The organism is Serratia sp. CY55921, from assembly GCF_052167655.1.
In the GTDB taxonomy this organism is placed as follows: Bacteria; Pseudomonadota; Gammaproteobacteria; order Enterobacterales; family Enterobacteriaceae; genus Serratia; species Serratia ureilytica.
On the sequence record NZ_JBJNMU010000003.1, the window covers coordinates 115,106 to 172,494 of the forward strand.

At 60.0% G+C, this 57,389-nt stretch carries 50 protein-coding genes (1 of these 50 cut by a window edge); 26 read left to right on the forward strand and 24 right to left on the reverse strand.

What is annotated here, in order from left to right; translation table 11 throughout:
- The first annotated feature begins 197 nt into the window (after positions 1–197).
- From ACJ8M3_RS17050 to ACJ8M3_RS17070, 5 genes are all read left to right on the forward strand, one after another.
- Positions 198–1,124: an aminoimidazole riboside kinase gene (locus tag ACJ8M3_RS17050; protein WP_033644636.1), complete on the forward strand. Its 927-nt coding sequence runs from the start codon at positions 198–200 to the stop codon at positions 1,122–1,124.
- Between the two features lie 195 nt (positions 1,125–1,319).
- On the forward strand, positions 1,320–2,729 hold the full coding sequence (locus ACJ8M3_RS17055) for a carbohydrate porin (RefSeq protein WP_089197719.1): 1,410 nt from the start codon (positions 1,320–1,322) through the stop codon (positions 2,727–2,729).
- Positions 2,730–2,792: 63 nt separating this feature from the next.
- On the forward strand, positions 2,793–4,163 hold the full coding sequence (locus ACJ8M3_RS17060; RefSeq protein ID WP_033639379.1) for a sucrose-specific PTS transporter subunit IIBC: 1,371 nt from the start codon (positions 2,793–2,795) through the stop codon (positions 4,161–4,163).
- Positions 4,163–5,572 (forward strand): sucrose-6-phosphate hydrolase, encoded by a 1,410-nt coding sequence (locus tag ACJ8M3_RS17065; protein ID WP_089197434.1) that lies wholly within the window; start codon positions 4,163–4,165, stop codon positions 5,570–5,572. Before ACJ8M3_RS17060 ends, ACJ8M3_RS17065 begins: the two co-directional genes overlap by 1 nt.
- 21 nt (positions 5,573–5,593) lie before the next feature.
- A complete protein-coding gene (locus tag ACJ8M3_RS17070; protein WP_089197435.1) occupies positions 5,594–6,637 on the forward strand; it encodes a LacI family DNA-binding transcriptional regulator in 1,044 nt (347 codons plus the stop codon).
- A 57-nt stretch (positions 6,638–6,694) separates the two neighbouring features.
- Here ACJ8M3_RS17070 and exbD read toward each other — a convergent pair whose 3' ends face one another.
- Positions 6,695–7,117, reverse strand: coding sequence for a TonB system transport protein ExbD (gene exbD / locus ACJ8M3_RS17075; protein WP_004937307.1), 423 nt, complete (start codon positions 7,115–7,117; stop codon positions 6,695–6,697).
- A gap of 3 nt (positions 7,118–7,120) precedes the next feature.
- On the reverse strand, positions 7,121–8,098 hold the full coding sequence (exbB, locus tag ACJ8M3_RS17080) for a tol-pal system-associated acyl-CoA thioesterase (protein WP_080280861.1): 978 nt from the start codon (positions 8,096–8,098) through the stop codon (positions 7,121–7,123).
- Between the two features lie 430 nt (positions 8,099–8,528).
- Here exbB and metC point away from each other — a divergent pair, with 430 nt between their 5' ends.
- Both metC and ACJ8M3_RS17090 read left to right on the forward strand, forming a co-directional pair.
- Positions 8,529–9,725, forward strand: a complete 1,197-nt coding sequence (gene metC / locus ACJ8M3_RS17085) for a cystathionine beta-lyase (RefSeq protein ID WP_089197436.1) — start codon at positions 8,529–8,531, stop codon at positions 9,723–9,725.
- Positions 9,726–9,870: 145 nt separating this feature from the next.
- Entirely contained in the window at positions 9,871–10,533 is a 663-nt protein-coding gene (locus ACJ8M3_RS17090; protein WP_033644630.1) for a DedA family protein, read from the forward strand.
- 10 nt (positions 10,534–10,543) lie between these two features.
- On the opposite strand, the gene ACJ8M3_RS17095 is transcribed toward ACJ8M3_RS17090, so the two are convergent.
- Complete coding sequence (locus ACJ8M3_RS17095) at positions 10,544–11,464, reverse strand: LysR family transcriptional regulator (RefSeq protein ID WP_042785382.1); 921 nt, start codon at positions 11,462–11,464, stop codon at positions 10,544–10,546.
- 107 nt (positions 11,465–11,571) lie between these two features.
- Here ACJ8M3_RS17095 and ACJ8M3_RS17100 point away from each other — a divergent pair, with 107 nt between their 5' ends.
- Positions 11,572–12,600 carry a zinc-dependent alcohol dehydrogenase family protein gene (locus ACJ8M3_RS17100; protein ID WP_089197437.1) on the forward strand — a complete coding sequence of 343 codons (1,029 nt, stop codon included), beginning with the start codon at positions 11,572–11,574 and terminating at the stop codon, positions 12,598–12,600.
- A gap of 19 nt (positions 12,601–12,619) precedes the next feature.
- Here the strand turns inward: ACJ8M3_RS17100 and ACJ8M3_RS17105 are convergent, their stop codons facing one another.
- Complete coding sequence (locus ACJ8M3_RS17105) at positions 12,620–13,507, reverse strand: AraC family transcriptional regulator (protein ID WP_202396379.1); 888 nt, start codon at positions 13,505–13,507, stop codon at positions 12,620–12,622.
- A gap of 226 nt (positions 13,508–13,733) precedes the next feature.
- Here ACJ8M3_RS17105 and yqhD point away from each other — a divergent pair, with 226 nt between their 5' ends.
- From yqhD to ACJ8M3_RS17120, 3 genes are all read left to right on the forward strand, one after another.
- A complete protein-coding gene (yqhD, locus tag ACJ8M3_RS17110; protein ID WP_089197439.1) occupies positions 13,734–14,897 on the forward strand; it encodes an alcohol dehydrogenase in 1,164 nt (387 codons plus the stop codon).
- Positions 14,898–15,184: 287 nt separating this feature from the next.
- Positions 15,185–16,009 (forward strand): 2,5-didehydrogluconate reductase DkgA, encoded by an 825-nt coding sequence (dkgA, locus tag ACJ8M3_RS17115; protein WP_016930128.1) that lies wholly within the window; start codon positions 15,185–15,187, stop codon positions 16,007–16,009.
- Positions 16,010–16,150: 141 nt separating this feature from the next.
- Positions 16,151–16,756 (forward strand): transglycosylase SLT domain-containing protein, encoded by a 606-nt coding sequence (locus ACJ8M3_RS17120; RefSeq protein WP_033644624.1) that lies wholly within the window; start codon positions 16,151–16,153, stop codon positions 16,754–16,756.
- A gap of 62 nt (positions 16,757–16,818) precedes the next feature.
- Here ACJ8M3_RS17120 and ACJ8M3_RS17125 read toward each other — a convergent pair whose 3' ends face one another.
- Both ACJ8M3_RS17125 and ACJ8M3_RS17130 read right to left on the reverse strand, forming a co-directional pair.
- On the reverse strand, positions 16,819–18,987 hold the full coding sequence (locus ACJ8M3_RS17125) for a YgiQ family radical SAM protein (RefSeq protein ID WP_033651302.1): 2,169 nt from the start codon (positions 18,985–18,987) through the stop codon (positions 16,819–16,821).
- A gap of 80 nt (positions 18,988–19,067) precedes the next feature.
- A complete protein-coding gene (locus ACJ8M3_RS17130; RefSeq protein WP_033644622.1) occupies positions 19,068–19,802 on the reverse strand; it encodes a GntR family transcriptional regulator in 735 nt (244 codons plus the stop codon).
- A gap of 659 nt (positions 19,803–20,461) precedes the next feature.
- Here ACJ8M3_RS17130 and ACJ8M3_RS17135 point away from each other — a divergent pair.
- Both ACJ8M3_RS17135 and ACJ8M3_RS17140 read left to right on the forward strand, forming a co-directional pair.
- Entirely contained in the window at positions 20,462–21,859 is a 1,398-nt protein-coding gene (locus ACJ8M3_RS17135; RefSeq protein WP_060660237.1) for a purine-cytosine permease family protein, read from the forward strand.
- Positions 21,856–22,788: a PfkB family carbohydrate kinase gene (locus tag ACJ8M3_RS17140; protein WP_163966461.1), complete on the forward strand. Its 933-nt coding sequence runs from the start codon at positions 21,856–21,858 to the stop codon at positions 22,786–22,788. Before ACJ8M3_RS17135 ends, ACJ8M3_RS17140 begins: the two co-directional genes overlap by 4 nt.
- A gap of 34 nt (positions 22,789–22,822) precedes the next feature.
- On the opposite strand, the gene ACJ8M3_RS17145 is transcribed toward ACJ8M3_RS17140, so the two are convergent.
- Positions 22,823–24,073 carry a nucleoside permease gene (locus tag ACJ8M3_RS17145; protein WP_089197720.1) on the reverse strand — a complete coding sequence of 417 codons (1,251 nt, stop codon included), beginning with the start codon at positions 24,071–24,073 and terminating at the stop codon, positions 22,823–22,825.
- 81 nt (positions 24,074–24,154) lie between these two features.
- Positions 24,155–24,976, reverse strand: coding sequence for a xanthosine phosphorylase (gene xapA / locus ACJ8M3_RS17150; RefSeq protein ID WP_042785389.1), 822 nt, complete (start codon positions 24,974–24,976; stop codon positions 24,155–24,157).
- Positions 24,977–25,112: 136 nt separating this feature from the next.
- Between xapA and ACJ8M3_RS17155 the strand changes: the two genes are divergently transcribed.
- Positions 25,113–26,039 (forward strand): LysR family transcriptional regulator, encoded by a 927-nt coding sequence (locus tag ACJ8M3_RS17155; RefSeq protein WP_089197441.1) that lies wholly within the window; start codon positions 25,113–25,115, stop codon positions 26,037–26,039.
- Between the two features lie 42 nt (positions 26,040–26,081).
- Here ACJ8M3_RS17155 and ACJ8M3_RS17160 read toward each other — a convergent pair whose 3' ends face one another.
- Entirely contained in the window at positions 26,082–26,567 is a 486-nt protein-coding gene (locus ACJ8M3_RS17160; protein WP_089197442.1) for a lysozyme, read from the reverse strand.
- 352 nt (positions 26,568–26,919) lie between these two features.
- Between ACJ8M3_RS17160 and ACJ8M3_RS17165 the strand changes: the two genes are divergently transcribed.
- From ACJ8M3_RS17165 to ACJ8M3_RS17185, 5 genes are all read left to right on the forward strand, one after another.
- Positions 26,920–28,017 carry a hypothetical protein gene (locus tag ACJ8M3_RS17165; protein WP_089197443.1) on the forward strand — a complete coding sequence of 366 codons (1,098 nt, stop codon included), beginning with the start codon at positions 26,920–26,922 and terminating at the stop codon, positions 28,015–28,017.
- A gap of 28 nt (positions 28,018–28,045) precedes the next feature.
- Positions 28,046–29,122: an HBL/NHE enterotoxin family protein gene (locus tag ACJ8M3_RS17170; protein WP_089197444.1), complete on the forward strand. Its 1,077-nt coding sequence runs from the start codon at positions 28,046–28,048 to the stop codon at positions 29,120–29,122.
- A gap of 53 nt (positions 29,123–29,175) precedes the next feature.
- Entirely contained in the window at positions 29,176–29,979 is an 804-nt protein-coding gene (locus tag ACJ8M3_RS17175) for a hypothetical protein (RefSeq protein WP_089197445.1), read from the forward strand.
- A 183-nt stretch (positions 29,980–30,162) separates the two neighbouring features.
- Positions 30,163–30,609: a hypothetical protein gene (locus ACJ8M3_RS17180; protein WP_145957739.1), complete on the forward strand. Its 447-nt coding sequence runs from the start codon at positions 30,163–30,165 to the stop codon at positions 30,607–30,609.
- A gap of 113 nt (positions 30,610–30,722) precedes the next feature.
- A complete protein-coding gene (locus ACJ8M3_RS17185) occupies positions 30,723–31,598 on the forward strand; it encodes a LysR family transcriptional regulator (protein WP_089197446.1) in 876 nt (291 codons plus the stop codon).
- Positions 31,599–31,904: 306 nt separating this feature from the next.
- On the opposite strand, the gene ACJ8M3_RS17190 is transcribed toward ACJ8M3_RS17185, so the two are convergent.
- From ACJ8M3_RS17190 to parC, 4 genes are all read right to left on the reverse strand, one after another.
- Positions 31,905–33,200 (reverse strand): SGNH/GDSL hydrolase family protein, encoded by a 1,296-nt coding sequence (locus ACJ8M3_RS17190; RefSeq protein ID WP_197771584.1) that lies wholly within the window; start codon positions 33,198–33,200, stop codon positions 31,905–31,907.
- Positions 33,201–33,436: 236 nt separating this feature from the next.
- Entirely contained in the window at positions 33,437–34,852 is a 1,416-nt protein-coding gene (gene ftsP / locus ACJ8M3_RS17195) for a cell division protein FtsP (protein WP_089197447.1), read from the reverse strand.
- A gap of 132 nt (positions 34,853–34,984) precedes the next feature.
- A complete protein-coding gene (locus ACJ8M3_RS17200; RefSeq protein ID WP_004937266.1) occupies positions 34,985–35,719 on the reverse strand; it encodes a 1-acylglycerol-3-phosphate O-acyltransferase in 735 nt (244 codons plus the stop codon).
- A gap of 246 nt (positions 35,720–35,965) precedes the next feature.
- Positions 35,966–38,239: a DNA topoisomerase IV subunit A gene (parC, locus tag ACJ8M3_RS17205; RefSeq protein ID WP_004937261.1), complete on the reverse strand. Its 2,274-nt coding sequence runs from the start codon at positions 38,237–38,239 to the stop codon at positions 35,966–35,968.
- A gap of 325 nt (positions 38,240–38,564) precedes the next feature.
- On the opposite strand from parC, the gene ACJ8M3_RS17210 reads away from it, so the two are divergent.
- Entirely contained in the window at positions 38,565–39,146 is a 582-nt protein-coding gene (locus ACJ8M3_RS17210) for an NAD(P)H-dependent oxidoreductase (protein WP_089197448.1), read from the forward strand.
- A gap of 33 nt (positions 39,147–39,179) precedes the next feature.
- Positions 39,180–39,488, forward strand: a complete 309-nt coding sequence (locus tag ACJ8M3_RS17215; protein WP_033644613.1) for a putative quinol monooxygenase — start codon at positions 39,180–39,182, stop codon at positions 39,486–39,488.
- A gap of 8 nt (positions 39,489–39,496) precedes the next feature.
- On the opposite strand, the gene ACJ8M3_RS17220 is transcribed toward ACJ8M3_RS17215, so the two are convergent.
- From ACJ8M3_RS17220 to nudF, 6 genes are all read right to left on the reverse strand, one after another.
- Positions 39,497–40,393, reverse strand: a complete 897-nt coding sequence (locus tag ACJ8M3_RS17220) for a LysR substrate-binding domain-containing protein (protein ID WP_060660232.1) — start codon at positions 40,391–40,393, stop codon at positions 39,497–39,499.
- Between the two features lie 82 nt (positions 40,394–40,475).
- On the reverse strand, positions 40,476–42,371 hold the full coding sequence (parE, locus tag ACJ8M3_RS17225; RefSeq protein ID WP_025304305.1) for a DNA topoisomerase IV subunit B: 1,896 nt from the start codon (positions 42,369–42,371) through the stop codon (positions 40,476–40,478).
- A gap of 46 nt (positions 42,372–42,417) precedes the next feature.
- On the reverse strand, positions 42,418–43,002 hold the full coding sequence (yqiA, locus tag ACJ8M3_RS17230) for an esterase YqiA (RefSeq protein ID WP_004937252.1): 585 nt from the start codon (positions 43,000–43,002) through the stop codon (positions 42,418–42,420).
- Positions 43,002–43,829 (reverse strand): 3',5'-cyclic-AMP phosphodiesterase, encoded by an 828-nt coding sequence (gene cpdA / locus ACJ8M3_RS17235; protein WP_004937250.1) that lies wholly within the window; start codon positions 43,827–43,829, stop codon positions 43,002–43,004. The genes yqiA and cpdA overlap by 1 nt, the downstream gene beginning before the upstream one ends.
- 27 nt (positions 43,830–43,856) lie before the next feature.
- Complete coding sequence (locus ACJ8M3_RS17240; RefSeq protein ID WP_004937244.1) at positions 43,857–44,282, reverse strand: DUF1249 family protein; 426 nt, start codon at positions 44,280–44,282, stop codon at positions 43,857–43,859.
- The gene (gene nudF, locus ACJ8M3_RS17245; protein WP_004937242.1) at positions 44,282–44,914 is read right to left on the reverse strand and encodes an ADP-ribose diphosphatase; all 633 of its coding nucleotides are present in this window, start codon (positions 44,912–44,914) and stop codon (positions 44,282–44,284) included. Before nudF ends, ACJ8M3_RS17240 begins: the two co-directional genes overlap by 1 nt.
- A gap of 347 nt (positions 44,915–45,261) precedes the next feature.
- Here nudF and hasF point away from each other — a divergent pair, with 347 nt between their 5' ends.
- Both hasF and dhaR read left to right on the forward strand, forming a co-directional pair.
- The gene (gene hasF / locus ACJ8M3_RS17250) at positions 45,262–46,779 is read left to right on the forward strand and encodes a multidrug efflux transporter outer membrane subunit HasF (RefSeq protein ID WP_033644608.1); all 1,518 of its coding nucleotides are present in this window, start codon (positions 45,262–45,264) and stop codon (positions 46,777–46,779) included.
- Between the two features lie 150 nt (positions 46,780–46,929).
- Positions 46,930–48,879, forward strand: a complete 1,950-nt coding sequence (dhaR, locus tag ACJ8M3_RS17255; protein ID WP_089197449.1) for a dihydroxyacetone kinase operon transcriptional regulator DhaR — start codon at positions 46,930–46,932, stop codon at positions 48,877–48,879.
- On the opposite strand, the gene dhaM is transcribed toward dhaR, so the two are convergent.
- The 4 genes from dhaM to ACJ8M3_RS17275 are packed head-to-tail and all read right to left on the reverse strand — an operon-like array spanning position 48,876 to position 53,181.
- Positions 48,876–50,306: a dihydroxyacetone kinase phosphoryl donor subunit DhaM gene (dhaM, locus tag ACJ8M3_RS17260; RefSeq protein ID WP_033644605.1), complete on the reverse strand. Its 1,431-nt coding sequence runs from the start codon at positions 50,304–50,306 to the stop codon at positions 48,876–48,878. The two genes, dhaR and dhaM, sit on opposite strands and share 4 nt — an antisense overlap.
- 11 nt (positions 50,307–50,317) lie before the next feature.
- Positions 50,318–50,950, reverse strand: a complete 633-nt coding sequence (gene dhaL / locus ACJ8M3_RS17265; protein ID WP_033644604.1) for a dihydroxyacetone kinase subunit DhaL — start codon at positions 50,948–50,950, stop codon at positions 50,318–50,320.
- Between the two features lie 9 nt (positions 50,951–50,959).
- Positions 50,960–52,030: a dihydroxyacetone kinase subunit DhaK gene (gene dhaK, locus ACJ8M3_RS17270; RefSeq protein ID WP_442514711.1), complete on the reverse strand. Its 1,071-nt coding sequence runs from the start codon at positions 52,028–52,030 to the stop codon at positions 50,960–50,962.
- A gap of 50 nt (positions 52,031–52,080) precedes the next feature.
- On the reverse strand, positions 52,081–53,181 hold the full coding sequence (locus ACJ8M3_RS17275) for a glycerol dehydrogenase (protein WP_089197451.1): 1,101 nt from the start codon (positions 53,179–53,181) through the stop codon (positions 52,081–52,083).
- 353 nt (positions 53,182–53,534) lie between these two features.
- Between ACJ8M3_RS17275 and ACJ8M3_RS17280 the strand changes: the two genes are divergently transcribed.
- Together ACJ8M3_RS17280 and ACJ8M3_RS17285 are read left to right on the forward strand one after the other, a co-directional pair.
- Entirely contained in the window at positions 53,535–54,203 is a 669-nt protein-coding gene (locus ACJ8M3_RS17280; RefSeq protein WP_033644601.1) for a DUF1190 family protein, read from the forward strand.
- Positions 54,204–54,206: 3 nt separating this feature from the next.
- Entirely contained in the window at positions 54,207–55,367 is a 1,161-nt protein-coding gene (locus ACJ8M3_RS17285; RefSeq protein ID WP_033644600.1) for a glutathionylspermidine synthase family protein, read from the forward strand.
- 47 nt (positions 55,368–55,414) lie between these two features.
- On the opposite strand, the gene ygiD is transcribed toward ACJ8M3_RS17285, so the two are convergent.
- Positions 55,415–56,197 carry a 4,5-DOPA dioxygenase extradiol gene (gene ygiD, locus ACJ8M3_RS17290; RefSeq protein WP_033644599.1) on the reverse strand — a complete coding sequence of 261 codons (783 nt, stop codon included), beginning with the start codon at positions 56,195–56,197 and terminating at the stop codon, positions 55,415–55,417.
- Between the two features lie 325 nt (positions 56,198–56,522).
- Between ygiD and ACJ8M3_RS17295 the strand changes: the two genes are divergently transcribed.
- Positions 56,523–57,389 carry the 5' portion of an alkaline phosphatase gene (locus tag ACJ8M3_RS17295; RefSeq protein ID WP_089197452.1) on the forward strand. The gene runs 666 nt beyond the window's last position, so 867 of the gene's 1,533 nt are visible here — the first part of the coding sequence; it begins with the start codon at positions 56,523–56,525; its stop codon lies beyond the right edge, outside the window.

Here is a 57,389-nt window from a genome sequence, read left to right on the forward strand (position 1 = left end):
CTCCCAGCGCCCACTACAGGCGCTTCGTTCATCCATACCGCCCGCTCGCATCGCGGGCGGTATTTCCTGCGCCTGACCCGCCCTATTTTTTGATCTTCCTCACTCCCCAAACGCCTGACGCATTATTTCATTGCTTTGCTAAACCGGTTCTTCTATTTTAGCCACCCATCAGACATCGGTAGAAACAGGGATTAAGCATGGCGAATCGCGTATGGGTGCTGGGCGACGCAGTGGTCGATTTGGTGCCAGAAAATTCAAACAGTTATCTTAAATGCCCCGGCGGCGCGCCGGCTAACGTGGCGGTGGGCGTCGCCCGCTTGGGCGGCGACAGCGCCTTTATCGGCCGAGTGGGGCAAGACAGCTTCGGCGCCTTTCTGCAGCAGGTGCTGAGCGAAGAAGGGGTGGATATTGACCATATGCTTTCGGATCCCGAACACCACACCTCCACGGTGGTGGTGGATCTCGATCAGCACGGTGAGCGCTCATTCACGTTTATGGTGCAGCCCAGCGCCGATCTGTTTTTGCAGCCCGACGATCTGCCGGCTTTCCAACGGGGCGAATGGCTGCACCTCTGCTCCATCGCGCTGTCGCAGGAGCCCAGCCGCAGCACGGCCTTTACGGCGATGGAACGCATGCGGGCAGTCGGCGGCCGGGTCAGTTTCGATCCCAACATCCGCGAAGAGGTCTGGCGTCAGCCGGAAGCGCTGCGCCCCTGCCTGCAAAAGGCGTTGCTGCTGGCGGACGTGGTGAAACTGTCGCGCGAAGAGCTGGTTTTCATCAGCCATCTTGACGATGTGGAGAACGGCATCCGCTGGATGATGCAAACCTACCCGTTGCGCCTGTTGCTGGTCACGCTGGGCGGCGACGGCGTCTACGTGCATGACGGCCAACGGCTGCGTCATTTCCGCGCGGCGCCTGTCGTGCCGGTCGATACCACCGGCGCCGGCGACGCGTTTGTCGCCGGGCTGTTAGCGGCCCTGGCGCGCCTTCACGCATTGCCGCAAGAAGCGCAATGGCCGGCGATTATCGCCCAGGCTCAGGCCTGCGGCGCGCTGGCCACCACCGCCAAAGGCGCCATGACCGCCCTGCCCCGCGCCGAAGAGCTCGCCGCTTTTCTGCGCTGATCCCCTGCAACCACGGCGACCCCCTGGGCGCCGTGGTCTTTTAACCCCACGATTTGCGCACTCGATCACAATAGCTGAATCGGGTTAGCAAACTTGATTGCCAGTCAGCTTCTCGATCGTTATCTTTCGCCATGAAAAACCGGTTTAGCAATTTAGCAAAAAATAATAACAACCCTTCCCGGATGATAGACGATGATGAAAAAACTCAGCTATTTGGCGATAACAACAGGGCTTTTCCTCTCCACTTCTGCCGCTGCAGCCTCCGGCGACGGCAGTATCGAGGCGCGTCTTAACGCGCTGGAACAACGTCTGGCGCAGGCGGAACAGCGCGCCGCTCAGGCTGAAACCCGCGCCACGGCGGCGGAACGCCGGGCGCAACAGCTGGAGCAGCGCACCGCCAGCACCGAGCGGCAAACCGCGCGGGTCGCGCAACGCGCCGCCGCGCTGGAAACGCAATCCCCCGTGACCGGCGCGCTAAAACTGAACGGCTTCAACGATCTGAAGCTATACGGCGACGTGGAGTTCAATCTGGACGGCGCCAGCCGCAGCGGCCAACTGACGTCGTTGAAAGGCAGCGATCACAAGGATTGGAAACCCGGCAACAAAGAGCGCTGGGACATCAACGGCCGCATTCTGGTGGGGCTGGACGGCTATCGCCGCAATCCGGACGGCAACTTCTCCGGTTTCAGCGTCCAGCCGCTGGCGGACATGACCGGCAAAATGAACCTGGACGACGCCGCTTTCTTCTTCGGCAATGAAAAGAACTGGCAAACCAAAATCGGCCGCTTCGAAGCCTACGACATGTTCCCGCTGAATCAGGACACTTTCATTCAGTATTCAGGCAACACCGCCAACGATCTTTACGCTGACGGCTTTGGCTATATCTATATGATGAAAGAAGGCCGTGGTCGCAGCAGCAGCGGCGGAAACCTGATGTTGAGCAAATACGCCGGGGATGTCTATTTCGAACTGAACACGCTGGTGGAAGACGGCACCTCACTGTTCCAGGACAACAGCTACCACGGCAATGCGCTGAACAATAAGAAAAACGTCGCCTATTTGCGCCCGGTGATCGCCTGGAAGAAAGAGGCCTTCAGCATCGCGGCGGCGATGGAAAGCAACGTGGTGAATAATGCCTACGGCTATCAGGACAGCCAGGGCCGCTTCGTCGATCAATCCAAGCGCAACGGCTACGGCATGACGATGAGTTGGAACAACAGCGCCGCCAACCCGGATAACGGCGTGGTGGCCAACCTGAGCACCGCCTATCTGGATGCCTCAGGCGAGCAAGACTTCACCGCCGGCGTCAACGTGCTGTGGCGGCGCTTCGAACTGGGTTATATCTATGCGCACAACAACATCAAAGAGTTCAATACCGCCGGGATCGCCGCCGATATCCACAACCCGCTCAGCGAACCGGGCAACTACGACATCCACACCGTTCACGCGTCGTATCAGATACCTAACATTATGAATATGAAGAATTTCAACCTGTATTTAGGCGCCTATGTGTCGCTGCTGGAAGCCAACGCCGACAACAAGATCGCCAACGGCGACAACGACCAGCGTTACGGCATGCGCGCCAGATTCAAGTATTTCTTCTGACATCGATTCACGGCGCTGCGCCGCAAACTGCGCGGCGGCATTTTTATTTAGCAAGGGGACAACATGGACATTACCGCAACCGCCAACGCGCTGTTGCCGCTGCTCGGCGGTAAAGAGAACATCGCCAGCGCCGCCCACTGCGCCACGCGCCTGCGCCTGGTGCTGGTGGACGACAGCAAGGTGGACAAAGAGGCCATCGGCAAACTGGACGGCGTTAAAGGCTGCTTCAGCAACGCCGGTCAGATCCAGGTGATCTTCGGCACCGGGCTGGTCAACAAGGTGCATGCGGAATTCATCAAGGCGGCGGGCGTCAGCGAATCCAGCAAGGCCGAAGCCGCCGATATCGCGGCGAAAAAGCTCAACCCGCTGCAGCGCATCGCGCGCCTGCTGTCGAACATCTTCGTGCCAATCATCCCGGCGATCGTCGCTTCCGGCCTGTTGATGGGGCTGCTCGGCATGGTGAAAACCTACGGCTGGGCCGATGCCAACAGCGCACTGTTCATCATGCTGGATATGTTCAGCTCGGCGGCGTTCATTATCCTGCCGATTCTGATCGGTTTCACCGCCGCACGCGAATTCGGCGGCAATCCCTATCTGGGCGCCACGCTCGGCGGCATTTTGACGCATCCGGCGTTGACCAATGCCTGGGGCGTCGCCGGCGGGTTCCACACCATGAATTTCTTCGGTCTGGACATCGCCATGATCGGCTACCAGGGCACGGTATTTCCGGTGCTGCTGACGGTGTGGTTCATGAGCCTGTTGGAAAAACGTCTGCGTAAGGTGATCCCCAACGCGCTCGATCTGATCCTGACGCCGTTCCTGACGGTGGTGATCTCAGGCTTTGTCGCCCTGCTGTTTATCGGCCCCGCCGGCCGTGCGCTGGGCGACGGCATCTCCTTCGTGCTCAGCACGCTGATCGCTCATGCGGGGTGGTTCGCCGGGCTGCTGTTCGGCGGCCTCTATTCCGCCATTGTCATTACCGGCATCCACCACAGTTTCCACGCGGTAGAGGCCGGGCTGCTCGGCAACCCCACTATCGGCGTCAACTTCCTGCTGCCGATTTGGTCGATGGCCAACATCGCTCAGGGCGGCGCCTGCCTGGCGGTCTATTTCAAAACCCGCGACGCCAAAATCAAAGCCATTGCGGTGCCTTCGGCCTTTTCCGCCATGCTCGGCATCACCGAGGCGGCGCTGTTCGGCATCAATCTGCGCTTCGTGAAACCGTTTCTGGCGGCGCTGGCGGGCGGCGCGCTCGGCGGGGCCTGGGTGGTGGCCAACCATGTCGGCATGAACGCGGTCGGGCTGACGGCGATCCCCGGCATGGCGATCGTGCAGGCCAGTTCTCTGGTCAGCTATATCATCGGTCTGGCGATCGCGTTTGGCAGCGCCTTTGTCCTCTCCCTGCTGCTGAAATACAAAACGGACGCACAATGATGGAAGAACTCAGCTTAATCAAACAGGCAATGCGGGCGGTCATGAACGGCCAGCCGCTCGCGCTGCGCGATCCGCACCGCCCGGCCTGGCATCTGGCGCCCAGCGTTGGCCTGCTGAACGATCCCAACGGCTTTATCCAGCACAACGGCATTTATCATCTGTTTTATCAGTGGAATCCGCTGGGTTGCGATCATCGCAACAAATGCTGGGGACACTGGCAGTCGGCCGATTTGCTGCGTTGGGAGCACCAGCCAATCGCCCTGGCGCCCAGCGCCTGTTACGACAGCCACGGCTGTTACTCCGGCTCGGCGGTGGCGGCGGAAGGCAAAATCACGCTGATCTACACCGGCAACGTGAAATTCCCAGACGGCTCACGCACCGCTTACCAATGCCTGGCTCAGGAAAGCGAACGGGGCGAATACCGCAAGCTCGGGCCGGTGCTGCCGCTGCCGGAGGGCTACAGCGGTCACGTACGCGATCCGAAAGTGTGGCGTCATCAAAATGACTGGTACATGGTGCTCGGCGCGCGTGACCTGCAGGATCGCGGTAAGGTGCTGCTGTTGCGTTCCAGCAATCTGCGTGACTGGCAACCGCTGGGCGAGATCGCCGGTTCCGGTCTGAACGGCTTAGAGGAATTCGGCTACATGTGGGAGTGCCCGGATCTGTTCACGCTGGACGGCGCCGATGTGTTGATCTGCTGCCCGCAGGGGCTGGCGCCGCAGCCGGAACGCTATCTCAACCGTTATCAGGCCGGCTATCTGCTCGGCAAGCTGGATTACCGGCAGGCGGCCTTCAGCCACGGCGAATTCCGCGAGCTGGACGCCGGCTTCGAGTTCTACGCGCCGCAGACGACGCTGGCGGAAGATGGCCGCCGCCTGCTGTTCGGCTGGATGGGCGTGCCCGAGCAAGATGAAGAAGCCCATCCGACGCGCCGTTACGGCTGGATCCACACCATGACCTGCCCGCGCGAGCTGTCGCTGCGGCATGGCCGCCTCCACCAGCGCCCGGCGCGCGAGCTGCAACAGCTGCGCGGTGAGCGAGCAGGCTGGCAAGGCCGCGCCGATGACGCCCCCACCTATGCGCTGGGGGCCGCAGAGTTGCAGATGACGCCGCAAGGCGCGTTCAGCGCAACCTTTGGCGACGCGATGACGCTGAACTGGGACGGCGAAAGGCTGCAGCTGACGCGCGCTTCCCTGACCGACGGCCGGCCGGAGCACCGTTACTGGCGCGGCTCGGTCACGCATCTGCAACTGCTGTTCGATCGTTCCAGCGTGGAAATTTTCATCAACCGCGGCGAGGCGGTGATGAGCGCGCGCTACTTCCCGGCTGGTGAGCCGCAACTGCGGCTGTGCGGGAGCGCGCCGCTGGCGTTGGAATACTGGCCGCTGACGCCATGCATGCTAGAATGACGCATCCTCCGATGACTTCAGATGGCGTCAGTGAAAAAAAATAAACGCATTACCATCAGTGACATCGCCACGCTGGCCGGGGTGTCGAAATCGACCGCCAGCCTGGTGCTGAACGGCCGCAGCAAGGAATATCGGGTGTCCGACGACACCCGCGATCGCGTTCTGGCGCTGGCGCACGAACACCATTATCAGCCCAGCATCCACGCCCGCTCTTTGCGCTCCAACCGCAGCCACACGCTGGGGCTGGTGGTGCCGGAGATGACCAACTACGGCTTTGCGGTGATTTCACGCGAGCTGGAAACGCTGTGCCGCGAAGCCGGCCTGCAGCTGTTGATCGCCTGCACCGATGAAAACCCGGCGCAGGAGATGATGGCGGTGAACAGTCTGGTGCAGCGGCAGGTGGATGGCTTGATCGTCGCCTCCAGCCAGTTGAACGACGCGGAATACCAGAAGATCAACGCCGGGCTGCCGGTGGTGCAGATGGACCGTCTGATCGCCGGCTCCGAACTGCCGCTGGTGATCACCGATTCGGTCAATTCGACCGCCGACCTGGTGGAAACGGTCGCGCGCCAACATCCGGATGAGATCTATTTTCTCGGCGGGCAGCCGCGCATTTCGCCGACCCGCGATCGCTTGGCCGGCTTCCAGCTTGGCCTGGAGCGCGCCGGCGTAACGTGCAAACCGGAATGGATCATCAACGGCAACTATCACCCCAGCTCAGGTTACGAGATGTTCGCTCAGCTGTGCGCACAGTTGGGGCGTCCGCCCAAAGCGCTGTTTACCGCCGCCTGCGGCCTGCTGGAAGGCGTATTGCGTTATCTGACTCAGCATCAGCTGATGGAGAGCGACATTCACCTGTGCAGCTTCGACGATCACTACCTGTTCGACTGCATGACGCTGAAGATAGACACGGTCGCGCAAGACTGCCTGGCACTGGCGCAACATAGCTTCGACAATGTCACCGCGCTTATCGACGAGCGGCCGCTGGAACAGAACGCGCTGTATCTGCCGGGCCGCATCCACTGGCGCCATGCCGGTTCCAGGGATTTATTGGCAAAGGCGTGACAGCTCTTTAGCCGTAAAAAAAAGGGCGCCTGAGCGCCCTTTATCGTTTTGCTGCCGCTACTTGGCGGCGCCTTCCATACCCACCAGCCCCACTTTCAGGTAACCGGCTTTACGCAGGGTGTCCATCACGCTCATCAGCGTTTCATAGTCCACGCTCTTGTCCGCCTGGAAGAAGATGGTGGTTTCTTTGTTCGCCTGAGTGCGTTGATCCAGCACCGAGGTCAGCTGATCGGCATTCACCGGCTGATCGCCGACGTAGAGCTGCTTGTCGGCCTTCACCGACAGGAAGACCGGTTTTTCCGGCCGCGGCTGCGGCTTGGCGGAAGAAGCCGGCAGATCGACGCGGATATCTACCGTTGCCAGCGGCGCGGCCACCATAAAGATGATCAACAGCACCAACATGACGTCGATAAACGGCGTCACGTTGATTTCATGCAGTTCGCCGCTGTCGTCCAGATCTTCATTTAAGCGCATCGCCATGACTCACCCCGCCCGCAGTTGATGTGCGTGCTGTGAGCGCTTGGCTTCCGCCGTTGCGGCCAGATCCAGATCGCGGCCCTGCAGCAGCAAGACCTGGGCCGCCACGTCGCCCACCTGGGCGCGATGGCCGCTGATGACGCGGGCGAAGATGTTGTAGATCACCACCGCCGGGATCGCCGCCACCAGGCCCATTGCGGTTGCCAGCAGCGCCTCGGCGATGCCCGGCGCCACGACCGCCAGGTTGGTGGTCTGCGAATGGGCGATGCCGATGAAGCTGTTCATGATGCCCCATACGGTACCGAACAGGCCGACGAACGGCGAGATGGCGCCGATGGTGGCCAGAAAGCCGTTGCCGCGGCCCATGTTGCGGCTGTAGGCCGCCACGCGGCGCTCGAGGCGGAAACCGGTGCGCTCTTTGATGCCGTTGTTGTCGTCAGACTCGGCGGACAGCTCCAGCTCGTTTTGCGCATCGTTCAGCAGCACCGCGCTGACGCTCTCCGGGGAGAAATTTTGCGCCAGCTCGGAGGCTTCATCCAACGAGCGCGCGTCGGCCAGCGCCGACTGCTCGCGGCGCAGACGGCGCTTGGCGCGCAGCAGTTCGCTGCCTTTGGCGAACAGAATGGTCCAGGTCACGATAGACGCCAGCACCAGGCCGATCATCACCGCTTTCACCACCGCGTCGGCGTGCTGGTACATGCCCCAAATGGACAAGTCCATACCGCGGGTTTCCGGCGGCTGGATCGTGGGCGCCGGGTTCACCGGCGTGATGCTTTCCGGCGCGGCGGCTGCAGGCGCAGGCGCGGTGGCCGGCGCAACGCTTTCGGCAACGGCCGGATGGGTCGCCGGCGCAGCCTGCGCGCTGCCGGCCAACCCTACGACCAGCACCATTGAAGCCATCAGGCTGCGGCCAAAGGCCTTGCCCCACTGCGCCCGGCCCTGGCCGAACGATCCTTGATTTAAATTCTTGCCAGCCGTTTTCACGCTGTGCCTCCACCCATTACCGATCAAAATTAAGGAATAATTCAGCGTGCGATCATATCAAACCAACCGGGGATTGATAGTAGTTCTCATTATTATTTACCAAATAAACGAGAAAATTTTAGACACCTCCGCAACCAAACGCCAATCTACGCCCGTTCACCGCTAAAAGCCCCTTTTATAGGGCGATTTCGTTACTTTTCTCCCACAACGGCGCAACAACGCCACGCTGCCGAACGGCGTCTCGACCGATGAATGGGCTTCTCTCTGGCCGCTCGGCAGAAGGATGACGCGAAAAATGCGCGGGCGGCAGCCAATTATAGCCGTTTCTATATCCAGAAGTTAAAACGTCTGGATGGCTATAATAACTCATGCTAACGTAAGGGCTATCGCAAACGGGCAGTGCAGAGCAACCAGAGGTGAGCCAGGTACCATGACGTCAAAACACATCGAAACCACGCTGATCGGCGCCGGCCGCGGCAAACGCTACACCCAGGGCTCCGTCAACCCCGTGACTCAACGCGCCTCTTCCCTGGTCTTCGACTCCGTCGTCGCCAAAAAACAGGCCACCGCGCAACGCGCCCACGGCGAGCTGTTTTATGGCCGACGCGGCACGCTGACCCACTTCGCGCTGCAGGATGCGATGGTGGAGCTGGAGGGCGGCGCCGGCTGCGTGCTGTACCCCTGCGGCGCGGCGGCGGTGGCCAATGCGATCCTGTCGTTCGTCGGCGCCGGCGATCACCTGCTGGTCACCGGCTCAGCGTATGAACCGACCCAGGACTTCTGCACCCACATCCTCGGCCGCATGAACGTCAGCACCACCTATTTCGATCCGCTGATCGGCGCCGACATCGCCACGCTTATCCAACCCAATACCCGCGTGGTGTTCCTTGAGTCCCCCGGCTCCATCACCCTGGAAGTGCAGGATATCCCGGCGATGGTGCAGGCCATTCGCGCCGTGGCGCCGGACGTGGTGATCATGATAGACAACACCTGGGCGGCGGGCGTGCTGTTCAAGGCGCTGGATTTCGACATCGACATTTCCATTCAGGCCGGCACCAAATACCTGATCGGCCATTCCGATTACATGCTCGGCACCGCCGTCGCCAACGCGCGCTGTTGGGAGCAACTGCGCGAGTACTCCTATCTAATGGGGCAGATGGTGGATGCCGACACCGCCTACATGGCGAGCCGCGGCCTGCGCACCCTGAGCGTGCGGCTCAAGCAGCACGAACGCAGCAGCATTGAGGTCGCCAACTGGCTGGCCGAACGGCCGGAGGTGGCGACGGTCAATCACCCGGCCCTGCCCAGCTGCAAGGGCCACGCGTTCTACCGCCGCGACTTCAGCGGCTGCAACGGGCTGTTCTCTTTCGTGCTGAAAGAACGGCTGGATGAGGCGCAGCTGGCCGCTTACCTGGACAACTTCAGCCACTTCAGCATGGCCTACTCCTGGGGCGGCTTCGAGTCGCTGATCCTGGCCAATCAGCCGGAAGAACTGGAAGCGATCCGCCCGGCGGGCGGCGTCGATTTTTCCGGCACGCTGGTGCGGTTGCATATCGGTCTGGAGAACGTCGAAGACCTGATCGCCGATCTGGCGGCCGGCTTCGATCGCCTCAACGGCGTGCGCTAAGGCGGATTCCGGTAATTTTCTTCGTCTCGTTTAATGTCGGCTTAAGCTATTAGCGGTACACTAACCGGGTAACTGTCAGATACGGTAACCGCCGCATCCTGGAGAACGTGACCCCGGGCGCAACCGGCATGCAACAGGACATAAAATGGATGTATTACGAGAGATTATTCATGCGCTTTGGCAGCAGGACTTCATCGCCCTCGCCGATCCCAGCGTGATTTGGGTGGTTTACGCCGTACTTTTCACCACCTTGTTTTTGGAAAACGGACTGCTGCCCGCCTCCTTCCTCCCCGGTGATAGCCTGCTGTTGCTGTCGGGCGCGCTGATCGCCAAAGGCGTGATGGGCTTTGCCCCCACCCTGTTGATTCTGACCGCCGCCGCCGGCCTCGGCTGCTGGCTGAGCTATATCCAGGGCCGCTGGCTGGGCCACACCAGCCTGGTGAAAGGCTGGCTGCTGCAACTGCCGGCGCAATACCATCAGCGCGCGCATAACCTGTTCAACCGCCACGGGCTGACGGCGCTGCTGATCGGCCGCTTCCTCGGCTTCGTGCGTACGCTGCTGCCGACCATGGCCGGCATTTCCGGGCTCAACAGCTCGCGCTTCCAGGTTTTCAACTGGCTGAGCGCAGCGATCTGGGTCTGCGCGCTGGTCGGCCTCGGCTACGCTTTCAGCCAAATTCCGCTGGTGAAACGCCACGAAAGCCAGGTGATGACCGGCCTGATGCTGCTGCCGCTGCTGCTGCTGTTCGTCGGCCTGCTCGGCGCCATGCTGGTGGTCTGGCGTAAAAAACGCGCTTCCTCTTCCTGATCCCGGCGCGCTACAGCGCTTTCTCGACCAACGCCAGGCGAGGCGGCAACTTGCTCACCAGCGTATCCACCGCCAGCCGCACCTTCAGCGGCAGGTGAGGCGTGTGCGGCCACACCGCATGCGCTTCAAAGGCGGCGCCGGGCCGATCGCGCAGCAGGCGCACCAGCGCCCCGCTCAACAGCTGCTCACGCACCAGCCAACACGGCAGCCAGGCTATGCCGAACCCGGCCGTCGCCGCATCCGCAATCGCCTGCAAATCGTCCATCTGCAATCGGTTATTCGGCATCACTTCCTGCGGCTCGCCGTTCTCGTCCAGCACCCGCCAGCTGCGCCGCGCGCCGGCGCGCATATAGGTCACCGCCTCGTGCTGGGCCAGTTGCTCAATGCTGTGCGGTTCGCCGCACCGCTGCAGATAGGCCGGCGAGGCGCACAGCGTCATGCGGTGATCGCCGATGCGCCGCGCCACCAGCCCATTGCTGTTGGCCAACGTGCCGTTGCGGATCGCCATATCGAAGCCGTCCTCAATCAGATCCACCACCCGATCGCTGAACGACAGCTCCAGCTCCAGGCCGGGATGCTCACGCGTCAGCTCGGTCAGCAGCGGCGCGATGCACATGCGGCCAAACAACACCGGCATCGATACCCGCAGCCGGCCACTGACCTGCCGCTTGCCCGACTCCAGCAGCGTTTCCGCGCCGCGGATCTCCTCCAGCGCCCGCAGGCAACGCTCATAGAACAACGCGCCATCGTCGGTCAGGCTCTGGCTGCGGGTGGTGCGATGAAACAGCCGCACGCCCAGCCGCTGTTCCAGCCGGGCGATCGTTTTCCCCACCGCCGAGCGCGACAGGTGCAGCCGACTGGCCGCCAACGCAAAACTGCCCGCCTCCACGGCGGTGACGAATACCGAAATGCCGCTCAATCGATCGCTCATGGTTTGTCGCTCTAAAAGAAACAATCTGCGGAAATCTTATCGCCACTGGCGAACCTTCATCAACGATATTATCGACAGGTCGTTAATCGCAGACTTTGGAGAACATCATGACCGACACGATGCAACGCTGGACGATGGACGCCCTGGGGCGTGAACACCTGCAGCTGACCACCGACGCGATCCCGCAGCCGGGGCCGCGCGAGATCAGAGTGAAAGTGAAGGCGGTAGCGCTCAACTACCGCGACAAAATGATGATTGAAAGCGGCATGGGGCTGACGCTGCCGCAGTCGTTCACCCCCGCCTCGGACATGGCCGGCGAGGTCGACGCCGTCGGGCCCGGCGTCAGCCGTTTCCAACCCGGCGCCCGGGTCATCTCTACCTTTAGCCCCGGCTGGATCGACGGCCGGCAAAAACCGTACGGCAATGCGCGCCAGGCGCCTTACCACACCCTTGGCGGCTTCTATCAGGGCGTGCTGGCGGAATACGTGATTTTGCATGAAGACTGGTTGGTGGCGGCGCCGGCGTCGCTGGACGACGTGCAGGCCAGCACCCTGCCTTGCGCCGGGCTGACCGCCTGGTTCGCGCTGGTGGAACAGGGCAAACTGCATGCCGGCGAGACGGTGCTGGTGCAAGGCACCGGCGGCGTGGCGCTGTTCGCGCTGCAGATCGCCAAAGCCCACGGCGCGGAGGTCTATGTCACCTCCGGCAGCGATGAAAAGCTGGCGCGAGCCCTGGCATTGGGCGCCAATCATGGCATCAACCGGCTGGACGGCGATTGGGTGGAGGCGATTTATGCGCTGACGCAGGATCGCGGCATCGACCATGTGATCGATACCGTCGGCGGCCCGAATTTGGGCAACTCGGTGCGCGCCGTGGCGGTGGGCGGCCGCATCTCAGTGATCGGCGTGCTGGCGGGCGCCGAGATCACCGCCCCCGCCGGCCTGCTGCTGCTGAAATCGGCGGCGATCCAGGGCATCGGCGTCGGCCACCGCCGCGCGCTGGAAGATCTGGTGCGCGCCGTGGACGCCGTCAACCTGCAGCCGGTGATCGACCAGGTATACCGGCTCGATCAACTGCCGCAGGCGTTGGATCACCTCGATCGCGGCCCGTTCGGCAAGATCGTGCTGACCCCATAGCCCGCCGCCCGGCGGCGGCTCACCCCTCCAGCATCAGCGGATTGGCGTCGCGCAGCCGGGCGACTTCATCCCCCGGCGTGACGCCAAACAGGCGTTTGAATTCACGGCTGAATTGCGACGCGCTCTCGTAGCCGACGCGGATCGCCGCGGTACTGGCCTTCAGGCCGTCATGCACCATCAGCAAACGCGCCTTGTGCAGCCGGTACGATTTCACGTACTGCAGCGGCGAGGTGTTGGTCACCGCCTTGAAGTTATGGTGAAACGCCGACACGCTCATGTTGACCTCGCCGGCCAACTGCTCGACGTTGAGGCTCTCGGCATACTGATTTTCTATGCGCCGCAGCGCCTTGGCGATCTGACTGAAATGGGTATGACGGTTGACCAGCTCCTGCAGCGACGCGCCGCAGGCGCCGCGCAGCACGTAGTAGAGGATCTCGCGCACGATCTGCGGCCCCAACACCCGAGCGTCGAGCGGCTTGGCCATCACGTCCAGCAGACGTTCGGTGGCGCACAACAGCTCTTCCGTCAGCTCGGCCAGGTTTACGCCGTTGCTCTCCGCGCGCGGCTGCATCAGGTAGTCGTCGTCGCCGATGTCGATCAGCAAGTCCTGCAGCATTTGGGTATCGATATTGACCGCCAATCCAACCAGCGGCAGCTCCGGGCTGGCGAAGGTTTCGCACTCAAACGGCAGCGGCACCGTCATCAGCAGGTAGTTGCGCGGATCGTACTGGAACACCTTGTTGCCGCAATAGCCGACCTTGTGCCCCTGAAAGATGATGACGATCCCCGGTTCGTACATCACCGGCTGGCGCGGGCAGTGGCGATCGACATACAGGATCTTCACCCGCGGCACCGGTGACGGCGTATAGCCGTTGCCGGTGGCGATAGCCATCGCCTGGCGCGCCATGCGGCTGCGCAGCGCATCGATTTCAATCACGGAAAAACCCTCTTACAGTCAGAACGATTCGGCATAAATCATAATTTAAAACTCTCTATTTCTACAGTCATCTGTAGAAATAGGCAAGAACCAAACAGGAATGTGCATTGTGCGTTACCGCCAGGTTGCTGATAATACGGGCCAGAAACCTTTGCGCCGCTTTGGCGCCCGCCTGACAGAAAGAGAGAAATCAGCCATGCAAAACTTCATTCTGCATACCCCAACCAAAATCCTGTTCGGCAAGCAGCAAATCGCCGAAGTGGCCGGCCAGATCCCGGCGGACGCGCGCATTCTGATCACCTACGGTGGCGGCAGCGTGAAGAAAAACGGCGTGCTCGACCAGGTGTATAGCGCGCTGGCCGGCCGCGACGTGCGGGAATTCTCCGGTATCGAACCTAACCCGACCTACGAAACCCTGATAAAAGCGGTCGAGGTGGTGAAAGCGGAAAACATCGATTTCCTGCTGGCGGTCGGCGGCGGTTCGGTGGTTGACGGCACCAAGTTCATCGCCGCCGCGGCTCGTTATACGGCCGACAGCGATGCCTGGCATATTCTGCAGACCGTCGGCAGCCACATCACTGACGCGTTGCCGATGGGCTGCGTGCTGACGCTGCCGGCCACCGGTTCAGAATCCAACAGCGGCGCGGTGATCACCCGGAAGAGCAGCGGCGACAAGCAGCACTTCTTCTCACCGCTGGTGCAGCCGCGCTTCGCCGTGCTGGATCCGGTGGTGACCTACTCGCTGCCGCCGCGCCAGGTAGCCAACGGCGTGGTCGACGCCTTCGTACACACCCTGGAACAGTATCTGACCTACCCGGTCGACGCCAAGGTGCAGGATCGCTTCGCCGAAGGCCTGCTGTTGACCCTGCTGGAAGACGGCCCGCGCGCGCTGGCCGAGCCGGAGAACTATGCGGTGCGCGCCAACGTGATGTGGAGCGCAACCATGGCGCTGAACGGCCTGATCGGCGCCGGCGTGCCGCAGGACTGGGCGACCCACATGCTGGGTCATGAGCTGACCGCCATGCACGACCTCGACCACGCGCAAACGCTGGCCATCGTGCTGCCGGCGCTGCTGCACGAGAAGAAAGCGCAGAAACGCGAAAAGCTGCTGCAGTACGCTGAACGCGTCTGGGGCCTGCGCGAAGGCAGCGAAGACAGCCGCATCGACGACGCGATCGCCGCCACCCGCGCCTTCTTCGAGCAGATGGGCGTGCCGACCCGCATGGCGGATTATCAGCTCGACGGCAGCAGCATTCCCGCGCTGCTCGACAAGCTGCAGCAGCACGGCATGACCGCCCTGGGCGAGCATCAGGACATCACCCTGGACGTCAGCCGCCGCATTTATGAAGCGGCGCGTTAATCGCAAAACGGCGATTTTTTGCTAGGCTTTAGTCTTCGCCAGCCATTTTTCGCCGCATTCTGCGCTCGGCCGATCGCCGGGCGCAGTCGGGCGCCTCAGCGCGCCGCCGATCGTTTCGCACCACTCGTCTTACCGCTCATTCGCAGGGAGAGCGGGGAGAAAATCGCCCTCCCGCCACCGCTGAAATTAGGCTGGCAAACCCGGCAACCGCCCATTTTGCCAACTAGAATTTATCTATAGCCGTTTCGGTGCCGCAGGCGCCGCAATCCGTACACAAGGAGATGCGCATGACAACGCAACAACCCATCATCAAACTCCACGATGGTAATCTGATGCCGCAGTTGGGTCTCGGCGTTTGGCAGGCGAGTATTGAAGAGACCACCCGCGCGGTCAGCAAAGCGCTGGAGATCGGTTACCGCTCCATCGACACCGCCGCGATCTACAAGAACGAGGAAGGCGTCGGCGCCGCGCTGCAGTCCAGCGCGCTGCCGCGCAGCGACCTGTTCATCACCACCAAGCTGTGGAACGACGATCAGGGCGATCCGCTGGCGGCGCTGGAAACCAGTCTGGAAAAGCTCAAGCTGGACTACGTGGATCTGTATCTGATCCACTGGCCGCGCCCGCAGCAGGATCAATACGTCTCCGCCTGGCGCGAGCTGATCAAACTGCGCGAACAAGGTCTGGTGAAAAGCATCGGCGTGTGCAACTTCCATACGCCGCACCTGCAGCGTCTGTTGGATGAAACCAACGTGGCGCCGGTCGTCAACCAGATCGAGCTGCACCCGTTGCTGCAACAGCGCCAGCTGCGCGCCTGGAACGCCACGCACCATATCGCCACCGAATCCTGGAGCCCGCTGGCGCAGGGTGGTGAAGGGGTATTCGACCAGCCGCTGATCAAGGCGCTGGCCGAGAAATACGAGAAGACTCCGGCGCAGATCGTGGTGCGCTGGCACCTGGACAGCGGCCTTATCGTGATCCCGAAATCGGTCACGCCGTCGCGCATCCGCGAAAACTTCGAGGTGTTTGATTTCAAACTCGATAAGGACGAACTGGGCGAGATCGCTAAGCTGGACGTCGGCAACCGCCTGGGGCCGGATCCGGATACCCTGTAACCCCCCTCAAGCCCTCTCCCGCCGGAGGGGGCTTTTCCTTCCCGCACATTGCTCCTTTGCGCCGCCTGACGTTATGATGACGACGCCGGAGGCTCCGGCCACCGGTTAACGCCGTTAAAAAACAGACAAGCACGGAGCACCATGAAATTCTCTTTCTCACACGGGTCACGGCTGGGCATGCTTTGCATCATGCTGGTGCTGGCGGGTTGCGCCGGCAAGAAACAGCGCGTCAGCTACGATCGCCACGCCTTCGATAGCGCCATTCAAGACGCCGCCAGCGAATACGGCGTGGACGCCAAGCTGATCACCGCCATGATCCAGGTGGAGTCCGGCTTCAACCCTTCCGCAGTGAGCAGATCCAATGCGATCGGTCTGATGCAGCTGAAAGCCGATACCGCCGGCTGCGACGCCTACCGCTACAAAGGCAAACGCGGCTGCCCGGACGACGATGACCTGCGGGATCCCGACACCAATATCGATCTCGGCGCCGCCTATCTGGCCACCTTGCAAAAACAACAGCTTAAAGGGATCGCCAATCCCGTCACGCTGCGCTACGCCACCATCATCGCCTACGTCAACGGTACCGGGGCGCTGCTGCGCACCTTCTCCAGCAACCGCCAGCAGGCGATCGCGATGATTAACAACCTGTCGCCGGAAGCCTTTAACTGGCACGTGCGCAAATACCATCCCGCCCCGCAGGCGCCGCGCCATTTGATGAAAGTGGAAGCCGCTTACGAACGGTTGTAATTAGCCAAAGTAAAAAGGAGAACCCGAGGGTTCTCCTTTTTGTTTGCGCGCGGGCCTCGTCGTTACGGCTTGGCCTTGCGAATCGGTTTGCGCGGCGGCCGGTTGGACGGCGTGCGCTGCCGATTGATGTCGGTATGCTTGGTCAACGCCGGTCGGGTGTGGCGCTGCAGCCGTTTCGCTTCGCGCTGCTCGTCGATGCTCGGCGCCGGTACCAGACACTCGCGGCGGCTGCCGATCAGGTGCTTCAGCCCCATCTCTTCCAGCGCGGTGCGGATCAGCGCCCAGTTGGCCGGATCGTGGTAACGCAGCAGCGCCTTATGCAGGCGACGCTGGCGCTCGCCGCGCGGCACCACCACGTCTTCACTCTTGTACCCCACCTTGCTCAGCGGGTTTTTGCCGCTGTAATACATGGTGGTGGAGTTGGCCATCGGCGAAGGATAGAAGTTCTGCACCTGATCGAGGCGGAAACGGTTCTTCTTCAGCCACAGCGCCAGGTTCACCATATCTTCATCGCGGGTGCCCGGGTGCGAAGAGATGAAGTACGGGATCAGGTACTGCTCTTTGCCCGCCTGCTTCGAATAGTGATCAAACAGCTGTTTGAAGCGATCGTAGCTGCCCATGCCCGGTTTCATCATTTTCGACAGCGGGCCTTCTTCGGTGTGCTCCGGCGCGATCTTCAGGTAGCCGCCGACGTGGTGGGTCGCCAGTTCCTTGATATAGCGCGGATCTTCCACCGCCAGATCGTAACGTACCCCGGAGGCGATCAGGATCTTCTTGATGCCCTCCAGCGAACGCGCGCGGCGGTAAAGCTTGATGGTCGGCTCGTGGTTGGTATCCATATAAGTGCAGATCTCCGGATACACGCACGAGGCGCGGCGGCAGGTCTGCTCGGCGCGCGGGTTGGTGCAGCGCAGCATGTACATGTTGGCGGTCGGGCCACCCAGATCGGAGATCACGCCGGTAAAGCCCGGCACTTTGTCGCGGATCTCTTCGATTTCGCGAACGATCGAATCTTCCGAACGGCTCTGGATGATGCGCCCTTCGTGCTCGGTGATCGAACAGAACGAACAGCCGCCGTAGCAACCGCGCATGATGTTCACCGAGAAGCGGATCATGTCGTAGGCAGGAATGCGTTCCTGACCGTAGGACGGGTGCGGCACGCGCTGGTAAGGCAGGGCGAAGACGCTGTCCATCTCCGGCGTGGTCAGCGGGATCGCCGGCGGGTTGATCCACACGTAGCGATCGCCGTGTTTTTGCATCAGCGCGCGGGCGCAGCCGGGGTTGGTTTCATGGTGCAAAATGCGCGAGGTGTGCGCATACAGCACCTTGTCGCCCTTCACTTTCTCGAAGGACGGCAGCAGCACGTAGGTCTTCTCCCACGGCTTCGGCTTGGCGGCGCGCACCGTGACAGGCTTGGCTTCCGGCTCCTTCGGTTTGGCGCCGTCGGCGCACGGCAGATCCTCGCCGTACGGGTTCGGGATAGGTTCGATGCGGCCCGGCTTGTCGAGGCGGGTGGAATCCACGCCGCTCCAGCCCGGCAGCGCTTCTTTACGCATCACCGCGGTATTGCGAATATCGTGGATATCGCCGATCTTCTCGCCGGCGGCCAGACGGTGCGCCACTTCCACCAGCGGGCGTTCGCCGTTGCCGTAGATCAGCATGTCGGCTTTGGAGTCCACCAGCACCGAGCGGCGCACGGTATCCGACCAATAGTCGTAGTGGGCGATGCGACGCAGGCTGGCTTCGATGCCGCCCAGCACGATCGGCACGTCTTTATAGGCTTCTTTGCAGCGCTGGCTGTAAACCAGGGTGGCGCGATCCGGGCGCTTGCCACCGACGTTGCCGGCGGTGTAGGCGTCGTCGTGGCGCAGTTTGCGATCGGCGGTATAGCGGTTGATCATCGAATCCATGTTGCCGGCGGTGATGCCGAAGAACAGATTCGGTTTCCCCAACCGCATGAAGTCTTCTTTGTTGCTCCAGTCCGGCTGCGCGATGATGCCGACGCGGAAGCCCTGCGCTTCCAGCATGCGGCCGATGATCGCCATCCCGAAGCTCGGGTGATCGACATAGGCGTCGCCGCTGATGATGATCACGTCGCAGCTGTCCCAGCCCAGTTGATCCATCTCTGCTCGCGACATCGGTAAAAACGGCGCGGTGCCATAACATTCCGCCCAATAAGGCTTATAAGAAAACAGTTCACGATCGGGTTGGATCAGGCTGGTGGTGCTCATTCTGCTGCTCTTTTTACAGGTTAATTAATCGCCGGGCGGCGATTATACGCACTAGTGGCAAAAAGAGCATGGTTATTTCGCTAACCATTCACCTCGAATTCATAAACGTCGCTGCGGCACAAGATATCGCTGAACTCCAGCGCCTCGCCCCGGGCGTTGCGGCTGGTTTGGATGATGTGCAACAACGGCGCGCCGCACGGTACGTTGAGCAGCTCGGCGACCTCGCCGCTGCAGGACACCGCCTTCAACAAAAAGTGTTTATCTTCAGGCACGATGCCGCGCGATTGCCATAACGCATACAGCGAATGCTCCAGCTGCGCCGGTTCAGGCAGGAAGCGCAGCGGAATATAGGTGGTTTCCAGCGAGACCGGGCTGCCGTTCAGCAAGCGTAAACGCCGCAGTTTGACCACCTCATCCCCTTCCGCGATCCCCAGCGCCGCCGCGGCCTTGGCCGGCGCGCCGACCCGCGCGCGCAGCAGCCATCGGTTGCTGACGCTGCTGCCATGACGCAGCGCCTGAGCGGTAAAACCGCTGTCCTTATCGAGGGAATAGCCGATACGCATCGCCACGCGGGTGCCAACGCCCTGCTGCCGCGAAATCAGCCCCTTCTCCTCCAGCAGTTTCATCGCCTTGCTGACGGTGACGCGCGACAGCGCCAAACCTTCCGCCATGTGCCGCTCCGGCGGCAGAAATGCCTCCGCCGCCAGCACCTGCTGCCTGATCGCGGTTTCTATCGCCGTCGCCAGCTGAATATAGCGCGGCGCCGCCGCCCCCTGCGCCAGATGTTCACGCAGCCAGGCCATAAAATCCGTCATTCGCCCGCCCTCTTGTTCCGCCCTATGCCCAAACTTCGCTTTCTCCTATCGCCGATCCGGCGATAAAGCCTCTCACCATAACTAAAATATTGCTAATGTTTTCAGAGGGACATCACAATTTTTATTCAATGGACTTTCATTGGATCTAGATCGCGCGTAATCTGTGCTTATTGATGTTGAAACATCAATGGCACCAACACCAGGGATCCACCTTTAAAACAACTAAAAATCCGCTGCCGACCAGACAGGACGCACCTGATGGTCAGGCAGCGGGCATACGCTGTCCGCATCCCGTTCGCTGAAGCGGATGGGCGACCCTTTGGGATGAATTGCCCGCTTCTCGCCGTACCCGATGGGTCACGTTGCCCAAGACGCCACTACAAATGACAAATAATAAGCAACGGTGCTAATGGATAGCTTGCTCACGGCTCATCATCCCCTCGCGCGATCCCCCTTGCGCCGGGTGAAACGGACTGATGCCTGCAAATAAAAACGTTCTCTCTCTTCCAAACTCCGCTGCAGACCCACTCTTTGTCTACACTCATTGGCGCCGTGCGGTCGGCAAGCCTCATCCGAGGCGGCGGCCGCAGCGCCAACAAAATCGCTTTTCAGTTAACTGCGGCGGCCCTCAAGGCCCTGCGCAACAGGGATCAATTGCTATGACCGATATCAATCGCAATGAAGCATGGAAGGTAGAGAGCACCGGTATCGACCGGGTGCCGGATGCGGAACAGACCGGGCGGCCCATCGAGCTGTTTTGGATCTGGTCGGCAGCCAATATCGGCATTCTCGGCGTGGTGTATGGCGCCATCATCGTCGGCTTCGGCTTATCCTTCCTGCAATCGGTGCTCGCCGCCTTGTTCGGCGTCGCCAGCTTCGTGCTGGTTGGCCTCACCAGCTTCGCCGGCAAGCGCGGGCGCACCTCTACGCTGACGCTGTCGCGAGTGATTTTCGGGCTGAAGGGCAACGTGGCGCCTACCCTGTTCAGTTGGATCAATCTGATGGGCTGGGAAGCGGTCAACGTGATCACCGGCACCCTGACGCTGGCGGCGCTGTTCGAGGCCTTCGGGCTGGGGGCCAGCCATCTGCTGACCGCGCTCAGCCTGTTGCTGTTCGCCGGGCTCACTATCGTCGTCAGCCTGCTGGGGCAGAATACCGTAGTCTGGATGCAAAGCTGGTTCAGCCGCATCTTCGGCACCATGACGCTGATCGTGGTGCTCTATATCCTGTTCAACACCGAGTGGAGCCAGGTGCTGGCGCTGCCTTCCGGCAGCTGGCTGACCGGCTTCCTGCCGGCGGTCTCGGTGATCGCCGCCGGTACCGGCATCAGTTGGGCGATCGCCGGCGCCGATTACAGCCGCTATCAAAGCCCGAATTCGTCGAGCAAAAGCATTTTCGCCGCGGTGATGGGCGGCGCCTGTTTGCCACTGATGCTGCTGATGCTGGCCGGCATTCTGCTTTCCGTGCAGCTGCCCGATCTGGCCAACGCCGCCAATCCCATCGCGCTGATAGGCTCAGTGCTGCCCGCCTGGATGGCGATCCCTTATCTGCTGGCCGCCACCGCCGGCATCGTCACCATCGCGGTGCTCAGCCTGTATTCCGCCAGCCTTAACCTGCTGACCATCGGCGTGCAGGTCAAACAGTGGTTGGCGGTATCGATCGACGCCGTGGTGGTGCTGGGTATCGCCCTGTATGTGCTGTTCATCTCCGGCGATTTTATGGGGCCGTTCATCTCCTTCCTGGTGTTCTGCGGGGTGTTCCTGGCGGCCTGGGAGGCGATTTTCCTGCTCGATTACCTGTGCCTGCGCCGCCACCACGGGTATGATGGCAACGCTTTGTACGGTCTGCATGGCCAGAACCGCGGCGTGCGCAAAGCCCCGCTGTTCTGCTGGTTCCTCGGCGCCCTGTGCGGCCTGCTGGTCACCAAAACCGGTTTTATCGACGGCCCGCTGGCTAAAGGCTTGTTTGCCGACTCCAGCCTGGGGCTGTTTGTGTCGTTTGCGGTTAGTCTGATCGCTTACGGTCTGTACCTGACCCAACGCAGAGAACATCAATGAATGAGTGGGAAGCTGTAACGCCTGTCCTGGTGATAGGGGGCGCGGTCGGCGATCTGGTGATGACGCTGCCGCGCCTGCCGACCAGCGGCGAAGATATCGAAGCCCAGCCGCAGGCGCGGCAAATCGGCGGTTGCGCGTTCAACGTGGCGCGCGCGCTGACGCGCCTTGAAGTGCCGGTGATCAACGGTATGCCGGTCGGCAACGGCGAATGGGGCGCGGCGATCGAAGCCGCCATGGGCGAACTGGGGCTGGAGGTGCTGTTGCGCCACGGCCAGATGGACAATGGCTGGTGCCTGGCGCTGGTGGAGCCGAACGGCGAACGCACCTTCATCACGGTTTCCGGTTGCGAAAGCCAATGGAATAAAGCGCAGCTGGCCACGCTGCCGCTGACGGAACACACCCTGATCTACGCCAGCGGCTACGAGCTGGCGGGCGAAAACGGCGAAGCGCTGCGCGAGTGGCTGACGCGCATGCCGTTCGACCAACCGCGTCTGATCGATCCCGGCCCGCGCATTGCCCAGCTCAGCGAAGATTTCTTCGCCATGCTCAGCGACAGCCACACCCTGCTGACGCTCAACCGCGACGAAGTGGCCGCGCTGTGCGGCGCCGGCGACGTCGTGGATGCCGCGCAGCGCTATGCCGCCGCCCGTAATCTGACGCTGATCTGCCGCCTGGATCGCGACGGCGCCTGGATCTGCGACGGCCGCACGCCGCCGCTGCACGTTCCCGCCTATCCGGTGGACGTGGTCGATACCATCGGCGCGGGCGATGCCCACTGCGCCGGTTTGCTGGCGGGGCTGTCCGCCGGCTGGCCGCTGCCGCGGGCGGTCGATCTGGCCAACCGGGTCGCCGCCTGCGTGGTGGCCAGCCTCGGCGCCGCCAATCCACCGGACCGGCATCAACTGCAACAACGCTTCCCGCAGGCCTGACGTTTCAGGGCGCCACCATCCATCGCCCTCAGCCTTACTGCGCCGCCGCCGCACTCTCCTGCGGCGAGTGGCGATAGTTGAAGCTCAACGCGAACACAATCCCCAGCACCAGCGTATACAGCGCAAACACCAGCCAGATGCTCTGCCAGTCTTTCACGCCGTCATGGCTGAAGAAATCCACCACTTCGCCGCTGGCGAGCGCCCCCACATAGGCGCCCAGACCGTTGACCATGGTCATGAACAGCCCCTGCGCGCTGGCGCGGATGCGGTGATCGGCCTCCTTCTCGACGAAAATGGCGCCGGAAATATTAAAGAAGTCGAACGCGCAACCGTAAACGATCATCGACAACAGCAGCAGCACGAAACCAAAACCGACCGGTGTGCCGTAGGCCAGGAACAGGAAACGCAGCGTCCAGGCCGCCATGCTGATCAGCATCACCTGCTTGATGCCGTAACGGCGCAGGAAAAAGGGAATGGTGAGGATAAAGAACACTTCAGAGATCTGCGACAGCGACAGCAGCACCGCCGGATACCGGACGCTGAGGCTGTCCTGATACAGCGGATTGAGCGACAGATCGTGCAGGAACGGGTTGCCGAAGGTGTTGGTTATCTGCAGCGCCGCGCCGAGCAACATGGCGAACAGGAGAAACAGCGCCATGCGCCGCTGGCGAAACAGCACCAGCGCATCCAGCCCCAGCACGCTCACCCAGCGCTTCGACTCGGCCGCGCGGTTGGTCGGGCAACGCGGCAGCGTCAGCGAATAGGCGGACAGCAGCAGCGACGCCGCAGAAGCCAGATACAGCTGCAGATTACTGAGCTCGATTTGGCTGAAACCGACCAGCCACATTGCCAGAATGAATCCCACGGTGCCGTACACCCGCACCGGCGGAAAGTCCTTTACCGTGTCAAAGCCGTGCTTCTCCAGGCAAAAATAGGAAATGGCGTTGGAGAGCGCGATGGTCGGCATATAGACCATGGCGTTGAACAGCATTACCCAGAACATCAGCATCGGTTGCTCAACCTGCGCCGCACAGTACAGCGCCAACGCCCCGAGCAGGTGGCAAAGCGCATACAGGTAGTTGGCCCTCATCCAACGGTCGGCGATGATGCCCGCCAGGCCCGGCATGATCAGCGCCGCGATCCCCTTGGCGCTGTAAACCATTCCCACCTGCATACCGCTGAAATGCAGCGTGTTGATCATATAGGAGCCCAGCGTCACCAGCCAGGCACCCCAGATAAAGAACTGCAGGAAAATCATCACCTTCAATCGTGTTTTTATCGCCATCGCCATCACCTTGTTATTATGCTTTCAACGATGATTGGTGCGGCGGGCCCACTGCAGCCCGCCGCCGGTTTGCTTACGGTGTCACAGCGTTTTGAACAGCTCGCGGATAAGGCGCATGAAATCGTCCGCCGCCAGCGCCGCGCAGCTGAGCGTTTGTTCGTGAGAAAGAGGCGTATCCGACAGCCCTTCGGCGTAGTTGGTCATCGCGGACACCACCAGCACCTTGAGGCCGCAGTGGCGCGCCGTCAGGACTTCCGGCACGATCGACATGCCCACGACGTCGCAGCCGAGGGTCTGCATCATGCGGATCTCCGCCGGCGTTTCGAAGTTCGGCCCGGTGTAAGCGGCGAACACCCCTTCCGCCAGCGGGATGCCCGCGCTTTCGGCCACCGCCGCCAGTTGGGCGCGCAGATCGCGATCGTAGGCGTTCGCCAGGCTGAAGAAGCGCGGCCCGAAGCGCTCGTCGTTGGCGCCGACCAGCGGCGATTCCGGCATGAAATTGATATGATCGGTAATGGCCACCAGGCTGCCCGGCGCTACCGAGCGGCGCAGCGAACCGGCGGCGTTGGTCGCCAACAGGAATTCGCAGCCCAGCAGTTTGAAGGTGCGCACTGCGGTGGTCATCACCTGCATGCCGCGCCCTTCATAGAAGTGGCCGCGCCCTTTCATGCACACGACCGGCACGCCCTCCAGCTTGCCGGCGACCAGTTGCCCGGCGTGGCCGGCGACGCCGCTCACCGGGAAGCCCGGCAGCGCCGCGTAATCGAGGGTGACGGTTTCAGTCATCACCTCCGCCAGAGCGCCGAGCCCAGAGCCGAGAATCAAGGCCGCTTTCGGCTGAAAACCCGGCAGACGTGCGCGGACAACATCGGCGCAGATAAAAGCATCTTCTTGATTAAACATCGTATTCTCTCTTTAAGCGGGGGACAATAAGCCCCATAGTAGAGAGCGAGGCGCGGCCGAGACCAATACATTCTTGGCGGCCGATTTATTCCATTTATCTATAAGTTGAGCTGCGTCACAGGAGGCGATACCCCGGATGAACCCGCCCCATGCCCTGCCCGATCCCGGTCGGATTAACTTCCGCCTACTGCACTATTTCCGCGTGGTGGCGGAAGAGATGAATTTCACTCAGGCGGCGCGGCGGTTGAATATGTCACAGCCGCCGCTCAGCAAGCACATCAAGGAACTGGAGAGCCAGCTCGGCGTGGTACTGTTCAAACGCACCACCCGCTCCATGACGCTGACGCCGGCTGGCCGCACGCTGCTGCGCAACGTCGAGCGGCTGCTGGATCAGGCCGACAGCGCGCTGCATCAGGTGCAACAAATGGGGCGCGGCGAAGGCGGCCACATGGTGGTCGGCATGGTCGGCACCTCGGCCTGGGGCGGGCTGATCGCGGCGCTGCGGCGATTCAGCGAGCAGAGCGTCGGCGCTACCTGGTCGTTGAATGAGCTGACGCCCAGCCAGCAAATCACCGCGCTGCAAAAGCGGCATATCGATATCGGGGTCTGGCGAGAGGCGCAGCAACAGACGCTGCCGGGGTTGACCTGCCAACGGTTGGCGCGCGAAAGCATCGCCGTGGTGCTGCCGCTCGATCATCCGCTGGCGCAGCAGGAGAATATCCCGCTGGCGGCGCTGCAAAACGACAGCTTCATCGTGCTGCCGCCGCATGAGGCCAGCCTGGGGCTGTATCTGCACAATCTGTGTCTGCAGCAGGGATTTTTGCCGGACGTCGCTTATCAGGTCAATGAACCGCAAACCCTGCTGGCGCTGGTGGCGGAAGGCTGCGGCATTACGCTGCTGCCGGACAGCTACGGCCGCATCCCGTGGCCCGGCGTGCGGTTTTGCTCGCTGCAGCAGGCGCCCCCGGCGGATCTGTATGCGGTATACCGTACCGACAGCGTCACGCCGGTGGTGCAGGCTTTTTTGGCCACGTTGACTCCCTCATCCTCTGCGGCGCGCTGAAAGCGCAGTACCGGCCCACGGCTGGCGCGCAAGACGGCTGAGCTAGGCAACCCGCCGCATTTGCGACAGGAACAGACGCTGCTCCTCTCTGCGCCGCCGCAACAGCCCAGGTAAACGTTGGCCACCGGCATACGCCCACAGAGGAAACTGTTCTGCCGCCTCCTGATATCGCCCGGCATTCAGTAGCCGCAACAACGTTGAAGGCGAACCGGACTTCAGATAACGCAGCCCGCTTTTCACCCCGGCCTTGCCGGGGCCGACATTGAATAGAAAAGAAACCAGAGCATCGAATTGCCCCTGATTCAGGGGCACCTCGATAATCTTGTGCAGCAGCGCTTCACACTCCATCACATCAGCCTGCAGCAATGTCAGCGCGGTTAGTTCGCTGATGGCTTGCCCCGCCCTGACCTCCCCGGTATGTCCGTAACCGATCGTCCAAATCCCCGCGCTGTCGCGATAGGATGAAAGCCGCAGCCCTTCATAGCTTTTAATTAATGATAGCCCGCGCTCTGACAGTATCTTCTGCATATCCCCCCCCTTTGCTCACATAATTAATCTTTTTCTTTGGGCATCGTCATGGGTGTTATCCCCTATCCCCGCAATACAATGTAAAGCCGTCGAGAAATCATATTAATCATCAAAAAGGACATGAATGAAAACCAAAACAGCATGTTTGGAGATCACACAAAAAACAAAAACCAGATAATTTCAGCACCCCATAAAAATCATTTTCCATTTTGAACAGCAAGGTGCTTGTTTTGACAATTCTCAATTATCGAGAGTTTGAGGTAGCTTTATTTCACCGAAAGGCCACCACACGGAGACAACGTTACATAAACGAGCAGCCAACATTTAAACCACCATTAAAAAAAGGGGTGTTATGAATAACCTAACTGACATTGATTTAAGCCCTCAAGCGTTAATGGCTATGCATATTTCTATTTCGTCATATGCATTGCTTAACCAAAGCTACAGTAATTTATTACTCAGCCAGCAATTACTGGCGTCGCAAAATATGGACCCTGGTTTGACCGTTAAAATTAAGGCTTACCAAAACCAGCTAAGGCAACAGGCGCAAATATTCAAGCAAAGCACGGTCGCGGAACTGATCGGGTTATACACCAAGGCGTCAAATTTCTCCGCCCTGGTCAACGCGGTTAATACGCTGTACTCCACTGAGGACCCGCAGGTTTCTCAAAAAGGCTCAGAAATGGTGTCTGCGCTTTCCGAGATCGCACAACGCTATCAGGCTGCGGCGCAAGCCGTCCATATCCAGTTGCAGACAACGAGTGAAATGCTGACTCCCGTCATGGCCAATTTCCGTGAAGTGATTAGTGCCATCGAGCAAGGGCTGAATGTCGAAGCGAAGCAACAGGCGCAAACCATCGCTGAACTCAATGAAGCGATCGCAAAAAATATCCAAAGCATCGCAGAGGCGGGGTTCAAAGCGGGTGAAGGCGTTGTGCAGCTTGGGCAATCCATCGTAGCGACAGTGCCGCTCGGCCCTGCGGACAAAAAAACCAAAGAAGCCGCGGCCGCGGCGTCGAAACCGCTGGGCGATCAGGCCAGCTACATGATCTCCGGCATTCAAGCGATCTCCTCAGGGGCATCCGGCGCACAGCAGGCCGTCAATGAGTTGAAGGCTAACTACGCCAAATTGGCTGTAGCATATCGAGCTTTGGCAACCGCCAATGCGTTGCTTTCCGTAGCCAAGTCCGTGCACGCCCAGGCTCAACTGTTTGTCGACACCTATGCCCTCACTACACAGCGCATGGCGTTACTACCGGATGAGTGGAATAAGGTGGCTGATGCCTATCTGACGGCTGCGCCCATCATTAATCAGGCCAACAGTGCTTTGGAAATTAAACAGGCAAAACAAATTATTTCTCTTAATGCGGAAAAGTGGCAGCTTTTTTCCAAATCCATTGATAACGCCAAAGCTAATTATGCAGGAAACAACATCCTGCCGGAAGTTTAATCGCTAAATACCTAATAAGGAAAATACCATGACGATCCCAACAATTTACATCAACGACGGCATGAACACCCAGTCTTCGCAGGCGCTTCATATTCAGACCTATTGCAACAGCGTGCGGCAGCAAATACCGGTTGATTTCGAACGCTTCCCTAACCTTCGGGAAATCCAGTGTCAGATCAATACTGGACTAGCAACGGCTAAACAACATGCCAATCACTATCTCAATGATATTCAGCCGTTAATTATTAGAAACGTTACAAATATTCAGGACTATTTCGAAACGCAAAACCTGATCTCCACCGTTATGCCGTCTGGCGCAACTAAAGAGCAATGGCTGAGCGCTTTGAGCATGGTCAGCGATAAAGCTAGAGAATATCAGGAAGTCTCGGCGAACACTCGCCGTACGATCGGATCGTTGAATGATAAGTTGATTATCGATTCAAACAATTATCAGCTGATTGTGGTCAACCTGAATAACGTGGTCAATGGCAATAATGGCGTTCTGGAACAGCTTAATCGGGATATCGACGGCATTAACGCCGCCATTGACGGCGCCATTGCCGGCATCGTCGTCGGCGGGCTGTTAATTATTGGGGGGGCAATCGTAACCGCCATCGGCGCCGTAGCTGGGCTGGTGACTGCAGGCACCTCAACGCCGGTCGTCATGGGGGGCATCGCCATGATGACCGCTGGCGCGGGCGGGGTGATCGGCGGCGCGATCGTGCTGGATAAATCATTGAGCGCACGTGAAAAACTCTACCGTGACCGCAGCCAACTCAACAGTGAAGTCTTGGTCGCCAGCCAGATCGGATCCGGCTACCAGGGGTTGCAGACTCAGGCGCAAAGCGCAGTGACTGCGGCAACGCAAATGAGCAATGCCTGGGACTCTCTCACCTCTGAGCTGGATATCCTCAACGCGAACTTGCGCAAAGGGATCATTGATGACAGCTTCCTGCGCCAACTGTTCCTGACCGCTTCGCAAACGTCAGTAACCAAAGTGTTGGATGGAACGAAAATCATCAAACAGCAGATGGCCGGCGTGGTGGTGCGAGAAGTGCCAGCAAACCAAACTATTGCCGATTTCGTTAAGCGCCTGGCGGCTTAACGGCTTATATCACAGGGGCAAGTCTACCTTGCCCCCTTTTAGGAGATCCCCTTATGAGCAGTGGAATGCTGACGCAAGTTATCGACAATTTGTCCCGCACCGGCGACGCGATTCAAACGTTCCCAGGTTTGCCGGCGAACGCCGTCTTACTTCAACGCAATATTCAAACCGCGGTCAACATGCTGTTGCCGGATCTTAAGCAGATGCAACGTGATGTGACCGCCTGGGGTGTAAAACTGGAAGCTCAGTTGGACGACAAGCTGGCGGCGTTGGAAACGCTGCCGGTAACAGAACTCAGTCGGTTCATTCGTCAAAGCAAAGAGGATATCGCCGGCGTCATGGCGCAGGTTTCCAGAGTGCAAAGCCGAACGCAGAGCACGGACGTCGCCGTAACTGAAAATAATCTCGCTTTGCAACGCATCATTATCGATTTGCAGGCCACCATCTCCGGACTGCAATCGAATTTGCAGGGCAGCCAACAGCAGCTCGATGAGTTGAATAAGAAGAAACTTTACTTTATTGCGCTAGGTATCCTCGGCATACCCGGCCTCATCGCCATGGCGGTGTTGCTTAGCCAGGCGCAAGACAAAGTTCGCAGCATCGAACGGCAAATCTCCGAGCAAAAATCGAGTATTCGACAGCAGCAGAGCTTTGCCACGCAAACCGCAGCGTTTTCACAAGACCTGCTAGAACTCAGCAACCAAATGTTGAAAATCGGCAATGCCATTGAGTTTGTGAGCAATGACATCAATAACGCGGAAAAGAATCTCTCTGGCGCCGAAGCGCAACAGCTTGCGAAACTGTTCCTTACCGCCGCCAAGATGAGTGTCGGAACGCTGTTGACGGACATTTCCTGAGCGAATGGACAGGCGGTACGGCTCCGCGCCGACAGCTTGCCGGTGTCTTCGTCGGCGAAACCGCACCGCCATGTCCTTTTATGCCTCGCTACGCCATCGGAACACTCATGCAGATGTCCTTTTTAATCATGAGTGCTGCTCCATTCAACCCTATACACCCTGAAGTCAGCATTCCAAAATGCTTTGGCCCGTTCAGTTTCACCTACACACACGGATAAGGAATATCATGGAAAAGAGAGCCTGCTCTTTCGCTTCTGCGATCTTACTCTACAAGGCGGTGAAGCCTGGCCGCGTTATTTCTCGGATAATGCGCGGCGCAGCAACAGCCCTGTTCGCTTGCTGGTGGTCTCCTCATCCATCCCAAACATCTCGCAGCCGGTTCCAGAACTGCAGATGCCAACCAGGGATGAAACCTCATTTTCACGATATTCCGTCGTCGAATATTTAACAGAAGCTAAACATCCGAACCGCAACCTAAGAACGCCAACACTTATTCTAGTAAAATACCCCGATAAAGGTATTGTCGGCGTATTTATTGTTATTATTGCGATATATTCTATCGCACTGCCTCTTCCTTTTTATAAAAAGGAGATCATCATCACGCATAGTGATATTTGCCATCAAGAATAAGGTGGCAAGAAGTGTAATTCATTGTAAATTAAACCAAACGAAATGAACACCCTCAGGACATCTCACTCTAAAAACAAACCATTATTGTACACTGCGTATTAAAAGGAACACATATGGAATTTATGTCAAAACGCGTGAATTATTTTATCGCCGTAGCGCAAGAGGGATCTATTACCAAAGCAGCCGACCGGTTGTGCATTACACCATCACCATTAAGCAAAAGAATTAAAGAAATGGAAGAGAATCTAAACATCACTCTTTTTGAACGAACTAACCAAGGTCTGTCCCTGACGAAAGAGGGGCAACATTTGTATAGTAATGTCATCGTCCATTATGAAGAGCTCAACCGGATCAAAGAAAGCCATAAAGAGAAGAACCATATTCAGATTGGCATTTACGGCCCGGTGCCTACTCACGTCAATACGGTGATTGATTACCTGCTCATGAAGAACCCCGCCATAACCATTAATTTGGTGCGTTTAATGCCGACCGATGGCATAAGCCGTAATGAGCTCAATCGGCTTGACTTGCTCTTCAGCATAGAACCTCTTGAGCTGTCTCCCTTCACCCAACATTTATGCGCCGAAGAGCAACTGTTGCTACTTCACCAGGTAAGACAGCCTTCTGAAAGCTACCGCGCATTGCCTTGGGTACAGAGTAACTATGTCTCCGAGACACAGATATTCAAGCATTATCATGCACAGCTGCAGCTGCAGGGCTTTTCCCGAGACGTGATGAATATCGATAACCTCCAGCTGCGGCTTAATTTGATCCGACAAGGCAAAGCCGTCGCCTTTATTCTCGAGTCGATGAGGTCCGTGATCAATTTCGACGAATATGAATGCAACAGCCTGTGCTTACCCAATACCCGTTTAACCCATCACATCTACAGTAATGTGTCACAGCTAAATGACAGCCAACAGCTGATAGCGCATATGGCGAAAAGGGGTGCGCAACAATGGAGTCACTCGGTATCAATGCCCGTATAACAAGTAGAGCATGACTGATTCAACTTGCTTTGGATTTTAAATTACTTTCAGGTACTTTTGCCTGCGCACAACACCAGTTTCATCACCATGACCATCGGGCCACCAACCCCCACTCATTTTACTTCACTTGAAATAGCAAACGATTAACTCCCCCCTGGGTGACTAACCTATGCCGGACGGCGACATCCTTGTGCTTCAAGGAAAGTAAAAAGGCCTGAACTCCGCTATGGACGGAATTCAGACCGGCAACTTTCACTTAAGGTTCTAATGATGCTTTACAGGCCTTTTTCGCGATAGCCGACGGTGCTAACGCCATACCTGTTGTTGTTTCAAATAGTTGAAAATATGCTCCGCCAATAGCCGGTGAGTATGTGTCGTCGGGTGCAGAAGATCCCAAAACACGTAGTTATCCGCATCCGTGCAAGCAGCGCGCACTGGTATCGCATTGATATAATTCAGTGATGAAGGGGCCTGGATATCCAGACACGACGTTTTGACTTCGCTGACCTGATAACGCCCCGGATTATCCAGCATATCCGTAAACAGCGCCGCAAGATCAAACAACATCACAGGCTCTGAGGGATAACGGCGGTTGATATCATCCGCCACCTGTTTGATACGCCGATTATAATCATCAATCTGTCTTTTTATCTCTGCACCATCCTTGCGATGAGCAAATTCAGGCGCGCGCGTAATGTCTGGCAGATTAAGCACCAATATCTTTTTCGCACCGGCGCTGGCTAATCGCGTTAACGCCTTGCCTTGATTTTCAATCAGCCCATCCACTCCCTGGTTGTAAGTCACCAAATCATTGGCTCCGATCCAAACGGTAAACAGTGAATTTTCCGGCCGATAGTTTTTGGCCTCCTTCATATAAATAAGCCAGGAGTCTACCTGCTCAAGTATGCCGGGGATCACCCATTTTTGCTGATTGGAAGCCGCACCGCCCACGGCCCAGTTATAAACGGGCAATCCGCTTTGTTTCGCCAGGTATTCCACCCACGTTGGTCCATTGCTGAATCGCCCTAAGAACCAACTTTTCGGATTAGGGAAACGCCATAAAGAGGCATTAAAAACATTATTCGTGTCGCTTAAACTGTCGCCAAACACGATAATTTTGTTGATGGCCGCGCTCTGCGCCGGCGAGTCATTGCTCCAGACGGTGTAGTTGAAAGAGAGTTTATTGTTTGCCGCTGCAATCATCGCCAAAGGCTGACGAATGCCCGCTCGGCTCAAGGTATCGCCACACACTTGCTGCAACGCGGAGAGCGGCGTATCGCTGTAAAACATGTTTTTCCAGGATACCGCCAGCGATGACCACCAATGCCCTTCCAGACGGTAATATGACGTTGAGTTCTGCGCCCTTGCCCAGAGATAATCCGCCTGCGGAGCGGTGCTGGCGGGATTAATACGATAATAACAGCGCATATACGTGTAGGTGCTCTTGGCCTTGCCTAATAAGAATGGCGAGCCTTTCTCTATAATTTCCGGACCGTTAGGGGACAGGTAGTGATTGGCCCCACTGTCCGGCAGTGGCGATAAATCACCCTTGGCAAAAGCGGCCGTTGATAATAGAAACAGAGTGCAAAGTATTTTCTTCATAGATATTTTCTCGTTTACCGCACCGAATCGTGCGATGAAAATATGACATCGAGAAAATGACCTAAAAAGTTCCTTTTAAGACGCAGTCAAGGACTATTTGGCAGGATGTTATTTTAATAACCATGTCTATTAAAAAGGAAAAGCGAAAATATAAAAAAGGGAGCAAAAGCCAATCAATGGCGCGCGCAGAAAATTGATGCCCCTGCGATTGCAATCGCAGAGGCTCGGACGGTGAGTCACTGCGTCGGCTGCACCATCAGCTGGCCGGCGGTGCCGCGATCGGCCATCTCCAGCGTCTGGCTGTAATACAGGAACGGGAAGTGTTCGGAGGTGGATTGGTTGAAATACACCAGCAGCTCGACGTCGCCATCGACCCAGACGGTATCCTTCCAGCCGCGATCTTCCGCCATCGGCTGCGCGCCGTTGACGCGTTTAATCAGGAACTGCACGCCCTGAATATGGAACGACTGCGGCGTATCCGCATGAATGTTCCAGCGTTCCCAGGTGCCTTGCTGCGCCTGTACGTCGATGCGGTTCATGTCCCAAATTGCGCCGTTGATGCCGACGCCGCCGTCGCCCAGGCGGAAATCGCGGGTGCGGCTGGCGCTGCCGTCCAACAGCTGATCCGCCAGCAGGCGCATCGGCAGGTTGTCGGTCACCAGCGGCAGCAGGCCGGTCGGGCGCAGCGTCAGCACCTGGGTGGACACCAGAATGCTCGACGGCTCGAACAGGCCGCGCAGGCGATCCATGATGCCCGCCGCTTCACCGGCGGTGATGGTCACCTCGTCGCCCTTCGACATGTCGATCAGCACTTCCCGGCGCTCGCCCGGCGCCAGCGACAGCTGCTGCACCGCAACCGGCGCAGGCAGGAAGCCCTGATCGCTGGCGATCACGTTGAACGCCCGCCCGTCGCTGAGCTGCAGGGTATAACGCCGCGCGTTGGAGGCGTTGAGCAAACGCAAACGCACCCAGCCGCGCGACACGTCGACATACGGGTTTTGCACGCCGTTGACCAACAGCGTATCGCCGACGAAGCCGCCCTGCGACGGCGCATCGTATTGCGGCGTGCCGAAGTTATCGAAGCGTTTGTCCTGAATGATCAGCGGGAAATCGTCGACGCCGTAGTGGTTGGGCAGCGGCAGCGCTTTGCTGACGGCATCCTCCACCAGCCACAGCCCGGCCAGCCCGTTATACACGTGCGGCGCCATGCGGTTTGGCGTGTTGGCGTGGTACCAGCAGGTAGCCGCCGCCTGACGAATGGGCAGCACCGGCGACCAGTCAACGTTGGGCGACATCATGCGCGGCGCGCCGCCCATCAGCGTGCCCGGCACCTGCAGACCGCTGATGGTCATCGCCACCGGCTCCTGCAGGCGGTTGCTGTAGATCAGTTTGACGTCGTCGCCGCTGTAAACCCTCACCGTCGGCCCCAGGTACATGCCGTTGATGCCCCACACCGCCGCTTTGCGGTTATCCATAAACGCCCAGTGGGCGCGCTGCAAGGTCAGGAACAGCGGCTGACCGCGGCGAGACTCCAGCAGCGGGGGAATGGGTAATGGGGTCTGCGTTCCGCTCGCCTCAGCCCTCAGCGGCACGGCGCCCGCGCACAGCGCCAGGCCCGATGCCTGTAAAAACTGACGTCGACTGAGTGACATATTTTCTCCATGAAAAGCAATAACTAAACCGTGTGCAAAACCCAAACGCCCGCCAATCAAGATTAGCAGGCGCTCAGGCGTTAACGGCGCTGAACGCCAATTAAAAAACTCTTCTTTGAAGCCGGTAGACTCTTATTTTTTGGCGGCGTTGCGCTGGGCGACTTCGGCGTCCAATTCGGCGATTTTCGCCTCCATCAGCTCGCGGCAATGGGCCGCCAGCTCGCGCACGTTTTCTTTGCCGTATTTGCTGGTATCCACCGGCGCCAACATCTCGACGATCACATGACCGTTATTCCAGCGATTAAGATTTATATTACCGCTGGTGGTGGATACGCAGATAGGCACAATCGGCACGCCGGCGGCGATGGCCGCGTGGAACGCGCCGGTTTTAAACGGCATCAGCCCACGGCCGCGGCTGCGGGTCCCTTCCGGGAACATCCAGATCGAAATGTCTTTCTTCTTGAACTGCTCCGCCACTTGGGCGATGGTGCCGTGCGCCTTGGCGCGATTATCACGATCTATCAGCAGATTACCGGTCAGCCAATACAGCGGGCCGAAAAACGGGATCCACACCAGACTTTTTTTACCGACCGTCACGGTGCGCGGCTGCACGATATTAGAGGCCGTCACCATGTCGTAGTTATTTTGGTGGTTGGCGATATAGATGCAGTTGCCGTTGTTGGCCGCATCGGCCGGCACGCGGGTTTCAACCTTGATGCCGAACAGCGTCGACAGACGGCCGAAAAGATGGCCGAAGGTCGCCACATGGCGAGGATTACGCGGACTGAACAAGCAATAAACCGAACCGAAAATACACACCAGAATACAGAAAAGAGTGGCGAGAACGGCACGCAAAATCAATAACATAACAACCTCATTAGCACACTGCCAACGCAGTTTACTTCGCTGCGCAGATTCCTTTACTCATTATTTGCCGACCAGGCGGAAAGCACGCCTATGTCGCCTGCATTTCTCGCTATTTTCCCGCCAGGCGGCAGTACGCACAATAATTTTATGCGCAGAAATGTTAACTATTTGGAAAATAAACGCCAGCAAAAATAAATAAGGCGGCCACAGCATGCTGCGACCGCCCGTTAACGCTGGTGCCAACGCTTACTCTTCGCTGTCGCCACCCGACGCCCGCACCGGCGCATCCACTTCGACGCGATCGATGCGCTGCAGGCCGCGCGGCAGTTGGGTGCCCTTGCGGCCGCGTTCCGCACGGAACTTCTGCAGATCTTCCGGACGCAGCGTCAGCTTGCGTTTGCCGACGTGCAGCGTGACGGACGCCTGCGGCGGCAGCACGAACAGCCAGGCCAGCTTGTCTTCACCGGCGGCGGCCTGCGCCGCCGGAATGGAGACGATCTTGTTGCCCTTGCCCTTCGACAGCTGCGGCAGATCGGCGACCGGGAACATCAGCATGCGCCCGGCGGCGGTGATCGACAGCAGCATATCGTCTGCGCCGTGGATCTCCATCGGCGGCAGCGCTCTGGCGTTGTCCGGCAGCGTGATCATCACCTTGCCGGCGCGGTTGCGCGCCACCAGATCGTTAAAGGTGCAGACGAAACCGTAACCGGCGTCAGACGCCATCAGCAGCTTCTGATCGTCGGCCGCCATCAGCACCTGCTCGATGGTGGCGCCCGGCGGCGGCGTCAGCTTGCCGGTCAGCGGCTCGCCCTGCCCGCGCGCCGAAGGCAGCGTCATCGGATCGAGCGCATAGCTGCGCCCGGTAGAGTCGATAAACACCACCGGCTGATTGCTCTTGCCGCGCGCCGCGCCGCGGAAGCTGTCGCCAGCCTTGTAGCTCAACCCGGTCGGATCGATGTCATGGCCCTTGGCGCTGCGCACCCAGCCCATTTCCGACAGCACGATGGTCACCGGTTCGGACGGCACGAAGTCGTGCTCGCTCATCGCCTTGGCTTCCGCGCGCTCGGTCAGCGGCGAACGGCGATCGTCGCCGTAGGTCTGCGCATCGGCCTGGATCTCTTTCTTAATCAGCGTATTCAGCTTGCGTTCGGACGCCAGCAGCGCCTGCAGCTGATCGCGCTCTTTCGCCAGTTCGTCCTGCTCGCCGCGGATCTTGACCTCTTCCAGCTTGGCCAGGTGACGCAATTTCAGCTCGAGGATCGCTTCCGCCTGAGTATCGGAGATGCCGAAACGCTGCATCAGCACCGGCTTCGGCTCATCCTCGCTGCGGATGATGTGGATCACCTCGTCGATGTTGAGGAACGCCACCAGCAAACCTTCGAGGATATGCAGGCGCTTGAGCACCTTCTCGAGGCGGTAGTTCAGGCGGCGACGCACCGTATCGCGACGGTAGGCCAGCCATTCGGTGAGGATCTCCACCAGCCCTTTCACCTGCGGGCGGTTGTCCAGACCGATCATGTTCATGTTGATGCGGTAGCTGCGCTCCAGATCGGTGGTGGCGAACAGGTGATTCATCACCTGCTCCAGATCGATGCGGTTGGAACGTGGCACGATCACCAGACGCGTCGGGTTCTCGTGATCGGATTCGTCGCGCAGGTCTTCGACCATCGGCAGCTTCTTGGCGCGCATCTGGCTGGCTATCTGCTCCAGCACCTTGGCGCCGGAAACCTGATGCGGCAAGGCGGTGATCACCGCGCTGCCATCCTCTTTCTTCCACACGGCGCGCATGCGCACCGAGCCGCGGCCGCTCTGGTAAATTTTGCGAATTTCATCGCGCGGGGTGATGATCTCGGCTTCGGTCGGGAAGTCCGGCCCCTGTACGAACTCGAGCAGGTCATCGAGCGAGGCGCCCGGCTTGTCGAGCAGCGCCACCGCGGCGGCGGCGACTTCGCGCACGTTGTGCGGCGGAATGTCGGTCGCCATGCCGACCGCGATGCCGGTGGTGCCGTTCAGCAGGATGTTCGGCAGGCGCGCCGGCAGCATCTTCGGCTCTTGCAGCGTGCCGTCAAAGTTCGGGATCCAGTCGACCGTGCCCTGGCCCAGCTCGGCCAGCAAGACCTCGGCGTATTTGGACAGGCGCGATTCGGTATAACGCATCGCCGCGAACGACTTGGGATCGTCCGGCGCACCCCAGTTCCCCTGGCCGTCCACCAGCGGATAGCGATACGAGAACGGCTGCGCCATCAGCACCATGGCTTCATAACACGCGCTGTCGCCGTGCGGGTGATATTTACCCAACACGTCGCCCACGGTGCGGGCGGACTTCTTGAATTTGGCGCTGTTGGTCAGCCCCAGTTCAGACATGGCGTAGATGATGCGGCGTTGTACCGGCTTCAAACCGTCGCCAATGTACGGCAACGCCCGATCCATGATGACGTACATGGAATAGTTCAGATAGGCGTTTTCAGTGAATGTGTGCAGCGGTAAACGCTCTACACCGTCATGAGTCAGATCACTCATTACTCAATTATCCTCAGACCGTGGCTTGGCAATCCCTTGGACGACAAAAGGCATCGCTTGTCGATTCTGCCCGCGATAGTAACCCATCTGCAGGGTGGCTGTCACAGTTGGCGCAAGGATCGCCGGCGGCGGCCGGTTGCGCGATGCGGTTTATGCAAAATTTCGCTGCCTGGCGGCCCGTTTATTGACTGGCAGTCAACACTGTTGTGCGCTGGATCGCATTTTTACTTGCCCGCCTAACGATTACACTCGTCGCCAGCGAGCTGGTTTCCGCCTTTTCGGCGGGAAGCATGCCATATCTTAACTCTGACGGGAGCCGCGAAAGATGAGCAATATCCTGATTATCAACGCTAAAAAACAATTCGGCCATTCCAACGGCGAACTCAACCAAACCCTGAGCGACGTGGCGGAAAGCTTCCTGCGCGATCTGCAGCACGATGTGCAGGTCACCGTGGTCGACGACGGTTATGACATCGAAGCAGAGGTAAAGAAATACCTGTGGGCCGACGCGGTCATCTACCAGATGCCGGGCTGGTGGATGGGCGAACCCTGGATCCTGAAAAAATATATCGATGAAGTGTTCACCGCCGGTCACGGCAGCCTGTATTCCAGCGACGGCCGCACCCGTGCCGACGCCGGCAAAAAATATGGCTCAGGCGGCCTGATCAAGGGCAAAAAATACCTGCTGAGTCTGACCTGGAACGCCCCGCTGGAGGCCTTCACCGATCCCGATCAGTTCTTCCACGGCGTCGGCGTCGACGGCGTTTACCTGCACTTCCACAAGGCCAACCAGTTCCTGGGAATGGAAGCGCTGCCGACCTTTATCTGCAATGACGTGATAAAACAACCGGATATCGAAGCGGACATCGCACGTTATCGCGAGCATCTGGCGAAAATTTTTGCTTAACTGACGCAGAACATACTCATCAACGAGGTAAGCATGATCACCGTAATCGCAGAAATCAAAGTGAAACCCGGCCACCGCGCCACCGTACTGCAAGCCATTGAAAAGCTGGTGCCGCTGGTGCTGGCGGAAGAGGGTTGCGGCGAATACACGCCGATGGTCGACAGCAATACCCAGGCGCCGTGGCAGAAGCGGTCGCCGGATTCGGTGTTCATGCTGGAGAAATGGGAAAGCATGGCGCATCTGGAAAAACATCTGGCCATTGAGCACATGCTCAAACACCGCGACACCCTCAAAGACAGCGTGCTGGACACCGAGATCTACATCCTGGAAAACGCCCTGTAAGCTCCGCCTTATAACGTCTGCGCGTCGATGTGTGCGCTGACGTAGTCAAGAAAACAGGTAATGCGCGCCGCCAATTGCGTATTGCGGTAATACACCGCATTAATCGGCTGGCGCACGTCCAGCGTCTCCTGCTCCAGCAACGTCACCAACTTGCCCGCTTCCCGATCGCGTCGGGTCATAAAGTCTGCCAGCTGTACGATCCCCTCGCCCCGCAGCGCCAATTGCCGCAGCGTTTCACCGCTGGACGCCGAGATCGTCGGCGTGATGGTGAAATGCGGCGCCTGGCGATAGCGCAACGGCCACTGGTTCAGCGATTCCGGCTGGGTAAAACCGAGCAGACAATGCCGGTGCAACGCCTCCACGCTCTGCGGCGTGCCGTGCTTCTGCAGATAAGCCGGGCTGGCGAGGATGCGCAACCGGCTGGCGCCCAGCGCGCGCGCATGAATGGTCGAATCGCGCAACGCGCCGATGCGAATGGCGATATCCGTGCGTTTTTCCAGCAGATCGATAATCAGATTGTCGGTGTTCAGCTCGAGCGAAATTTGCGGATAACGTTCCCTGAACCCCGCCACCAGCGGCACGATGACGTGCTCCATAAAAGGCGCAGCCGCATTGATCCGCAGTCGCCCGGCCGGCATCTGCCGGCGCACCGCCATTTGTTCTTCGGCATTTTCCACCGAGTTGATGATCGTACGCGCATGGCTCAGGAAGCTTTGCCCCTCTTCGGTCAGCTCCAGGCGACGCGTAGTGCGGCGCATCAGGGTGGTATCGAGCTTATTCTCCAGGCGGCTGAGCGCGCGGCTGATGCCGGAAGTCGTCTGGCCGAGCCGATCGGCGGCGGCGGTGATGGAACCGCTGTCGACCACCGAAGTGAACGCCAGCAATTCTTCGAGCGTGATCTTCATGCATTCCGGCCCAGGTTATCGGGCGCCGCATGAACGCCCTGCGGGAAAGCCGGCCCGGCGTTTCACCGGGCCAGGGTCAGGCTCAGACCGCCAATTCGGCCATGTCGCCCTTGTCTTGCAGCCAGTTGCGGCGATCTTCCGAACGCTTCTTGGCCAACAGCATGTCCATCACCGCCAGCGTCTGATCGACATCATCTTCCGCGACCGTCAATTGCACCAGACGGCGGGTGTTCGGATCGAGGGTGGTTTCGCGCAGCTGCAGCGGGTTCATCTCGCCCAGCCCTTTAAAGCGCTGGACGTTCGGCTTGCCTTTCTTGCGCTTCAGCTGTTCCAGCACGCCGGCTTTCTCTTCTTCATCCAGCGCGTAGAACACCTCTTTACCGAGATCGATGCGGTACAGCGGCGGCATGGCCACATAAACGTGCCCGCCTTTCACCAGCGAACGGAAGTGGCGCACGAACAGCGCGCACAGCAGCGTAGCGATGTGCAGGCCGTCGGAGTCCGCATCCGCCAGAATGCAGATTTTGCCGTAGCGCAACTGGCTGAGATCTTCGCTGTCCGGATCGATGCCGATCGCCACGGAAATGTCATGCACTTCCTGCGAGGCCAGCACTTCGTCCGAGGAGACTTCCCAGGTATTCAGGATCTTGCCCTTCAGCGGCATGATCGCCTGATATTCGCGATCGCGCGCCTGCTTGGCCGATCCGCCCGCGGAGTCCCCTTCCACCAGGAACAGTTCGGTCATGGCCAGATCCTGCGAGGTGCAGTCCGCCAGCTTGCCCGGCAGCGCCGGCCCGCTGGTCAGCTTCTTGCGCACCACTTTCTTGGCGGCGCGCAGACGGCGTTGGGCGCTGGAAATCGCCAGCTCGGCCAGCTGTTCCGCCGCCTGAACGTTCTGGTTCAGCCACAGGCTGAAGGCGTCTTTCACCACGCCGGAAACGAAGGCCGCGCACTGACGCGAGGAGAGACGCTCTTTGGTCTGCCCGGCGAACTGCGGATCCTGCATCTTCACCGACAGCACGTAAGCGCAGCGATCCCAGATATCCTCCGCCGACAGCTTCACGCCGCGCGGCAGGATGTTGCGGAATTCGCAGAACTCGCGCATCGCGTCCAGCAGCCCCTGACGCAGACCGTTGACGTGGGTGCCGCCCTGCATGGTCGGGATCAGGTTGACGTAGCTTTCGGTCAGCAGCTCGCCGCCTTCCGGCAGCCACAGCAGCGCCCAGTCCACCGCTTCGGTATCACCGGCGAAATTGCCGACGAACGGCGCTTCCGGCAGGGTGATCAGGCCGTTAACCGCTTCCATCAGGTAGTCGGTCAGGCCGTCCTGGTAGCACCAGCGCTGCTCGGTGTTGTTCACCTTGTCGATGAAATAGATCTCAACGCCGGGGCACAGCACCGCTTTGGCTTTCAGCAGGTGAGTGAGGCGCGATACCGAGAAACGCGGGCTGTCGAAGAACTGTTCGTCCGGCCAGAAGTGCACGCTGGTGCCGGTGTTGCGTTTGCCGCAGGTGCCGGTCACCGTCAGATCTTGCACTTTGTCGCCGTTTTCGAAGGCGATGCCGTAGACGTTGCCGTCGCGGCGCACGTTGACTTCCACCCGCTTCGACAGGGCGTTGACCACCGAGATCCCCACGCCGTGCAGGCCGCCGGAGAACTGGTAGTTTTTATTCGAGAATTTACCGCCGGCGTGCAGTCGGCACAGGATCAACTCAACCGCCGGCACGCCCTCTTCCGGGTGGATGTCCACCGGCATGCCGCGGCCGTCGTCGATCACTTCCAGCGACTGATCGGCGTGCAGGATCACGTCGATACGCTTGGCGTGTCCGGCCAACGCTTCGTCGACGCTGTTATCGATCACCTCTTGGCCGAGGTGGTTTGGGCGCGTCGTGTCGGTATACATGCCGGGACGACGGCGCACTGGTTCTAGACCGCTGAGTACTTCAATGGCATCAGCGTTATAGCTGGATTGAGTCATCGTTGATTATTTTTTCGTGGTTAAAGGGAGGTGCCGGAACGGTCCGTCAGACCGCGTTTAGCCCTAAAAAATCCACAATCTGGGGGAAGTAGTGCTCGAAACCGACGAAGGCGTGGTTTCCACCCGACTCCACCGTTTGCCGACACGCGGTGTAATACGCCACTGCCTGGCCGTAATCGAGAATTTCATCGCCCGTTTGCTGCAGCAGCCAGATTAAATCCGGCGACTCCAAAGGATCGATCTGCATCACTTTCAGATCGTAAACGTGACGAGACTCTAACACATATTGCTGGCCGGTGTAGGGGTTCTCGTTGGCGCCGAGATAGTCGACCAGCAGCTCAAACGGCTTGACCGCCGGGTTGACCACCACCGCCGGCAGCGAAAAACACTGCGACAGCCAGGTGGCGTAATAGCCGCCCAGCGAGGACCCCACCAATCCGAGCGTTTGTCCGGCGCGTTCCAGCACCAGATTTTCCAGCATCTCGGCGGCCTCCGCCGGAAAGGCCGGCAACTGCGGCACCAGCATCTCGATAGCGGGATGGTGTTCGGCCAGCCAGGCCTTGAAGGCCACCGCCTTGGCCGACTGCGGCGAGCTGTTGAAACCGTGCAGGTAGAGCAGTGTCGAAGGCATCAGTATCCATCCGAGTCCATATCGGGGCGGAAATCGTCGTTTTCCAGGCGGAACACCTGCGTCTCGACGCGGCCGTCCGGCAGCAGATCGAGGTAACGCCAGCCGGGGGAGACGTCGTCGATGGTAAAGTTAGTGCAGTGCGGCTTGAATTGCACGCAGGTGGACGGCGTCGCCAACAGACGCCGGCCCTGCCATTCCAGATCCAGATCCTGGTGAATATGACCGCACACCACGGTATTCACCTTCGGGTAGCGCAACAGAATCGCGCCTAGCATATGCGGGTTGCGCAGGCTGTGCTGATCGAGCCAGGTGCAGCCGGAAGGCAGCGGATGGTGGTGCAGCAGCAACAGCGTGTAACGCTCGGGGTGCGCCTGCAGGCAGCGCTCCATCCACTCGAGCTGGTATTCGCTCAGCTCGCCGTGCGGTACGCCGAACACCTGACTGTCCAACATCAGCACCTGCCAGTTATCGCCCAGCAGCACCTGCTTGGAAGGGGCGATGCCGGCGGCGGCCAACGCGTCGACCATCGCCGGTTGGAAATCGTGGTTGCCCGGCAGCCACACGCACGGGGCCGGCAGTTGCGCGATGCCGGCGGCGAAGTGGCGGTACGCCTCCTGCGAATGATCCTGCGCCAAATCTCCCGTGGCGACGATCAAATCGACATCGCGGCGCTGCGCCTGAATGGCGTCCAGCACCGCGTGATAGCTGCGATAGGTATTGATGCCGAGCAACGTCTCGTGTTCGCCGGCAAAAAGGTGGGTATCTGTTATTTGTAGAATCCTGACCGCGGCCCCACTCGCCACGGGCAGTTTAAACAGGCTTTCCAAATGGTGTCCTTTGTTATTTCAGTCTGTCTAACAAACCGGAACCGCCATCGCTCCATGCGCCAAACAGTAGCGCAGCCAATCAGCAAGAAACTGGTTAATTTGATGCTTTTCGTCGCGTTGATGCAACTTTTTATTAGGATAATCATAACGCGCTTTAAAGCGGTAGATCTGCTGACTGGAACACACTTCCGCAACCATGGCGTCATGGTATAACCGCACCGTCATCGCGGGCAGGCTCCAGTAGCTGACCGCCGGAAAGATCTGCTCGATCTCCACCAGCGACGTGTAACGCGTGGACTCAACGATGGTCAAACGATAGCCGGCGCCGTTCACCTGATAAGTCACCGTTTCGCCCGCTTCGTCGTTGCGCGGCAGCAAGCGGCGCAATTGCGCGAAGTTGGTTTCGCACAATCTCATCATTTCGGGGAAATCAGGGGTATAGCGCTGTTTCATTAGTTGGCCCACTCTTTTCTCAACGATTCATGGTGCAACGCCAGCCATTGCAATGCAATCACTGATGCGGCGTTATCGATCGCGCCCTCTTCCACCCAGCGATAAGCCTGCTCGCGGCTGACCACATGGACGCGAATATCTTCATGCTCTTCCGCCAGGCCGTGGATGCCTTCAGCGGTGCCGGCGTCCACCTCGCCGACCATGATCGACAAGCGTTCGCTGGTGCCGCCGGGGCTGGCCAGATAGCTCAGCACCGGCTTGCAGCGCCCGACCACCACGCCGGCTTCTTCCTGCGCTTCGCGGCGGCACACGTCTTCGACGCTTTCGCCGGTTTCGATCATACCCGCCACCATTTCCAGCAGCCAGGGCGAATTACTGGTATCGACCGCGGCGATGCGCAGTTGTTCAATCAGCACCACTTCATCGCGCACCGGGTCGTAGGGCAGCAGCACCGCCGCATGGCCGCGCTCGAAAATTTCACGCGTGATTTCAGGACTCATTTCGCCATTGAACAAGCGATGGCGAAACCGGTATAAATTGAGTGAAAAAAAACCACGGTACAGCGTCTCGCGTGCAATAATTTCTACATCTTTTTTATCGAAGGTGACGGGTGACGGCTGCGAACGGTTCATGCGCGAATTCTCCTGCGTGAGTATGCCGATAAAATAAACGGTTTTGATGACAGAAACAGCGGGTCTCACCGCCGCCGCTTTATGTTAGGCTGTTTTTCGCCGCCGGACGCGGCGCGTTTGTGCGCTCGCAGGTAATAGCGGGAAACAATCCTGATTGTCAGCCATAATATCAGCTGCAGTCGGCCCGGGCAGTACGCCAAGGTAAATGGGCGGTCTGAAAGGTAAAAGTTACGTGAGATGGCACATTCAGCCACCTGATGCGTACCGCAGACTCTGCTAGAATCGGCAACTATTTCGTCTATCGTCAGCGCTAACATAGCAATATTGCTGCACAACAAGGAATGCAAATGAAGAAACTGCTCCCCCTTCTTATCGGACTAAGCCTGGGCGGCTTCAGTGCAATGAGCCAGGCAGAGAACCTGCTGCAGGTCTACAAACAGGCCAGGGAAAGTAACCCGGATCTGCGCAAAAGTGCTGCTGACCGCGACGCCGCATTCGAAAAGATCAATGAAGCGCGCAGCCCGCTGCTGCCGCAGCTCGGTTTAACCGCAGGTTACGATTACACCAACGGTTATCGTGACAGCAATGGCGTTAACAGCAACGTCACCAGTGGTTCGCTGGCATTGACACAAACCCTCTTCGACATGTCGAAATGGCGCCAGCTGACGCTGCAGGAAAAGAGCGCCGGCATCTCCGACGTCACCTTCCAGACCGCAGAGCAGTCGCTGATTCTCAACACCGCCACCGCCTACTTCAACGTGCTGAAGGCGATCGACACGCTGTCGTACACCCAGGCGCAGAAAGACGCGGTGTACCGCACGCTGGATCAAACCACTCAGCGCTTCAACGTGGGCCTGGTGGCGATCACCGACGTGCAGAACGCCCGCTCGAACTATGACACCGTGCTGGCGGCCGAAGTCTCCGCCCGCAACGATCTGGATAACGCGCTGGAAACGCTGCGCCAGGTGACCGGCAGCTTCTACCCGGAGCTGGCCTCGCTGAACACCGATCGCTTCAGCACCCAGCGCCCGGAAGCGGTGAACAACCTGCTGAAAGAAGCGGAAGCGCGCAACCTGAGCCTGCTGTCCGCCCGCCTGAGCCAAGATCTGGCGCGCGAACAGATCCGCGCCGCACAGACCGGCTATATGCCGACGATTGACGTCAGCGCGTCAACCGGCATCAGCAATACCAAATACAACGGCTCAAACACCGGCGGCGCGAATGCCGCACGCTACAGCGACTCCGATGCGGGCCAAAATAAAGTGGGCATCAGCTTCAACCTGCCGCTGTACAGCGGCGGCGCGACCAACTCGCAGGTTAAACAAGCGCAGTACGGCTTCGTCGGCGCCAGCGAACAGCTGGAAAGCGCTCACCGCAGCGTGGTGCAGACCGTGCGTTCATCGTTCAACAACGTTAACGCTTCGATCAGCAGCATCAACGCCTACAAACAGGCGGTGATCTCCGCACAGAGCTCCCTGGACGCGATGGAAGCCGGTTATCAGGTCGGTACCCGCACCATCGTCGATGTGCTGGACGCCACCACCACGCTGTATAACGCCAAACGTCAGCTGTCCGATGCGCGTTATACCTATTTGATCAACCAGCTGAACATCAAGTCGGCGCTCGGCACGCTGAACCAGAACGATCTGCTGCTGCTGAACGGCGCGTTGGGCAAGCCGGTATCGACCGCGCCTGACGCCGTCGCACCGCAAAACCGCGCGCAGGACGCCTATGCGGACGGTTATCAGGACAATGCGCCGATGCAACAGACTGCGGCACCGGCACCGGCGGCCACTCGCGCATCCGCGCCGGCCGTTACCACCAGCCAACCGGCTCGCCACAGCGGCAACCCATTCCGCAACTGATGTCCGCACGCTGATAAACACGGGGTCCGGCCTGCGCCGCGCCCCGTTTTTTTTGTCCCGATTTTCCCCGCTTCTGCCCGCCGCCTCACAGCCGCCGCTGCGCCAGGTGATATCATCGTCACTCTCGTTTTCGCAGTTGGATGAGGTTCGATGGACAACGATTCACGTTGGCAGCAACTGATTAACGACGGCGAACTGCCGCCGCCGCTGCGCCCGACGCCGGCGGTGTACGCCTCCTGGCTGCGTTGCCGCAGCCTGATGCAGCCCGATGTCTGGCAAGCGCCGCACCGTGCGCAGGGCGCCACCTTCGAATCGATTTGCCGCCGCAAGAACGATCTGCTGACGCTCGGCCAGGCGGCGCTGGAAGACGCCTGTGAATACATGGAGCCGCGGCGTTGCCTGCTGATGATCCTCGACGAGAGCGGCTGCATGCTGTGGCGCTGCGGCGACGCCCAAACCTGGGAACATCTGCAGCAACTGGGGTTCGCCCCCGGCGCTTACTGGGCCGAAGGGCTGATAGGTACCAATGCCCCGGCGCTGGCGGCGGCGGAAGGCCACCCGGTGCGGGTGAGCGGTGAAGAACACGTGCGCCGAGCGCTGCACGGCTGGTCGTTCTGCGCCACGCCGGTCTACGACAACAGCGGCCGCCAGCGCGGCTCGATCGCGCTGGGCTGCCTGCTGGCCGACTGCGCCGCCGGCGATCTGTCGCTGACGCTGGCCATCGCCCGCGAAATCGGCAACTCGCTGAACGCCGACGGCCTGCTGGCGGAATCCAACCGCCATCTGAATCAGCTTTACGGCCTGCTGGACGGCGTGGACGACGGCGTCATGGCCTGGGATCACCGCGGCTACCTGCAATACATCAACCAGCGCGCCGCCGGCCTGCTGAAGCTGGACGAACAGCAGAGCCAGGGCAAACCGTTGGCGCAGCTGTTGACGCTGCCCGCGCTGCTCAAACGCGCCATCGCCGATCGCCAACCGCTGCAACACGTCGAAGTCACCTTCGAAAGCCAGCGGCAGTTTATCGCCGCCTTGCTGACGCTCAAGCCGATTTTCGACGGCGATCGCTGCAGTTTCATCGCCCTGCTGCACCCGCTCGAACGGCTGCGCCAGTATGTCAGCAGCCAGCTGGGGCGCGTCAGCCACAGCTTCGAACAGATGCCTTCCGCCTCGCTGGAAATGCGGCGACTGATCCGTTACGGGCAGCAGGCGGCCAAAGGCCAGCATCCGATCCTGTTGCGCGGAGAAGAAGGCGTTGGCAAAGAGCTGCTCAGCCAGGCTATCCACAACGCCGGCGAACGCGCCGCCGGGCCGTATATCGCCCTCAACTGCCAACTGCTGCCGCAGGCGCAGGGGCTGCGTGAGCTGCTGGGCAGCGACGCCAGCGAAGAAGAGGCGGGCCAGCTCAGTAAATTCGAATTGGCTAACGGCGGCACGCTGTACCTGGAACAGATCGAATACCTGCCGGCGGAGATGCAGTCGGCGCTGCTGCAGGTGCTGAAAACCGGCGTGGTGATCCGCCTCAATTCCAGCCGGGTGATCCCGGTCGATGTGCGGGTGATCGCCGGCAGCGCCGCCGACCTGCCGCTGCTGGTGCAGCAAAACCGCTTCCGCCGCCAGCTGTTTTACAGCCTGCAGGCGTTCGAGATCCAAATCCCGCCGCTGCGTCAGCGGCTGAGCGATATTCCGCTGCTGGTCAAACATCATCTGCGCACGCTGGAGCAACATTTTCAGTGTCGCTTCCAGGTGGATGACGAGGTGATGGCTCAGCTGGCGCTCTATCTGTGGCCGGGCAACGATTTGGAACTGAAAGGGGTGGTGGAGCGCGCGGCAATGATTTGCCACGGCCACCACATCCAGCTGGCGGACCTGCCGGCGCACCTGCTCGGCCAACCGTCGCTGCTGGAAAGCGATCCGCAGCCCGGCGCACCGCTGTTGACGCTGACGGACATGGAGCGCCAGGCGATCCTGCGGGCGGCGACCGTCAGCCGCGGCCAACTGACGGAAATGGCGCAGTTGCTGGGCATCGGCCGCACCACGCTGTGGCGGAAGATCAAACAGCACGGGATCGACATCCGCCAGTTCAAGCTGCGCGCCTAGTGGCTGAGCTGCAACACCCCGCGCGCGGCGTCCAGCATCGCCTTCTGGCCGCTGCGGGTTTTGCTCAGGCAATCCTGCATGCCGACCACCATCGGAATGCCCATCGCCTTCGCCAGAATGGCGCTGTGCGAGAGGGCATTGCCGCCGCTCAGGCAGATGCCGAGCACTAGTCGGCGATCCAGCATCACTACCTCTGAGGGCATCAGCTCATCCATCACCAGTATTGACGGCTCTGCGAGCGCAATGGTCGGCAGCGGCTGCCCCTGCAGGTGGCACAGCGTGCGGCGCAGCATGTCGCGCACGTCCAGTTCGCGCGCCCGCATGTAGTCGTCATCCAACTCGCGGTACTCTTCGGCGATCGCCTCCAGCACCTGCCGCCAAGCCTGCTCGGCGCTGCACAACTGCTGCGCAATGCGGGTGTAAGCCGCCTGCTGCAGATCCGGATCGTCCAGCAGCATGCTGTGGGCGCCGAAGATAGCCGCCTGCGGCTTGCCGATCAGCGTGCCGGTGCGCTCCGCCAGCCGGTTGAGATCGCTCAACGTGTGCTGCAGCGCCTCCCGCAGGCGTTGCTGTTCGCCCAACACCTCGTCCGCGCCGATCCGGCGCTCGGCGGCTGACGGCCAGACACTGCGGGCCTGGAACACCGGCCCGCTGGTGACGCTTTCCGCCACCGGAATGCCGTGCAGCGAAGGCTGCTGCCGCTCGGAGACCGTCTCGCCGAAATGCTGCTCCGCCAGCGTTTTGAACGCCGCCAGCGCCTCGTCCGCCTGCGCGCCGTCGGCGATCAAACGGATGGTGTCGCCGTGGCGCACCTGCAGCAGCGCCAGCTGATTGAGGCTGCGCGGATCGACGCACTGCCCCTGTTTTTCCAGCACCAGCTCAGCCTTGAACGGCGCCAGCGCTTCGACCAGCCGCGCCGCCGGGCGCGCGTGCAGTCCGTGCGGGTTCTGCACCGTCCAGGTTGCGCTTTTGCCCTGCGCCAGCGGCAAGGCCGCGCGCTTCGCGGCCGGTGAAGCCTCGCCCAATTGCGCCTGCTTGGCCTGCAGCGCCCCCTGCGCCTCCGCCACCACCTGCTCCAGCGAAGCGCCGGAGTTGGCGGCCACCACCGCCGCCAGCGTGCCTTCGATCAGCGGCGCGGCGCACAGCCGCACCTTGGCGGCCAACTCCGGATCCAGCAGATCGAGCGCGGTTTCGGCACTGAGCAGCGCGCTGCCCAGATCCATCAGCACCAGAATGCCATCGCCGTCGGCGACCGCTTCGATCGCCTCCATGACGTTGACCGCGTCGGTACCGATCGGGTGCTCTTCGTCATCCACGCCCGCCGCCAGCGCCAACTTGCAGCCGTCGCCGCGCATCATCTGCCGCGCCAGTTGCTCAACGCCGCGCGCCAGCAACGCGCTGTGCGACACCACCACGATATTAATCATCTCGCCTCCTGCTAACTGCCGGCGACCTCGGCCAGCGTTTTCATCATCAGCATCACCGAAGTGGCGCCGGGATCCTGGTGGCCGATGCTGCGCTCGCCCAGGTAACTGGCCCGCCCCTTGCGCGCCTGCATGGTGATGGTGCTCTCCACCGCCCGCTCGGCGCTGTCGGCGGCGCGCTGCAGCGCCTCCGCCACGCTCAGGTTCTGCTGCGCGGACTGGCCGAGGCTTTCCACCACCGGCCACCAGGCATCGCACATGGTCTTGTCGCCCGGCTCCGCCTTGCCGCGCATCACCACGCCTTCCACCCCTTCCTGCATCATTTGATGCAGCTCCGCCAGATCCAGGCTTTGCTTGGCGTTCGCCGCCTGCGCCGCGCGGATGAAGAAGGTGCCGAACAGCGGACCGCTGGCGCCGCCTACGCTCGACAGCAGCGTCATGCCGGTGTTTTTCAGGATAAAGCCGATATCCTTGTCCGCCACCGACGGCAGCTTTTCCACCACCTTATTGAAACCGCGATTCATGTTCAGGCCGTGGTCGGCATCGCCGATCTCGGTGTCCAGTTGGGTAAGAAAATCGCGCTCTCGGCTGAACACTTCGCCGCAACGCATCAGCCAATCGACGACCTGTGGTTTGGTCAACGCCATAATTCCTCCTCAGCAACCCCAACGCAGCGCAGGCGTTTTCACCGGCGCATCCCACAAGGACAACAGTTCGTCGTCCACGTTCAACAACGTGATGGACACGCCCTGCATATCGAGCGAAGTGCAATACGCGCCCACCAGGTTGCGTTCGATGATGATGCCCGCCTCGGCGCAGCGCTCCGCCAGCCGATGGTACACGCCGTACAGCTCGGACAGCGGCGTGGCGCCCAGGTTGTTGACCAACGCGATCACCCGATCGCCGCGCGTCAGCGGCTGCTTGGTCTGCATCTCGTCGCGCCACTCACCCTGTTGGCGATCCCAGACGCGGATCGTGCGCTGATAGTGGCCGTGGTCGATCAGCGTATGGAACATGTCATCCACCGCCGCGTTGAGCGTGGTGAACGGACGGCGCGCAATGCCCGGCTCGCCGTGAATGCCGACGCCGAACTCCATCTCGTTCTCCGCCAGGGTGAACGACGGTTTGCCGGCGGCGGGGACGGTACAGGCGCCCAGCGCGATACCGATCGAATGCCCGTGGTTGTTGATGCGATGCCCCAGCGTCACCACGCTGTCCAGATCGTCACCGCGCGCCGCGGCGGCGCCCAGCAATTTCTCCATCAGCACGGTGTTGGCCACCCCGCGCCGCCCGGCGGTGAACAGGCTGTCCTTGACCGCCACGTCGTCATCCACCAGCACCGTCGCCACCGCGACGCCGCTGTCATGCAGCAGCTCGGTGGCGGTTTCGAAGTTGAGCACGTCGCCGGTGTAGTTCTTGATCAGCAGCAGCACCCCGACGCCGCCGTCGATCGCCTGACCGCACTCGTACATTTTATCCGGCGTCGGCGAGGTGAAAATCTCGCCCGGACAGGCGCCGTCGAGCATCCCTTCACCGACGAAACCGCAGTGCATCGGCTCGTGGCCGCTGCCGCCGCCGGACAGAATTGCCACTTTGCCCGCTACCGGCGCGTCGGCGCGGGTGACGAACGCCGGATCCGCATGCACCAGCAACTCGGGATGAGCCTCTGCCAGCCCCTGCAACTGCTCTTCCAACACCGACTCGACCTGATTAATCAGTTTTTTCACGATGGTTTCCTCTGTAAGCCAGGGGCGCGGCGCACCGCGCCCCAACGGTATCAATGACGCAGCAGCCAGGCGGCGCCGAGCCGATCCGCCGTCAGGATCGCCGCCTGCACACTGGCAGGGGTGACCTTGAACGGCATGTTGTGAATGGTTTCGCCGGCGGCGCAGCTGGCCTCGGCCACCGCCATCGTCTTCGTCGCCACGTCGCCGGTAACGCCCATCTGCGCCAGCGTGATCGGCAAGCCGATGCCATGACAAAACGCCAGCACGGTTTCAATCTGCGCCATCGGGCTGTTCTGCAGCACCAGCTGCGCCAGGGTGCCGAACGCCACTTTTTCGCCGTGATACAGGTGGTGACACTCCTCCAGCACGGTGAAACCGTTGTGAATGGCGTGCGCCGCCGCCAGCCCGCTGCTCTCGAAGCCGATGCCGCTCAGATACGTATTGGCCTCAATGATGCGTTCCACCGCTTCCGTCACCACGCCGGCCTCGACCGCCAGCTTGGCCTTCACCCCTTCGGCCAGCAGCGTGTCGTAGCACAGCCGCGCCAGACTGAGCGCCGCCAGCGTCGATTTGCCGCCGGCCATGCTGGTGGCCTGAGCGTCGAAGCAGGCCTGCGCTTCGAAATAGGTGGAGAGCGCGTCGCCCATGCCGGCTACCAGCAGGCGCACCGGCGCTTTGGCGATGATGGCGCTGTCCATCACTACCATGTCCGGGTTGCGCGGGTAGATCAGGTATTCGGCGAATTCGCCCTGTTCGGTGTAGATAACCGACAGCGCGCTGGTCGGCGCATCGGTGGAGGCGATGGTGGGAATGAGCACCACCGGCAGCCGTTGGTAGTGGGCGACGGCCTTGGCGGTGTCGAGCGTCTTGCCGCCGCCGACGCCGATCACCCCGCGGCAACCGTGGGTCTGCAGCTCGCGGCCAAGCCGGTCTATCTCTTTACGGCAGCACTCGCCGTTGAAGCGGGCCGCATGATGTTTCACGCCGTGCTGCTGCAGGCTGCCCATCAGGGTGTCGCCCGCCAACTGCATCACGAAGTCGTCGGCGATCACGAAATAATGGTCGGCGAGGGATTTGGCGTATTCGCCGACGGCGGCCAGCGCATTGGCGCCCTGAATGTATTTGCCTGGTGACTGGATGATTCTCAACATAACCGGATCCTTGTAGGGAGTTGGCGATGGTAACGTTCAGATATCAGGTGATGACGCGCCGACTTCGCCGCCGGCTTGTTGTTGTGCTTCGACTATGAGCGCCTGCCGCCCGCCTGGCGAGCCACGCGATTTTTGTTCCATTATGGAACATCATCATAGCGATAACGTTTCATGATGAAACGCCAATGCGCGTTTTTTCGCCGCGAAAGCGAACTGGCGCACACCCCAACGTATAACTGCGTAAAGAGTGGATTCTGCGGGCGTTTCAGCTTTAATTTTGACCATGTTTCCCCTATCCTTAGCGCCACTACTGGGAAAGGGCGAAAACAGCCCGCATGATGGGATTGATAACGATGAAACGGACAAAAAACATCAACCAAGAGACGTTCCGCAAATCCTGGCGCAGCTACCGTGTCGCGCCCGTGGCCTTGGCGATCAGCGCCGTCTTTATGCTGGCCGGCTGCGAGAAGAGCGATGAAACGGTCTCCCTGTATCAGAATGCCGATGACTGTTCGCGCGCCAACCCTTCGATGAGCGAGCAGTGCACTACCGCCTACAACAACGCCCTGAAAGAAGCGGCGAAAACCGCGCCGAAATACGCCACCCGCGAAGACTGCGTCGCCGAGTTCGGCGAAGCGCAGTGCACCCAGGCGCCGGCTCCGGCGCAGGCCGGCATGGCGGCGGAATCGCAAAGCAGCGGCAGCTTCTGGATGCCGCTGATGGCGGGCTACATGATGGGCCGCCTGATGGGCGGTTCCGGCTTCGCGCAGCAGCCGCTGTTCACCTCCAAGAACGCCGCCAGCCCGGCGAACGGCAAGTTTGTCGACGCCAGCGGCAAGAGCTACGGCCCGGCCACCGCCGGCGGCCGCACCATGACGGTGCCGAAAACCGCCATGGCGCCGAAGCCTGCGGTCACCAACACCGTGACCCGCGGCGGTTTCGGCGAGACCGTGGCCAAGCAGACCAGCATGCAGCGCAGCAGCGCCACCTCCAACTCCGGCTCTCGCAGCATGGGCGGTTGATGCATGAAACGTATTGCCATTACCGAGCGCCCGGACTGGCGCGAAAAAGCGACCGAGTTCGGCTTCCGTTTCCACACCATGTACGGCGAGCCGTACTGGTGTGAAGACGCCTATTACCAGTTCACGCTGGCGCAGATTGAAGAGATCGAAAATGCCACCGCCGAGCTGCATCAGATGTGCCTGCAGGTGGTGGAGAAAGTGGTCGCCAGCGACGAGCTGATGGCCAAGTTCTGCATCCCGAAACACACCTGGGAATTCGTGCGCAGCTCCTGGCGCACCAACCAGCCGTCGCTGTATTCGCGTCTCGATCTGGCCTACGACGGCGTCAATCCGCCGAAGCTGCTGGAGAACAACGCCGATACGCCCACCTCACTGTATGAAGCGGCCTTCTTCCAATGGCTGTGGCTGGAAGACCAGATCAACGCCGGCAAGCTGGATCCGGAATCGGATCAGTACAACAGCCTGCAGGAGAAACTGATCGAGCGTTTCGCCGAGCTGAAAGCGCATCACGGCTTCGGCCTGTTGCACCTGGCCTGCTGCCAGGACAGCGAAGAAGATCGCGGCACGGTGCAATACCTGCAGGACTGCGCGCAGGAAGCCGGTCTGCCGACCGAGTTCCTGTTCATGGAAGAGATCGGCCTCGGCGAGAAAGGCCAGTTCACCGATCTGCAGGATCAGGTGATCGGCAACCTGTTCAAGCTCTATCCGTGGGAATTCATGCTGCGCGAGATGTTCTCCACCAAGCTGGAAGACGCCGGCGTGCGCTGGCTGGAGCCGGCCTGGAAAAGCATCATCTCCAACAAGGCGCTGCTGCCGCTGCTGTGGGAAATGTTCCCGAATCACCCTAACCTGCTGCCGGCTTATTTCGCGCAAGACGATCATCCGCCGATGGATCATTACGTCACCAAACCGCTGTTCTCACGCGAAGGCGCCAATATCCAGATCGTCGAAAACGGTCAGGAAGTGGCGCGCGTCGATGGACCGTACGGTGAAGAAGGCATGATCGTGCAGCAGTTCCATCCGCTGCCGAAGTTCGAAGACAGCTACACGCTGATCGGCAGCTGGCTGGTGAACGATCAACCCTGCGGCATCGGCCTGCGCGAAGATCGCGAACTGATCACGCAGGATCTGTCGCGCTTCTATCCGCACACCATCCTCGGCTGATCGCCCCGCTGAAGGCAAAAACGCCAGTCTCTGACTGGCGTTTTTCTTTAGCCCACCTGCACCGACAGCATGCTCAGCGCTCCCATTTCGATACCGTCGATCGGCACGCTGATGGCCTCTTTTCCATCCCAGCCGCCGAGCACATACAGCAATGGCAGATAGTGTTCCGGCGTCGGGTTCGACAGCGCCGCGCCCTCATGGCGCATGAAATCCACCAGCGGGTGGTTATCGCCCCGATAACGCAGGTTATCCCGGACAAAGTTATTGAAAGACTCCGCCCACGGATAGGCGCTGGTATCGCCCTGCCATTTCACCATGCGCAGGTTGTGTACCACGTTGCCGCTGGCGACGATCATCACGCCCTCATCCCGCAGCGCCGCGAGTTTGCGGCCCAGCTCATAGTGGTAAGCCGCCGGCTGAGTGCCGTCGACGCTGAGCTGCACCACCGGGATATCGGCATTGGGATACATCTTGATCAATACGCCCCAGGTGCCGTGATCCAACCCCCACTCGCCGAGATCCGCCGTTACCGGCACCGGCGCCAGAATGTGCTGCAGCTGCGCAGCCAGCGCGGGGGAACCCGGCGCAGGGTAGCGGGTATCAAACAGCGCCTGCGGGAACCCGCCGAAGTCGTGAATGGTTTTGGGTTTTTCCATAGCGGTGACCGCAGTGCCGCGGGTATACCAATGCGCAGAAACCGCCACGATCGCCTTCGGACGCGGCAATGACTCACCCAACGCACGCCATGCCTGGGTGTAGCGGTTGTCTTCCAGCACGTTCATCGGGCTACCGTGGCCAAGAAACAGTGCCGGCATACGAGAGGTGTTCATAGAGCGATCCTTAGTTCAAATTGTGCTATGGCGTTACATTACGCGCTTTGCCGCAGCAACACAGCCGGATAACCGTGATGAAGATATTCAATAAATTTGAATTAAAAATCGCAAAAATGCACCGGCAAACAAAAAGTTAAAAAATGAATGATTTTCAAATGATTAATAAAAATCATGAATACCATGGCATTACTGCCACACAGATCTAAATTGTGAACAATTTATGTATTTTTTGTTAACACAATCGATACACTCCTCCTGCCGTCGACAGGGTGTTGGCAGCCCGTCGGCGCTACGGGAATCACGTCTCACCAAGGAGGAATTCATGTTCAGACTCACACTGGCAACCCGCCTGGCGCTTTCCATGTCCTTGTTAGCCACCGGGGCGGCAGCCGCCAAAGCGACGGACAACGCGCCGCTGACGCAGCGCGAAGACCCTTACTTCCTTCAGGCGCAAGCTCAGCTGCAACAGCGACTGAAACAGACCCCAAACACCAACCGCGCTAAAAACGTCATTCTGGTGGTCGGTGACGGCATGGGGTTTTCCACCGTGACCGCCGCCCGTATTTTTGAAGGACAGCAGCGCGGCGTGGACGGCGAATCCAACGTGCTGGCCTGGGAAGCCTTCCCCTATCTGGCGGCAGCCAAAACCTATTCCGCCGACGCCCAAATCACCGACTCCGCGCCCAGCGCGGTGGCGATGACCACCGGCGTCAAAACCATCAACGATCTGATGGGTCTCAACCATACGGCCGCCCTCAACAACTGCGAGGATCAGCAAACCAAGGCCGTCACCACGCTGTGGGAGATGGCCGCAACGCTCGGCATGTCCACCGGCGCCGTGACGACCGCGACCATTACCCACGCCACGCCGGGCGCCACCTATGCCCATATCGCCAACCGCGACTGGGAGTCTGACGCCAAAATGCCGGCGGATGCCCTGGCCGCAGGCTGCCGCGACATCGCGCGCCAGCTGGTGGAAATGAAATACGGCAACGGCCTGAACGTGGCGATGGGCGGCGGGCGCGCCAACTTCCTGCCCGACAGCGTGAGCGATCCGGAATATCCCGGCAAGAAAGGCGCCAGAAGGGACGGCCGTGACCTGACGCAGGCCTGGCTGCAACGCTACGGCGAGCGCGGACAATACGTCTGGAATCAGGCCCAGTTCGACAAAATCGAACCGGGCAACGTC

What these genes read in the sequence shown, in the direction of transcription:
- ACJ8M3_RS17190 (WP_197771584.1), bottom strand. Translation starts at nt 33,200, where the DNA reads ATGAAGAAAATACTTTGCACTCTGTTTCTATTATCAACGGCCGCTTTT.
- ACJ8M3_RS17280 (WP_033644601.1), top strand. Translation starts at nt 53,535, where the DNA reads ATGAAACGGACAAAAAACATCAACCAAGAGACGTTCCGCAAATCCTGG.
- ACJ8M3_RS17170 (WP_089197444.1), top strand. Translation starts at nt 28,046, where the DNA reads ATGACGATCCCAACAATTTACATCAACGACGGCATGAACACCCAGTCT.
- dhaM (WP_033644605.1), bottom strand. Translation starts at nt 50,306, where the DNA reads ATGATTAATATCGTGGTGGTGTCGCACAGCGCGTTGCTGGCGCGCGGC.
- ftsP (WP_089197447.1), bottom strand. Translation starts at nt 34,852, where the DNA reads ATGTCACTCAGTCGACGTCAGTTTTTACAGGCATCGGGCCTGGCGCTG.
- ACJ8M3_RS17285 (WP_033644600.1), top strand. Translation starts at nt 54,207, where the DNA reads ATGAAACGTATTGCCATTACCGAGCGCCCGGACTGGCGCGAAAAAGCG.
- ACJ8M3_RS17210 (WP_089197448.1), top strand. Translation starts at nt 38,565, where the DNA reads ATGAGCAATATCCTGATTATCAACGCTAAAAAACAATTCGGCCATTCC.
- yqiA (WP_004937252.1), bottom strand. Translation starts at nt 43,002, where the DNA reads ATGCCTTCGACACTGCTCTACCTGCACGGTTTCAACAGCTCGCCGCAG.
- ACJ8M3_RS17120 (WP_033644624.1), top strand. Translation starts at nt 16,151, where the DNA reads ATGAAATTCTCTTTCTCACACGGGTCACGGCTGGGCATGCTTTGCATC.
- dkgA (WP_016930128.1), top strand. Translation starts at nt 15,185, where the DNA reads ATGACAACGCAACAACCCATCATCAAACTCCACGATGGTAATCTGATG.
- ACJ8M3_RS17090 (WP_033644630.1), top strand. Translation starts at nt 9,871, where the DNA reads ATGGATGTATTACGAGAGATTATTCATGCGCTTTGGCAGCAGGACTTC.
- ACJ8M3_RS17055 (WP_089197719.1), top strand. Translation starts at nt 1,320, where the DNA reads ATGAAAAAACTCAGCTATTTGGCGATAACAACAGGGCTTTTCCTCTCC.
- ACJ8M3_RS17240 (WP_004937244.1), bottom strand. Translation starts at nt 44,282, where the DNA reads ATGAAACAGCGCTATACCCCTGATTTCCCCGAAATGATGAGATTGTGC.
- ACJ8M3_RS17060 (WP_033639379.1), top strand. Translation starts at nt 2,793, where the DNA reads ATGGACATTACCGCAACCGCCAACGCGCTGTTGCCGCTGCTCGGCGGT.
- ACJ8M3_RS17185 (WP_089197446.1), top strand. Translation starts at nt 30,723, where the DNA reads ATGGAATTTATGTCAAAACGCGTGAATTATTTTATCGCCGTAGCGCAA.
- metC (WP_089197436.1), top strand. Translation starts at nt 8,529, where the DNA reads ATGACGTCAAAACACATCGAAACCACGCTGATCGGCGCCGGCCGCGGC.
- ACJ8M3_RS17100 (WP_089197437.1), top strand. Translation starts at nt 11,572, where the DNA reads ATGACCGACACGATGCAACGCTGGACGATGGACGCCCTGGGGCGTGAA.
- hasF (WP_033644608.1), top strand. Translation starts at nt 45,262, where the DNA reads ATGAAGAAACTGCTCCCCCTTCTTATCGGACTAAGCCTGGGCGGCTTC.
- ACJ8M3_RS17095 (WP_042785382.1), bottom strand. Translation starts at nt 11,464, where the DNA reads ATGAGCGATCGATTGAGCGGCATTTCGGTATTCGTCACCGCCGTGGAG.
- yqhD (WP_089197439.1), top strand. Translation starts at nt 13,734, where the DNA reads ATGCAAAACTTCATTCTGCATACCCCAACCAAAATCCTGTTCGGCAAG.
- ACJ8M3_RS17050 (WP_033644636.1), top strand. Translation starts at nt 198, where the DNA reads ATGGCGAATCGCGTATGGGTGCTGGGCGACGCAGTGGTCGATTTGGTG.
- ACJ8M3_RS17125 (WP_033651302.1), bottom strand. Translation starts at nt 18,987, where the DNA reads ATGAGCACCACCAGCCTGATCCAACCCGATCGTGAACTGTTTTCTTAT.
- ACJ8M3_RS17200 (WP_004937266.1), bottom strand. Translation starts at nt 35,719, where the DNA reads ATGTTATTGATTTTGCGTGCCGTTCTCGCCACTCTTTTCTGTATTCTG.
- ACJ8M3_RS17155 (WP_089197441.1), top strand. Translation starts at nt 25,113, where the DNA reads ATGAACCCGCCCCATGCCCTGCCCGATCCCGGTCGGATTAACTTCCGC.
- parE (WP_025304305.1), bottom strand. Translation starts at nt 42,371, where the DNA reads ATGACTCAATCCAGCTATAACGCTGATGCCATTGAAGTACTCAGCGGT.
- ACJ8M3_RS17175 (WP_089197445.1), top strand. Translation starts at nt 29,176, where the DNA reads ATGAGCAGTGGAATGCTGACGCAAGTTATCGACAATTTGTCCCGCACC.
- ACJ8M3_RS17105 (WP_202396379.1), bottom strand. Translation starts at nt 13,507, where the DNA reads ATGGCGCGCCAGGCGATGGCTATCGCCACCGGCAACGGCTATACGCCG.
- dhaR (WP_089197449.1), top strand. Translation starts at nt 46,930, where the DNA reads ATGGACAACGATTCACGTTGGCAGCAACTGATTAACGACGGCGAACTG.
- nudF (WP_004937242.1), bottom strand. Translation starts at nt 44,914, where the DNA reads ATGAACCGTTCGCAGCCGTCACCCGTCACCTTCGATAAAAAAGATGTA.
- ACJ8M3_RS17140 (WP_163966461.1), top strand. Translation starts at nt 21,856, where the DNA reads ATGAATGAGTGGGAAGCTGTAACGCCTGTCCTGGTGATAGGGGGCGCG.
- ACJ8M3_RS17160 (WP_089197442.1), bottom strand. Translation starts at nt 26,567, where the DNA reads ATGCAGAAGATACTGTCAGAGCGCGGGCTATCATTAATTAAAAGCTAT.
- ACJ8M3_RS17130 (WP_033644622.1), bottom strand. Translation starts at nt 19,802, where the DNA reads ATGACGGATTTTATGGCCTGGCTGCGTGAACATCTGGCGCAGGGGGCG.
- parC (WP_004937261.1), bottom strand. Translation starts at nt 38,239, where the DNA reads ATGAGTGATCTGACTCATGACGGTGTAGAGCGTTTACCGCTGCACACA.
- dhaL (WP_033644604.1), bottom strand. Translation starts at nt 50,950, where the DNA reads ATGGCGTTGACCAAACCACAGGTCGTCGATTGGCTGATGCGTTGCGGC.
- ACJ8M3_RS17135 (WP_060660237.1), top strand. Translation starts at nt 20,462, where the DNA reads ATGACCGATATCAATCGCAATGAAGCATGGAAGGTAGAGAGCACCGGT.
- ACJ8M3_RS17145 (WP_089197720.1), bottom strand. Translation starts at nt 24,073, where the DNA reads ATGGCGATAAAAACACGATTGAAGGTGATGATTTTCCTGCAGTTCTTT.
- ACJ8M3_RS17065 (WP_089197434.1), top strand. Translation starts at nt 4,163, where the DNA reads ATGGAAGAACTCAGCTTAATCAAACAGGCAATGCGGGCGGTCATGAAC.
- ACJ8M3_RS17275 (WP_089197451.1), bottom strand. Translation starts at nt 53,181, where the DNA reads ATGTTGAGAATCATCCAGTCACCAGGCAAATACATTCAGGGCGCCAAT.
- ACJ8M3_RS17165 (WP_089197443.1), top strand. Translation starts at nt 26,920, where the DNA reads ATGAATAACCTAACTGACATTGATTTAAGCCCTCAAGCGTTAATGGCT.
- ACJ8M3_RS17070 (WP_089197435.1), top strand. Translation starts at nt 5,594, where the DNA reads ATGGCGTCAGTGAAAAAAAATAAACGCATTACCATCAGTGACATCGCC.
- ACJ8M3_RS17215 (WP_033644613.1), top strand. Translation starts at nt 39,180, where the DNA reads ATGATCACCGTAATCGCAGAAATCAAAGTGAAACCCGGCCACCGCGCC.
- xapA (WP_042785389.1), bottom strand. Translation starts at nt 24,976, where the DNA reads ATGTTTAATCAAGAAGATGCTTTTATCTGCGCCGATGTTGTCCGCGCA.
- exbD (WP_004937307.1), bottom strand. Translation starts at nt 7,117, where the DNA reads ATGGCGATGCGCTTAAATGAAGATCTGGACGACAGCGGCGAACTGCAT.
- ygiD (WP_033644599.1), bottom strand. Translation starts at nt 56,197, where the DNA reads ATGAACACCTCTCGTATGCCGGCACTGTTTCTTGGCCACGGTAGCCCG.
- ACJ8M3_RS17220 (WP_060660232.1), bottom strand. Translation starts at nt 40,393, where the DNA reads ATGAAGATCACGCTCGAAGAATTGCTGGCGTTCACTTCGGTGGTCGAC.